At 58.6% G+C, this 56,601-nt stretch carries 51 protein-coding genes and 1 pseudogene (1 of these 52 only partly in view); 28 read left to right on the top strand and 24 right to left on the bottom strand.

The window, feature by feature from the left end:
• From ACZYSM_RS17410 to ACZYSM_RS17390, 5 genes and pseudogenes are all read left to right on the top strand, one after another.
• On the top strand, positions 1 to 833 hold the 3' portion of the coding sequence (locus ACZYSM_RS17410) for a LysR family transcriptional regulator (protein WP_489072870.1). 124 nt of this gene lie to the left of the window's left edge; 833 of the gene's 957 nt are visible here — the last part of the coding sequence; its start codon lies beyond the left edge, outside the window; its stop codon occupies positions 831 to 833.
• Positions 834 to 928: 95 nt separating this feature from the next.
• A pseudogene (gene miaE, locus ACZYSM_RS17405) lies at positions 929 to 1,201 on the top strand (tRNA isopentenyl-2-thiomethyl-A-37 hydroxylase MiaE); the annotation flags it as partial.
• Between the two features lie 242 nt (positions 1,202 to 1,443).
• Positions 1,444 to 2,829, top strand: a complete 1,386-nt coding sequence (locus ACZYSM_RS17400; RefSeq protein WP_489072868.1) for an efflux transporter outer membrane subunit — start codon at positions 1,444 to 1,446, stop codon at positions 2,827 to 2,829.
• A complete protein-coding gene (locus tag ACZYSM_RS17395; protein ID WP_489072866.1) occupies positions 2,826 to 4,028 on the top strand; it encodes an efflux RND transporter periplasmic adaptor subunit in 1,203 nt (400 codons plus the stop codon). Before ACZYSM_RS17400 ends, ACZYSM_RS17395 begins: the two co-directional genes overlap by 4 nt.
• Entirely contained in the window at positions 4,025 to 7,102 is a 3,078-nt protein-coding gene (locus ACZYSM_RS17390) for an efflux RND transporter permease subunit (RefSeq protein WP_489072864.1), read from the top strand. The genes ACZYSM_RS17395 and ACZYSM_RS17390 overlap by 4 nt, the downstream gene beginning before the upstream one ends.
• 87 nt (positions 7,103 to 7,189) lie before the next feature.
• Here the strand turns inward: ACZYSM_RS17390 and ACZYSM_RS17385 are convergent, their stop codons facing one another.
• From ACZYSM_RS17385 to ACZYSM_RS17360, 6 genes are all read right to left on the bottom strand, one after another.
• A complete protein-coding gene (locus ACZYSM_RS17385; protein WP_489072862.1) occupies positions 7,190 to 7,678 on the bottom strand; it encodes a GFA family protein in 489 nt (162 codons plus the stop codon).
• Between the two features lie 144 nt (positions 7,679 to 7,822).
• Complete coding sequence (locus ACZYSM_RS17380; protein ID WP_489072860.1) at positions 7,823 to 8,440, bottom strand: DNA-3-methyladenine glycosylase family protein; 618 nt, start codon at positions 8,438 to 8,440, stop codon at positions 7,823 to 7,825.
• 127 nt (positions 8,441 to 8,567) lie between these two features.
• Positions 8,568 to 9,368 carry an isocitrate lyase/PEP mutase family protein gene (locus ACZYSM_RS17375; RefSeq protein ID WP_489072858.1) on the bottom strand — a complete coding sequence of 267 codons (801 nt, stop codon included), beginning with the start codon at positions 9,366 to 9,368 and terminating at the stop codon, positions 8,568 to 8,570.
• A gap of 64 nt (positions 9,369 to 9,432) precedes the next feature.
• Positions 9,433 to 10,515, bottom strand: a complete 1,083-nt coding sequence (locus ACZYSM_RS17370; protein WP_489072856.1) for a bifunctional transcriptional activator/DNA repair enzyme AdaA — start codon at positions 10,513 to 10,515, stop codon at positions 9,433 to 9,435.
• Positions 10,516 to 10,622: 107 nt separating this feature from the next.
• On the bottom strand, positions 10,623 to 11,663 hold the full coding sequence (locus tag ACZYSM_RS17365; protein ID WP_489072854.1) for a DMT family transporter: 1,041 nt from the start codon (positions 11,661 to 11,663) through the stop codon (positions 10,623 to 10,625).
• A gap of 35 nt (positions 11,664 to 11,698) precedes the next feature.
• Positions 11,699 to 12,319, bottom strand: a complete 621-nt coding sequence (locus tag ACZYSM_RS17360) for a LysE family translocator (RefSeq protein ID WP_489072852.1) — start codon at positions 12,317 to 12,319, stop codon at positions 11,699 to 11,701.
• A gap of 475 nt (positions 12,320 to 12,794) precedes the next feature.
• Between ACZYSM_RS17360 and ACZYSM_RS17355 the strand changes: the two genes are divergently transcribed.
• Positions 12,795 to 13,418, top strand: coding sequence for a glutathione S-transferase family protein (locus ACZYSM_RS17355; protein WP_489072950.1), 624 nt, complete (start codon positions 12,795 to 12,797; stop codon positions 13,416 to 13,418).
• A 36-nt stretch (positions 13,419 to 13,454) separates the two neighbouring features.
• On the opposite strand, the gene ACZYSM_RS17350 is transcribed toward ACZYSM_RS17355, so the two are convergent.
• The 4 genes from ACZYSM_RS17350 to ACZYSM_RS17335 all read right to left on the bottom strand — a co-directional run bounded on the left by ACZYSM_RS17350 (position 13,455) and on the right by ACZYSM_RS17335 (position 15,782).
• The gene (locus ACZYSM_RS17350; RefSeq protein ID WP_489072850.1) at positions 13,455 to 13,856 is read right to left on the bottom strand and encodes a TIGR03067 domain-containing protein; all 402 of its coding nucleotides are present in this window, start codon (positions 13,854 to 13,856) and stop codon (positions 13,455 to 13,457) included.
• A 75-nt stretch (positions 13,857 to 13,931) separates the two neighbouring features.
• Positions 13,932 to 14,666 (bottom strand): arsenical resistance protein ArsH, encoded by a 735-nt coding sequence (gene arsH / locus ACZYSM_RS17345; protein ID WP_489072847.1) that lies wholly within the window; start codon positions 14,664 to 14,666, stop codon positions 13,932 to 13,934.
• The gene (locus ACZYSM_RS17340; RefSeq protein ID WP_489072845.1) at positions 14,666 to 15,136 is read right to left on the bottom strand and encodes an arsenate reductase ArsC; all 471 of its coding nucleotides are present in this window, start codon (positions 15,134 to 15,136) and stop codon (positions 14,666 to 14,668) included. The genes arsH and ACZYSM_RS17340 overlap by 1 nt, the downstream gene beginning before the upstream one ends.
• A gap of 361 nt (positions 15,137 to 15,497) precedes the next feature.
• On the bottom strand, positions 15,498 to 15,782 hold the full coding sequence (locus tag ACZYSM_RS17335) for a hypothetical protein (RefSeq protein WP_489072843.1): 285 nt from the start codon (positions 15,780 to 15,782) through the stop codon (positions 15,498 to 15,500).
• 269 nt (positions 15,783 to 16,051) lie between these two features.
• On the opposite strand from ACZYSM_RS17335, the gene ACZYSM_RS17330 reads away from it, so the two are divergent.
• Complete coding sequence (locus tag ACZYSM_RS17330; RefSeq protein WP_489072841.1) at positions 16,052 to 16,639, top strand: LysE family translocator; 588 nt, start codon at positions 16,052 to 16,054, stop codon at positions 16,637 to 16,639.
• Positions 16,640 to 16,770: 131 nt separating this feature from the next.
• Here the strand turns inward: ACZYSM_RS17330 and ACZYSM_RS17325 are convergent, their stop codons facing one another.
• Both ACZYSM_RS17325 and ACZYSM_RS17320 read right to left on the bottom strand, forming a co-directional pair.
• Positions 16,771 to 17,604, bottom strand: a complete 834-nt coding sequence (locus tag ACZYSM_RS17325; protein WP_489072839.1) for an AraC family transcriptional regulator — start codon at positions 17,602 to 17,604, stop codon at positions 16,771 to 16,773.
• A 37-nt stretch (positions 17,605 to 17,641) separates the two neighbouring features.
• Positions 17,642 to 18,145 (bottom strand): VOC family protein, encoded by a 504-nt coding sequence (locus ACZYSM_RS17320; protein ID WP_489072837.1) that lies wholly within the window; start codon positions 18,143 to 18,145, stop codon positions 17,642 to 17,644.
• Positions 18,146 to 18,397: 252 nt separating this feature from the next.
• Here ACZYSM_RS17320 and ACZYSM_RS17315 point away from each other — a divergent pair, with 252 nt between their 5' ends.
• From ACZYSM_RS17315 to ACZYSM_RS17300, 4 genes are read left to right on the top strand one after another with little or no spacing between them, the layout of a single operon-like run.
• Complete coding sequence (locus ACZYSM_RS17315) at positions 18,398 to 18,853, top strand: (2Fe-2S)-binding protein (RefSeq protein WP_489072835.1); 456 nt, start codon at positions 18,398 to 18,400, stop codon at positions 18,851 to 18,853.
• 49 nt (positions 18,854 to 18,902) lie between these two features.
• Complete coding sequence (locus tag ACZYSM_RS17310; RefSeq protein WP_489072833.1) at positions 18,903 to 21,068, top strand: xanthine dehydrogenase family protein molybdopterin-binding subunit; 2,166 nt, start codon at positions 18,903 to 18,905, stop codon at positions 21,066 to 21,068.
• A gap of 1 nt (position 21,069) precedes the next feature.
• On the top strand, positions 21,070 to 21,687 hold the full coding sequence (locus ACZYSM_RS17305; RefSeq protein WP_489072831.1) for a hypothetical protein: 618 nt from the start codon (positions 21,070 to 21,072) through the stop codon (positions 21,685 to 21,687).
• Positions 21,688 to 21,736: 49 nt separating this feature from the next.
• Positions 21,737 to 22,702 (top strand): GGDEF domain-containing protein, encoded by a 966-nt coding sequence (locus ACZYSM_RS17300; protein ID WP_489072829.1) that lies wholly within the window; start codon positions 21,737 to 21,739, stop codon positions 22,700 to 22,702.
• Between the two features lie 16 nt (positions 22,703 to 22,718).
• On the opposite strand, the gene ACZYSM_RS17295 is transcribed toward ACZYSM_RS17300, so the two are convergent.
• The gene (locus ACZYSM_RS17295; RefSeq protein WP_489072827.1) at positions 22,719 to 23,144 is read right to left on the bottom strand and encodes a VOC family protein; all 426 of its coding nucleotides are present in this window, start codon (positions 23,142 to 23,144) and stop codon (positions 22,719 to 22,721) included.
• Positions 23,145 to 23,259: 115 nt separating this feature from the next.
• Here ACZYSM_RS17295 and ACZYSM_RS17290 point away from each other — a divergent pair, with 115 nt between their 5' ends.
• Positions 23,260 to 24,117: a LysR family transcriptional regulator gene (locus ACZYSM_RS17290; RefSeq protein WP_489072825.1), complete on the top strand. Its 858-nt coding sequence runs from the start codon at positions 23,260 to 23,262 to the stop codon at positions 24,115 to 24,117.
• A 160-nt stretch (positions 24,118 to 24,277) separates the two neighbouring features.
• Here the strand turns inward: ACZYSM_RS17290 and fabI are convergent, their stop codons facing one another.
• From fabI to gloB, 8 genes are all read right to left on the bottom strand, one after another.
• Positions 24,278 to 25,072 (bottom strand): enoyl-ACP reductase FabI, encoded by a 795-nt coding sequence (gene fabI / locus ACZYSM_RS17285; protein ID WP_419115810.1) that lies wholly within the window; start codon positions 25,070 to 25,072, stop codon positions 24,278 to 24,280.
• Between the two features lie 20 nt (positions 25,073 to 25,092).
• Positions 25,093 to 26,703 (bottom strand): ABC transporter ATP-binding protein, encoded by a 1,611-nt coding sequence (locus ACZYSM_RS17280; RefSeq protein WP_489072823.1) that lies wholly within the window; start codon positions 26,701 to 26,703, stop codon positions 25,093 to 25,095.
• Between the two features lies 1 nt (position 26,704).
• Positions 26,705 to 27,724: an ABC transporter permease gene (locus ACZYSM_RS17275; protein WP_489072821.1), complete on the bottom strand. Its 1,020-nt coding sequence runs from the start codon at positions 27,722 to 27,724 to the stop codon at positions 26,705 to 26,707.
• A gap of 1 nt (position 27,725) precedes the next feature.
• Positions 27,726 to 28,799 carry a microcin C ABC transporter permease YejB gene (locus ACZYSM_RS17270; protein WP_489072819.1) on the bottom strand — a complete coding sequence of 358 codons (1,074 nt, stop codon included), beginning with the start codon at positions 28,797 to 28,799 and terminating at the stop codon, positions 27,726 to 27,728.
• Position 28,800: 1 nt separating this feature from the next.
• Positions 28,801 to 30,654, bottom strand: coding sequence for an extracellular solute-binding protein (locus ACZYSM_RS17265; RefSeq protein ID WP_489072817.1), 1,854 nt, complete (start codon positions 30,652 to 30,654; stop codon positions 28,801 to 28,803).
• Positions 30,651 to 32,480, bottom strand: coding sequence for an extracellular solute-binding protein (locus tag ACZYSM_RS17260; protein ID WP_489072815.1), 1,830 nt, complete (start codon positions 32,478 to 32,480; stop codon positions 30,651 to 30,653). The genes ACZYSM_RS17265 and ACZYSM_RS17260 overlap by 4 nt, the downstream gene beginning before the upstream one ends.
• A gap of 226 nt (positions 32,481 to 32,706) precedes the next feature.
• On the bottom strand, positions 32,707 to 34,125 hold the full coding sequence (locus ACZYSM_RS17255) for a transglycosylase SLT domain-containing protein (protein WP_489072813.1): 1,419 nt from the start codon (positions 34,123 to 34,125) through the stop codon (positions 32,707 to 32,709).
• 99 nt (positions 34,126 to 34,224) lie between these two features.
• The gene (gloB, locus tag ACZYSM_RS17250) at positions 34,225 to 34,992 is read right to left on the bottom strand and encodes a hydroxyacylglutathione hydrolase (RefSeq protein ID WP_489072811.1); all 768 of its coding nucleotides are present in this window, start codon (positions 34,990 to 34,992) and stop codon (positions 34,225 to 34,227) included.
• A 65-nt stretch (positions 34,993 to 35,057) separates the two neighbouring features.
• Between gloB and ACZYSM_RS17245 the strand changes: the two genes are divergently transcribed.
• From ACZYSM_RS17245 to ACZYSM_RS17225, 5 genes are all read left to right on the top strand, one after another.
• Positions 35,058 to 35,816 carry a methyltransferase domain-containing protein gene (locus ACZYSM_RS17245; RefSeq protein WP_489072809.1) on the top strand — a complete coding sequence of 253 codons (759 nt, stop codon included), beginning with the start codon at positions 35,058 to 35,060 and terminating at the stop codon, positions 35,814 to 35,816.
• 105 nt (positions 35,817 to 35,921) lie between these two features.
• Positions 35,922 to 36,380, top strand: a complete 459-nt coding sequence (gene rnhA, locus ACZYSM_RS17240; protein ID WP_419115802.1) for a ribonuclease HI — start codon at positions 35,922 to 35,924, stop codon at positions 36,378 to 36,380.
• A 214-nt stretch (positions 36,381 to 36,594) separates the two neighbouring features.
• Positions 36,595 to 37,347 (top strand): DNA polymerase III subunit epsilon, encoded by a 753-nt coding sequence (gene dnaQ, locus ACZYSM_RS17235; protein WP_489072807.1) that lies wholly within the window; start codon positions 36,595 to 36,597, stop codon positions 37,345 to 37,347.
• 98 nt (positions 37,348 to 37,445) lie between these two features.
• Positions 37,446 to 39,701: an Orn/Lys/Arg family decarboxylase gene (locus ACZYSM_RS17230; RefSeq protein ID WP_489072805.1), complete on the top strand. Its 2,256-nt coding sequence runs from the start codon at positions 37,446 to 37,448 to the stop codon at positions 39,699 to 39,701.
• A 14-nt stretch (positions 39,702 to 39,715) separates the two neighbouring features.
• Positions 39,716 to 40,291, top strand: a complete 576-nt coding sequence (locus tag ACZYSM_RS17225) for a GNAT family N-acetyltransferase (protein WP_489072803.1) — start codon at positions 39,716 to 39,718, stop codon at positions 40,289 to 40,291.
• 8 nt (positions 40,292 to 40,299) lie between these two features.
• Here the strand turns inward: ACZYSM_RS17225 and ACZYSM_RS17220 are convergent, their stop codons facing one another.
• Both ACZYSM_RS17220 and ACZYSM_RS17215 read right to left on the bottom strand, forming a co-directional pair.
• A complete protein-coding gene (locus tag ACZYSM_RS17220) occupies positions 40,300 to 41,193 on the bottom strand; it encodes a LysR substrate-binding domain-containing protein (RefSeq protein WP_489072801.1) in 894 nt (297 codons plus the stop codon).
• An 88-nt stretch (positions 41,194 to 41,281) separates the two neighbouring features.
• Positions 41,282 to 41,518 carry a hypothetical protein gene (locus ACZYSM_RS17215; RefSeq protein WP_489072799.1) on the bottom strand — a complete coding sequence of 79 codons (237 nt, stop codon included), beginning with the start codon at positions 41,516 to 41,518 and terminating at the stop codon, positions 41,282 to 41,284.
• A 184-nt stretch (positions 41,519 to 41,702) separates the two neighbouring features.
• Between ACZYSM_RS17215 and ACZYSM_RS17210 the strand changes: the two genes are divergently transcribed.
• The 3 genes from ACZYSM_RS17210 to ACZYSM_RS17200 all read left to right on the top strand — a co-directional run bounded on the left by ACZYSM_RS17210 (position 41,703) and on the right by ACZYSM_RS17200 (position 44,106).
• Positions 41,703 to 42,260, top strand: a complete 558-nt coding sequence (locus ACZYSM_RS17210) for an NADPH-dependent FMN reductase (protein ID WP_489072797.1) — start codon at positions 41,703 to 41,705, stop codon at positions 42,258 to 42,260.
• A gap of 160 nt (positions 42,261 to 42,420) precedes the next feature.
• Positions 42,421 to 42,768 (top strand): metalloregulator ArsR/SmtB family transcription factor, encoded by a 348-nt coding sequence (locus ACZYSM_RS17205; protein ID WP_489072795.1) that lies wholly within the window; start codon positions 42,421 to 42,423, stop codon positions 42,766 to 42,768.
• Between the two features lie 45 nt (positions 42,769 to 42,813).
• Positions 42,814 to 44,106: an arsenic transporter gene (locus tag ACZYSM_RS17200; RefSeq protein WP_489072793.1), complete on the top strand. Its 1,293-nt coding sequence runs from the start codon at positions 42,814 to 42,816 to the stop codon at positions 44,104 to 44,106.
• Positions 44,107 to 44,210: 104 nt separating this feature from the next.
• On the opposite strand, the gene ACZYSM_RS17195 is transcribed toward ACZYSM_RS17200, so the two are convergent.
• On the bottom strand, positions 44,211 to 45,362 hold the full coding sequence (locus ACZYSM_RS17195; RefSeq protein WP_489072948.1) for a DUF1853 family protein: 1,152 nt from the start codon (positions 45,360 to 45,362) through the stop codon (positions 44,211 to 44,213).
• Between ACZYSM_RS17195 and ACZYSM_RS17190 the strand changes: the two genes are divergently transcribed.
• The 8 genes from ACZYSM_RS17190 (at position 45,264) to ACZYSM_RS17155 (ending at position 56,463) form a co-directional block, all read left to right on the top strand.
• Positions 45,264 to 46,154 (top strand): NAD(+) kinase, encoded by an 891-nt coding sequence (locus ACZYSM_RS17190; RefSeq protein ID WP_489072791.1) that lies wholly within the window; start codon positions 45,264 to 45,266, stop codon positions 46,152 to 46,154. The genes ACZYSM_RS17195 and ACZYSM_RS17190 overlap by 99 nt on opposite strands.
• The gene (locus ACZYSM_RS17185; protein WP_489072789.1) at positions 46,154 to 47,125 is read left to right on the top strand and encodes a metallophosphoesterase; all 972 of its coding nucleotides are present in this window, start codon (positions 46,154 to 46,156) and stop codon (positions 47,123 to 47,125) included. The genes ACZYSM_RS17190 and ACZYSM_RS17185 overlap by 1 nt, the downstream gene beginning before the upstream one ends.
• Positions 47,122 to 47,994 (top strand): rhomboid family intramembrane serine protease, encoded by an 873-nt coding sequence (locus ACZYSM_RS17180; RefSeq protein ID WP_489072787.1) that lies wholly within the window; start codon positions 47,122 to 47,124, stop codon positions 47,992 to 47,994. Before ACZYSM_RS17185 ends, ACZYSM_RS17180 begins: the two co-directional genes overlap by 4 nt.
• Before the next feature lie 36 nt (positions 47,995 to 48,030).
• Positions 48,031 to 48,291, top strand: coding sequence for a YeaC family protein (locus tag ACZYSM_RS17175; protein ID WP_489072785.1), 261 nt, complete (start codon positions 48,031 to 48,033; stop codon positions 48,289 to 48,291).
• Positions 48,288 to 49,118, top strand: coding sequence for a DUF2797 domain-containing protein (locus tag ACZYSM_RS17170; RefSeq protein WP_489072783.1), 831 nt, complete (start codon positions 48,288 to 48,290; stop codon positions 49,116 to 49,118). Before ACZYSM_RS17175 ends, ACZYSM_RS17170 begins: the two co-directional genes overlap by 4 nt.
• Before the next feature lie 12 nt (positions 49,119 to 49,130).
• A complete protein-coding gene (gene pepN / locus ACZYSM_RS17165; protein ID WP_489072781.1) occupies positions 49,131 to 51,803 on the top strand; it encodes an aminopeptidase N in 2,673 nt (890 codons plus the stop codon).
• A gap of 1,182 nt (positions 51,804 to 52,985) precedes the next feature.
• On the top strand, positions 52,986 to 54,038 hold the full coding sequence (locus tag ACZYSM_RS17160; protein WP_489072779.1) for a WD40/YVTN/BNR-like repeat-containing protein: 1,053 nt from the start codon (positions 52,986 to 52,988) through the stop codon (positions 54,036 to 54,038).
• Between the two features lie 19 nt (positions 54,039 to 54,057).
• The gene (locus ACZYSM_RS17155; RefSeq protein ID WP_489072777.1) at positions 54,058 to 56,463 is read left to right on the top strand and encodes an efflux RND transporter permease subunit; all 2,406 of its coding nucleotides are present in this window, start codon (positions 54,058 to 54,060) and stop codon (positions 56,461 to 56,463) included.
• Positions 56,464 to 56,601: the final 138 nt, after the last annotated feature.

Below are 56,601 nucleotides of genomic sequence, written 5' to 3'. Positions count from 1 at the left end.
GCCTTGAAGAGCGGTTGGGAGGTCGATTGTTCAACCGCACCTCCCGACGACTTGCGCTCACGGACTATGGCCGCTCGCTCGCCGATCGAGCGGTAAGGATCTACGCGCAGGCCGAGGACGCCGAGGATTTCGCACGTGAGACATCGAGTCGACCACGTGGTCTCGTAAAGCTCGCGGTACCGCTTTCCTTTGGGGCGCGCTGGGTCGCCCCGTTGCTGCCCGAGTTCTTTCGGACCTATCCGGACATTTCCATCGATCTTCATTCCGCGGACGCGCAAGCTGACTTGATTGGCGAGGGCTTTGACGCCGCCCTGCGCATCGCGGTCATGGAGGATTCGTCACTCGTCGCCCGTCTCATTGCACCGGTGCGCCGGTTCGTGGTGGCGTCCCCTGACTATCTGTCCCGCTACGGTCGCCCGCAACACCCGAGCGAGTTGGGTGCTCACCAGTGCCTGAGTTACATCAACAGAAATAGGCATGACATCTGGCGCTTTACGCACACAAAGAGCGCTGAGGAATGCACTGTTGTGCCCGCCGGCGGGTTGCGGGCAACGAGCGTGGAAGCGTTGTTGCCCACCGTCCTTGCCGGACAGGCCATCACCGAGATCCCCGAGTTCATCGCGACGCAGTATTTGCGAGACAAGCAGCTTGAGCCGCTGTTGACCGATTGGCGTTTGCCTGAAGGGGCTCTTTATTTCGTCACACCCACGGCTCGTGCACGGCCAGCGAAAGTTAGCGCCTTGGCAGAGTTCTTTACCTCCAGACTCGCCGCGGCGCAATGGAGAGCCGAGACGGTCCTGGAACAGAAGCCATCAAACCGGCGCAGACGGTGAAGATGGCGGGGGGAGTGAATGGCACGCTCCGGCAGCGCTCGGAGCAATAGCGCACCTCGCCAACGTCGCCATAAATGCAAAAGTGGTGCAAAAATGTCGGTGCCTTTATCGAGGCTCGAAGTTGCGAACGCTTCGAAGCGCTGGTGCCGCATCTGGATGAAGAACTGGGCAAGCTCTACTTCGGTCTGCTGAAAAGCGAGGCCCGGCATTTCCAGGGATACCTGAAACTGGCTTACCAGTACGGTGACGCAAAGGACATTGCCCAAGTGATCGAGAAGGTCAGGGCAGCCGAGCAGAAACTCATCGAGTCCCCGGATACCGAGTTCCGCTTTCACAGCGCGATTCCAGCGCTCTCATCGGTGGCCTGATTTTTCGGGCAAACCTGTCAAGTAATTCATAGGCGGGGGAACAGGTTCAAAGACACCGGAGGGCTTAACTAAACTAATGTTTAGGTTCAGGGGAACGCTCTGCCAGGTGCCCATTGTTATCTTCGTGCCATTCGTGGTGGCCAAGCCACACAGGCTTTGCCGGAGATGATCAGTAGATGCCCGTCGTTACGTTACCTTCGTCTTTCAGACCGTCCTCAGCCTCGCTTCGACTGTCTCAACGATTGACGCTCCTGGGCCTGCTGCTGTTGAGTGGTTGCTCGCTGGTGCCGGCCTATCATCAACCCGCAATGGCACTCGCGCCAGCCTGGGCCGGCCCGACGTCCAACGCACCGGCAGCGGCAGCGGGCGGGCAGTGGTGGACGGAGTTTCGCAGCCCTGAACTTGACGCTCTGATCGCCCGAGGCCTGGATCACAACTACACCCTGCAAGCGGCTCTCAGCCGAATCGATGAAGCCCGCGCTGCGGCCCAGGTGGCCGGTGCCGCGCAATACCCTGCACTGGCTTTGGGCAGCAACTATCAGCGGCAGAACGGTAGCTCAACGAGCCAGACACGCAGCGTGTTTGCTCAGGCTTCTTATGAGGTGGACTTCTGGGGCAAACATCGGGCAACGGCTGACGCGGCCCAAACGCTGGCGCAGGCGACCGCTTTCGATGCGCAGACCTTGCGCATGACCCTGGGGGCGTCGATTGCCGACAGCTATTTCCAGGTGCTCTCGCTTGAAGACCGGCTGCGTCTGGCACAGTCGATCGCCGACGACGCGCAACAAGTGCTTGAGTTGGTTCAGGTGCAAGCCAGCCAGGGGGCGGTATCCAACCTTGAGGTCGAGCAGCAGCGCAATGCCCGGCAAACGTTCCAGGCAGCGGTTCCGGCCCTGCGCCAGCAACGCGATCAGGCGCTGTATCAATTGGCGGTACTGGTCGGCGCTCCTCCACAAGGATTCACCTTGTCTCAGACCGGCCTGGACCGGTTGGATGTGCCAAAGCCTACGCTTGGCTTGCCGATCGGCCTATTGCGTCAGCGGCCGGATATTCAGTCGGCTGAGGCACGCCTCAGATCGGCCAATTTCGATGTCGGTGTGGCGCGGGCAGCCTTTTTGCCCAATCTATCGCTGGACTTGATGGGCGGCCTCGACACCTTGGCTGGGGGGCGGATCTGGAGTGTGGTCGGCACATTGGCCCAACCGGTGTTCATGGGCGGCCAACTGAATGGCCAATTGCACTTCGATCAAGCCCATGTCCAGGAGTTGACGGCCAGCTATCGGGAGTCGGTGATCGAAGCCTTGCAGGATGTCGAGACGCAGGTGAGTGCCGCCCATGAACTGGATCAAGCCTATGAGCTGAACCTCGCAGCAGTGACCTCGGCCCGTGAGGCCGCGAGGCTGGCGCAGGTCCGATACCGTCTCGGCTCGACCGACTTCCAAACGCTGTTGGTCGTCGAGCGCACCCAGTACCAGGCCGAAGACACGTTGCTGCAGGTGCGCCTGCAACATTTGCAGGCTGCAGTCGGCTTGTTTCGCGCGCTGGGCGGTGATTTCACGCCGGCCGCCATCTCGGCCAACACGATACCCACTCCGTCTTCTTCAGCTCTTCAGGCCACACGCCCATGAACGTCCCACTCGTTTCGCCTCCTTTTCGCCGCTGGCGCCATGCCGGGCTGCTCATCGTCCTGCTGGGCGCGGGGTGGGTGATCAGCACCCCATGGCGTGCATCCGCTGAGCCCGCCAAACCGGCGGACAGTGCGGTGCCGGTGGTCATGCAGCAGGTCAGTCAACAAGATCTGCCGATCTGGCTGGATGCGATCGGTAACGTCCAGCCGCTCAACTCTGTGAATGTGCGGGTGAGGGCCGATGGGGAGTTGCAGAAGGTGTTTTTCAGTGAGGGCCAGATGGTGACGGCGGGCAGTCAATTGGCGCAGATCGATCCGCGGGTCTATCACGCTCAGTTGGCGCAGGCTCAAGCCGTCGTAGCCAAAGATCAGGCGCAACTGGCGAACCTGCGCGTCAGTCTGGATCGGGCCAGTAAACTGGCGGCGGCCAAGGCTGGACCGACCCAGGATGTCGATACGTATCGCGCGCAGCTGGCCGCGCAGCAAGCCAGCGTGCAGGCGGATCAGGCGGCGCTGGAGAATGCGCGTCTGCAACTGGGATTCACCCAGATCCTGGCACCGCTGACCGGGCGCACCGGCCAGCGCTTGCTGGATGTCGGCTCGATTGTGCATGGTACGGACGCGACGGGTTTGGTGACCATCACTCAGATGGACCCGATCTCTGTTGCCTTTGCCGTGTCTCAGGATGATCTGTCTGAAATCCTTGAAGAGAATGCGCGGCAACCCTTGCAGGTGGTTGCCATGAGCCGTGATGGTCGGCAACAGATTGCCAGCGGACACCTGAGCTTCGTTGATAGCCAGGTCGCTGCCGCCACCGGCCAGATTCAGCTCAAAGCCCAGTTCGAGAATGCCGATAACAGGCTTTGGCCCGGGCAGTTGGTCAGCGCCCGTCTGTTGCTCAATACCCAGCGCAAGGCAACGGTAGTTCCGGCCAACGCGGTTCAGTTAGGACAGAAGGGCAGTTATGTTTATGTGGTCAACGCTGATCAGCGAGTAGCGCCGCGACAAGTCCAGGCGGCGGCCGTGGTTGATGGCCAGCAATGGATTCGTACAGGGCTGGCGCCGGGTGAAACGGTGGTGGTTCAAGGGCAGTCGCGTATCGCACCGGGCGTCAAGGTTTCTGCGGTTCAGGCTGATTCTGCGCCAGTCGATGCGTCCACATCGATTGCGTCCAGCAACGGCGTGGGGGGACGGCGATGAATGCCTTGTCCGGTTTGATCCAGCGACGTGTCGGCTTGGGCTTGCTGGCGTTGGGGGTGATGCTGCTGGGAGGCTTCGCGTATTTCCAGTTACCCGTCGCGCCGCTGCCGACGGTGGATTTTCCAACGATTCAAGTCACTGCAAAACTCTCCGGCGCGAGTGCCGAGACCATGGCAACCTCGGTGGCGACGCCATTGGAGCGCGCCTTTTCGGCAGTTCCTCAAGTCACCTCCATGACCTCGTCCAGCGCGTCGGGGAAAACCCAGATCGTGTTGCAGTTCGATTTGTCCCGCAACATCGACGGCGCCGCTCAGGATGTCCAGTCGGCGATCAATACGGCCAGCGCCAGCCTGCCCAAAAGCATGACCAGTGCGCCGACCTTTAACAAGGTCAACCCGGCCGAGTTCACCGTTCTTTCGTTGGCGCTGACGTCACCGACTCGCACGCTGCATGAACTGGATCGCTATGCCGACAATTACCTGGCACAGCAGTTATCACAGATGCCGGGCGTTGGCCTGGTGGATTTTCATGGCGAACAGAAACCCGCTGTGCGCATTCAGATCGACCCGGATGCCCTGGCAGCTCGCGGTTTGACGCTGGAGGATGTGCGCAGTGTCATCGGCCTGAGTACGCTCGACCAGCCCAAAGGGAGCCTGGACGGTGCAAGCCGTAACGTGACCCTCAACACCACCGACCAGTTGCTCGACCCGCAGGGCTATCGCGACCAGGTGATCGCCTACAAGAGCGGAATGCCGATCAGGCTTGGCGACCTCGGCCGGGTGATCGACGGTGCCGAAGATACCCAACAGGCGGCGGCCATTGGCGGGGAGCCGACCATCGTTGTCGACATCCATAAACAGCCGGGTTTCAACGTGCTGGCGACCATTGCAACGATCAAGGCGCGTCTGCCGTCGCTGACGGCATCGTTGCCCCGTGACGTTCAGGTTCAGGTGGTGGGCGACCGCACGCAGACGATTGAAGCGTCGGTGCATGACGTGCAATTCACCTTGCTGCTGTCCATCGCGCTGGTCGTGGTGGTGATCTTTGTGTTCCTGCGCAAAGCCACCGCGACCCTGATCCCGAGCCTGACCATTCCGCTGTCACTGGTGGCGACCTTTGCGGTGATGTACTTGCTGGGTTACAGCCTGGATAACCTGTCGATCATGGGACTGGCGATCGCGGTGGGGTTCGTGGTCGACGACGCCATCGTGGTGATGGAAAACATCGTGCGCCACCTGGAAATGGGCAAGTCACGTCTACAGTCGGCTGTCGACGGCTTGCGCGAAGTCGGGTTCACCATCGTCTCTATGACGGTTTCGCTGATCGCGGTATTCCTGCCGATTCTGTTGATGGGCGGGATCGTCGGACGCCTGATGCGCGAGTTCGCGGTCACGGTCAGTGTGGCGATTGTCATGTCCTGCATCGTTTCGCTAACGGTGACGCCAATGCTCTGTGCGTGGCTCTTGAAACCACACACCGAGGACCGCCCCGGGCGATTCGCGCAGGCCTGTGAAGCGGGGTTCACGCGCTTGCATGAGGGTTACCGACGCAGTCTGGATTGGGTACTGGAACATCAACGCCTGACCTTGGCGGTCGCACTGGCGACACTGGTGGCGACGGCTGCGCTGTATGTCTATATCCCCAAGGGTTTTTTCCCGCAGCAGGACACCGGGCTGATTCAGGGGGTTGCCGAAGCGGCACCGGATATTTCGTCGCAGGCGATGCGCGAGGACGTCGCGCGCCTGGCCGATATCGTCGGTCAGGACCCGGCAGTGGCCAAGGTCTATTTCTGGATCGGGCCTAACCCGACGATCAGCCAGGGCAAGGTGATGATCAACCTCAAGCCATTCAGTGAGCGCACCGCCAGCGCCCAGCAAGTGATCGCCCGACTGCAACCGCAGCTTGATGCGGTGCCTGGCATCAAGCTGTTCATGCAGGCCAACCAGGACATTCAAATCGGTGGTCGGGCGAGCAAGACCCAGTATCAATACACGCTCCAGGACCCGAACAGCGTTGAGCTGGATCATTGGAGCGCGATCCTGTTGGCGAAGCTCAAGACGCTGCCACAGTTGCAACACGTCACCTCCGATCAGCAGCACGCCGCGCCCCAGGCGACGCTGGTAATCGACCGTCCCACGGCGGCACGGTTGGGTGTCACCGTCCAGGCCATCGATGACGTGCTTTACGATGCGTTCGGGCAGCGCCAGATCGCAACCATGTTCACCCAGCTCGATCAGAATCATGTGATTCTCGAACTCGATCCGCGCTGGCAGTTGTCGCTCGATAGTCTTGCACATTTGTACGTACGTTCAGCGGCTGGCGGTATGGTGCCATTGAGCCTGCTGGCCAGCGTCAAGAACGAGCTGGCTCCGATCGTAATCAACCATCAGGGGGTGTTCCCGGCTATCACGTTGTCGTTCGACCTGGCGCCGGGTCAAGCCCTGAGCAACGCGGTCACGGCCATTGACCAGGCCTCCCTGGCAATAGGGCTGCCGGACAGCGTTACCGGAAGTTTTCAGGGGACTGCCCAGGCCTTCCAGGACTCCCTCAAGTCTCAGCCATGGCTGGTACTGGCCGCGATCCTGACGGTGTACATCGTTCTTGGTGTGTTGTACGAAAGCGCCATCCATCCGCTGACGATCATCTCCACATTGCCTTCGGCGGGCTTCGGCGCCTTGCTGGCGCTGATCATCTGCGGTCAGGACCTTTCGGTCCTGGGCATGATCGGGATCATTTTGTTGATCGGGATCGTCAAGAAGAACGCAATCATGATCGTCGATTTCACCCTGGCGGCCGAGAAACAGGGGATGTCACCCCGCGACGCCGTGCGCGAAGGTTGTCTGTTGCGGTTACGTCCGATTCTGATGACCTCTTTGGCAGCGTTGCTGGGAGCGGTGCCGCTGGCTTTCGGTCACGGTGCCGGCTCCGAATTGCGGCAACCGTTGGGGATTGCCATCGTCGGCGGGCTGGCGGTGTCGCAACTACTGACGCTGTACACCACTCCGGTGGTCTACCTCTGGTTTGATCGTTTCAGGCGTCGGAGTGAGGTTGAGCGGTCGCTGGTGAGGAGTTAGAGGTTGAGATTCCATAGATTGTTCGGTGGAGTCCGGCGGGAGCTGCCGAAGGCTGCGATCCTGGCGATCTCACCCGCGCAGAAAGCCTTATCGATTCAAACCAAGCCGTTCATGCCACTGGGCGATAGACTCTATGGGGTAGACGTCAAACTGCTGGTCGTTGGGAAGCGCCTGGACCTCAACCCAATCGGCTTTGGAGCCGAGCATCAGGTGCGTGTGTTCCGGCGGCACCGGCAAAGGCGTGTCGATGGCCGAGGCGAACGGGTGGATCAATTCCGGCCACTCAGGGCTGAACAGCCAGAGCGCACTGCCGCAGAGCTTGCAGAAGTGACGCTCGGCGGTGCTGCTGTGGGCGTGAAGATCGCCTTCATCCTTGAGTCGGGCGTGATAGATCGCGATGTTTTTGCGGCCGTGGACTTTCAGGCTGTTTGCGTCACCACCCAGATTGATCGCGTAACCACCGCCACCCTGCGTCTTGCGACAGATCGAGCAGTAGCAGCGCTGGTAAGGGTAGGGATGGGCGCTGCTCAGACTGAACGTGACCGCACCGCAATGACAGGAACCTTCTAGCTGCATGGGAACCTCCAACAGGCCAATTGGTTTTCCCATGACAGTGTAGGAGCTGCCCCAGGTTCGGGCCGCGTTGGGACGATCTTTTGATCTTGGATGCGGCGCCATGCACACCGCACACCGCCAAGTGACGCTGCAACCCGATCTGGCTCAACGGCTGGGCACTCGCCACAAATACCAGGCCGCCACGGTCCGGTAGGGGCTCCACGACTGGCCAATGTCGATCATTTGTTTGCGGGTTGGTTGTTGTTCCAGCCCCTTCAAACGGCGATAACCGTCTCGCACGCCAAAGTCGTCGGCGGGCAGAATGTCCGCGCGTTCCAGGGTGTAGATCAACAGCATCTCCACGGTCCAGCGACCGACGCCACGCAGGCTGGTCAGCTGTGTGATCAGGGCTTCGTCGCTCATCTCCAACGCCGTCGAATAGTCCGGCACCACGCCGTTCAGTGAGGCCTGGGCGATGCCCTGAATCGTTGCGATCTTGCTCGCAGAGAAACCACAGGCTCGCAACACATTGAAGTCTGTCGCCAGAATCTGTTTGGCACTCGGGAAGTCCTGTTCAGGAAAAAGCGCCAGCAATCGACCCAGAATCGCATCGCCAGCGCGCGCATGCAGTTGTTGATAGGCAATCGCCCGCACCAGCGCCTCGTAGGGATCGCGAGCGGGTTTGGGTTGGTGCAGGCAAGGGCCGATGGCTTCGATATGCCGTGCCCAATCCGCGTCGATCGAGGCTAGAAATGCGCTGGCATGGCGGTAAATGTCGGGCATAGGGATTCCTGAGACGAGGTGTCGGTCACTGCGTGCAGACTAATCCTCAGACTGTGGTGCCGCACCCCGTCTCTTGCGCTCAAATTTTCTCAGACGCGCTGGCAGAATATCTACACATACCCCTACATTACGGCGCCATCAGCGCGTTCAACTCGCCGTAACTGAATGCTTTCAGGCGCTGGGTATCAAGCTGGCCGGTTTCCAGAAAGCTTTTGGCTAACGTGCCCATGGCGCCATACAGGAACTCGGCAATGCTTGAACCCGCACTAAGACGTCTAACGCCCAGCGTTCGCAGCTCTTCGTGTATCGGCAAACCATTCCATGCCAGGACGTTCACCGGTAGCGTCGTGCCACGACACAGTGCAGCGATTTCATCCCGATCGGTGATACCTGCCGCAAATAAACCATCGGCACCCGCCGCGTGGTAAAGCGCGGCCCGTTTCAGCGTCTCTTCCAAACGCATGTCAGCGGGGGCCAGGTTTTTCAAGTAAACATCAGTGCGCGCGTTGATGAACAGTTTCACATCACGCTGGTTTGCGATGTGTCTGGCGGCTTCGATCTTGCGGGCCAACAGGTCCGGTGAGGAAAACCCATCTTCAATATTGATCCCGACGGCCCCTGCGCTGATCACGGCATCAATTACCTGTGAAACCTGCCCGAGGTCATCGGAATAGCCGGCCTCGATATCCACGGTTAACGGCACACTTAGCACTCGAACCATTGACTGAACCGTCGTGGCCAGCAGGGCAAGCGGCAATTGGTTGCCGTCCTGGTAACCATGGGACCAGGCTACTGCTGCGCTGCTGGTAGCGACCGCTTTGCTGCCCAGGTGCTCAACCAACCGTGCGCCGGCTGCATCCGAAACGTTGGCCAGTATCAGTAAGCCATTGTGGTGAAGTGCGTGGAAAACGGTATCGAAAGCGTCCATAGAGCATTAATCCTTTAAAAAACTCGACAGTGGTGGGTCACGTGTCAACGGCCCAGAAAAAACGTCAAAATTCCAATGGCAGGGAGAGGTGCACGGCGGCTTTCTCCAGCCTGAGCAGAAACGCTTTACGCGGTTGTCCGCCCCCGTATCCGGTTAACGAACCATCCGCGCCAATCACCCGATGGCACGGCACCACAATCGCGATACGGTTATGACCGTTGGCTAAACCGACGGCCCTGCTCGCGCCCGGCTTGCCCAGCTTAGCGGCGATTTCGCCATAAGTACTGGTCTGCCCGTAGGGAACATTCGCCAGCTGTGCCCAGACTTGAACGGCGAAGGGGGTGCCTGGCATATGCAGCGGGACGCTGAAGTCAGTCAACTCGCCTTCGAAGTACAGCGCAAGCTCGGTTTCGATTTGCCGCAGATGCTGGTTATGCCCTGGGGCTACGGCGTACCCATAGCGGCTCTGCAATGCTTCGATTTCTTTGGTCAGTGCCGGTCGATCCAGAAACTCCAACAGCACCAGGCCACGACTTTCCGCCATCGCGATCATCGGCCCTAAAGGTGTTGTCAGTCTGCTGAACAATAAAGGTTCGCGGGTCTCTGTGCGTCCCGGTGTGGTGTGAAATGACTTTTGAAACGCGTCGCGGAATCCACTGAGCGATTCATACCCCGAGTCAAACGCGACATTGTCGATGGACTCTCCCTGTTTGATGCCGCCCAACGCCATACCCAGCCGTCGCGCCCGGATGTAGGCGTGAAATGTCATGCTGAAATGTTGCTTGAACCAGCGCCTCAATTTCAGCGGCTCAATCCCTCGGGCCTCCAGTTGCGCATCGGTCCAGCGCACATCAGGATTGGCCTCCACTGAATTGAGTACTACCTGAACCCAGTCGGGAGCGATGGCTGCAGCGTCCAATGGCTTGCAGCGCAGGCACGGTCGATAGCCGGCCGATAGCGCGTCGTCGACCTTTGCGAAGAACTCGACGTTCTCAGGCTTCGGTTTACGCGCCGTGCAGGTCGGGCGACAAAAGATGCCCGTCGTTTTGACCGCAGTAAAGAACACCCCCTCATAGGCGGTGTCTCGTTCGAGCATGGCGCGAACCATCTCGGTATGGGGCGGGAGCAGGGCGTTTTGTAGGTTCATGGACAGGAGTCTAGAGCGACCGGCGCTGTGCCTCCACCGGAGAATCGACAGAGAATTTTGGCTTTTTCTCAAGCGAAAGCAGCGGGTACACGGACGTGAGCCTGACTTCAGTGTTTATGCCGGTGATGAATGTCTGGAAAGTGTGGATGGCTGTGCCGGATCGGTGCGTGATCGTGCAGGTGGCTGTGGGGCTCTGTTCCATCCCATTCAAACGAATGCTCGTGTTGATGATGCTCGTCGTGAACATGACGGTGTTCGTGCTTGAGTGGGTCGTGCTGATGAGCGTGGGCATGGCTTTCGGTGAGATGAATCCAGACACCAATCCCCATCAACAGGGCAGCAGCCCAAAAGCTCAGGGAAACGGGTTCGCCCAACATCAGAATCGAAATGGCTGCACCCAGAAACGGTGCGGTAGAGAAGTAGGCGCCGGTGCGTGCGGTGCCGAGCCCGCGAAGTGCCAGAACGAACAAAACCAGGCTGATGCCATAACCCAAAAAGCCAACGATCAGCGTCGGGCCAAGTACGGAAAAATCTGGAATCCGAGCCCCAAGAAAAAGCGCCAGGGAGCAGTTCACCAGACCGGCCACCAAGCCTTTGATACCTGCAATAAAAAGGGCATCCGAGGCTGAAACCTTGCGCGTCAAATTGTTATCGATAGCCCAGCAAGCACAGGCCAACGCGACAGCCAGTGGGCCAATCCACTCATAAGCCTGAGTTGTGCTCTGGGGCCACGCCAGGATGAGCCCTCCGGCAACGATTGCGAGCATACCCGCCACGATCCGGCGATCAGCATTCTCTTTGAAAACGATCCAGGCCAGTAATGCCGTCAATACCGCTTCCAGATTGAGCATGAGTGACGCAGTCGAGGCTGATGTTCGGGATAAACCAAACATCAGTGCGACTGGGCCAAGAACACCACCAAAAGCGATCGCGCTGATAAGCCATGGCCATTCTGACGGCGTAAGGCCGGTTTTTTGCCAACGGCGGTCGCGGACAAACCTGACGACTGTCAGGCCAATGCCGCTACCCAGGTAGAGGAGGCCGGCGAGCAGTATCGGGGAGACATTGAGACCTAACAGTTTGGCGAGTGGTGTACTCGCACCAAACAGTGCGGCTGCGGCCAGTGCGTAGAAAACGCTTACGTTCATTTAACCCGGTACTCCGAAACTCATGTTGAACCGCTTCAGGCGCGACGCGCCATCAGCAATATCGAGGCCGCACCCGACAACAGCCCGGCGCAGCAACGGTTGAAAATTCGTTTACCGCTCGGCTCGGCGAACCAGCGGCGCATGTGCAAACCCATATAGGCGTAGGCGCTGATGGCGATCAGTTCCAGGCACAGGAACAACGCACCGAGCACTGCGAACTGCGGTGTGACCGCTCGTGTCGAGTCGACGAACTGCGGCAGGAAGGCTGTGAAAATCAGGATCGCCTTTGGATTGCCGGCGGCCACCAAAAATTCTTGCCGCGCCAGCGCCAGCACGCCGACCGGTGCGCTCACTGCTTCGATTTCCGCTGCGGTATTGGCACGCCACAACTGAAAGGCCAGGTAAAACAGATAGGTCGCGCCCAGAATCTTGATCCCGTAGAACAGCAGTTCCGAGGTTTGTAGCACCACCGCCAAACCGGCCGAGGCGAGGGCAATCATTCCGGCGAAGGCCAGCAGGCGACCCATCCCGGCGACGCAGGAGGTGCGATAGCCGTAGCGGGTCGAGTTGCTGACCGAAAGCAGGTTGTTCGGACCAGGGGCCATGTTCAGGGCAAAACAGGCGGGGAGAAACAAGGTGAGTGTCGCGAGGTCCATGATGTGCTCCATGGGGTATTTTTATTTCGGGTACCTGTTGCTGTGCGCCTTGGACGCAGGTGCCACCCGCAGATGCAGAGAGTGTATGTGATGCGCAGGAAAAAAATCAGCCCTCAATAATACCGAGGTTGCGCCCGACAACAGCGCGGCGCAGCCTCAGTTGAACATGCGCTTGCGGCACGGCTTCTTACTTGGCTGGTATCACGCCCACCGCGTACATGTCGGCGATGATGCGCCAACCGGCGTTAGTCTTCTTCCAAACGAACAGACTTTTCATGTTCAAGGGTTTCGAATTTTCCGCGGCTGGGGTCATGGTCCGTCTCGTAACGTCGATAAAAACGACGAGCCAATCGCAATCATGGCAGGCACAAAGTTGGCAGCTTGGGTCGATGCCGTTAACACTTTAAAAAACATTAATAATGCTGAATTGATTATTGATTTTCGACATCGCCAGGATTGGTGGGAGGCGGCTCATATGTACCGGCTTTTTGGAATGCAAGCTTCTGGCTCCGCGGCGGTCGAGGTTGCTCTTGAGCAGTGCGGCGTACCTTTTTGCAAAATCAATGCTTCATCGTGGGAACAGACCCCGACTGCCGAAGAGCTTGAGAGGCTCAATCCGCTCAAGCAGATACCGACACTCCAGCTGCCAGATGGACGCATCCTCACCGAGAGCGCGGCAATCCTCATTCACCTGGGGCTGGAGTTTCCTGCGTCACATATCCTGCCTACGAGCCCATCGGAGCGGGCGCAGTCGATAAGAGGGCTGGTCTACATAGCCGCAAATTGTTATTCGGCCATTGGCATCATTGACTACCCAGAGCGGTGGATTCCCGATGCGGACGAGTCGACTAAGGCGTCCATGGAATCGGGTGCGCGTGAGCGGTTGTATCGAAGTTGGGAGATGTTTGCCGATCAATTCACAGGTCAGCCTTTTTTGGCGGGTGCCACGCCAGGCGGACTGGATTTTCTTGCCGCAGTCGTTTCAAAGTGGTCCGCAAGCCGAGAGCACCTGCGCACTGCACGTCCTGAATTTCTCGCGATGCTTGAACGCATCGACAATCACCCCAGGGTTGCTCCTGTCTTCGCCCGACATTGGTAGGTGTTGCGTCGTGTTTTGACTACCCGCCACCTCGTGTCACTTGCGGATGAAGGTGCGCATCGTTTCGCCCTTTTTGGTCCAAAACTCTGTGGGTCTGTCGCAACCTTCGTCGCCAGCAATAAAGACGAAATGATCACCTTCCAGTTTGTAACTCGCGGGTAGTTGTTTTCCTTGGTCCGCACCCATCGAATCGATCCAGGTGATTGATTTTGGCGTGGTGGATGCGTCAAGTGTAAAGCTGCCGGCCAGCAGCACAGTGCCGTCGAGAGTGACTACCCTGAATTGATTGCCATTGATGGTGGTCAGAGCGCCTGGTGCTCCATGTTCATCAGGTGGATTAGAGACGCCACTGTCCTCTAGATCGACCTGTTCCCATGATCCTTGCAGGGTCTGGAGATCAAGAGCGGTGTCATTCTGACGGTTCAAAACGGTAGTCATTTAAATTCCCTTTATTGGCAGTTCTATCAGGCGACAACGATCGCCGTTGTGAAGTTATTTGAATGGGAGAGCGGCTCAGATCGAGCGTTGATTGACCCGTCGGGTGAGTTCCTCAGCGCTTTCCTTGCGTTCCGAATAACGGTCTACCAGAAAGTCTTCACGTCCACGAACCAGTAACGTGAACTTCATCAGCTCCTCCATGACATCTACCAGCCGGTCATAGTACGAGGAGGGTTTCATTCTGCCCTCGTCATCGAACTCCATGAAAGCCTTGGGGACCGAGGATTGATTGGGGATGGTGAGCATCCGCATCCAGCGGCCCAACACCCGCAGTTGGTTGACCGTGTTGAATGATTGCGAGCCTCCGCACACTTGCATGACGGCGAGCGTCTTGCCTTGCGTGGGGCGTACCGCACCCAGCGCCAGCGGAATCCAGTCTATCTGAGACTTGAACACCGCGGACATCGAGCCATGGCGCTCGGGCGAGCACCAGACCTGTCCCTCGGACCACATGACCAGATCACGAAGTTCCTGAACCTTTGGATGCTCAGCCGGAGTGTCATCGGGAAGGGGCAACCCTGACGGATCGAAAATAACAGTTTCTGCGCCCAGCAGGCGAAGGATTCTGGCTGCTTCCTGGGTCAGCAGGCGACTGAACGAGCGCTCGCGTGTCGAGCCGTAGAGCAGCAATATGCGCGGCTTATGCGTGACAGATAGACCGTCTGCACATTGCGCCGATTGTGGTGCATTCAATAATTCCAGATCCAGGCTGGGCATAGGCTCATCGCCGTTGGCAAACTCATCGTTCATCACAGGTCTCCAATCCGGTCCAGCGCGGCTTTGAGCTCCGCTGCAGGGAGTCTCTGGAAGTCGAGCGCAAAGAAGGCGACAAAGCGTTGTTGGATTTTTTCTACGGTATTGTCGAAGGCAGACTGAATGTCCTGTTCGCTGCCATGAACATCTGAAGGGTCGGCCAGGCCCCAGTGGCTTTTAATGGCTGGACCGAAGTAGACAGGGCAGGGTTCGCCACTGGCCTTGTCACACACCGTGATGACGATATCGGGCGGCGAATCCGCGAAAACCTCTGAACCTTTGCTGTAGAGACCCTGCGTGGGTACGCCCGCTTGATTCAACGTTGCCACTGCCCAGGCATTGAGATGCCCGCTTGGGAAGCTCCCTGAACTTACCGCCTGATACCCGGCCGGCGCCAGATGATTGAATAAGGCTTCGCTAAGCACGCTGCGACAACTATTGGCGGTACACATAAACAAGACTTTCATCGGGATCTCCCTGGCTAAAAACTCACGCTACGCCGGCGAGGCCAGCGTGATAATCAGGATCGGAAACGTAGTGAAACGGCCAACCTTGAAAAGAGCATTCACGTGGATAAATAATACATATGGATATCCGAATATACGTATGTGCCGGCTGCTTGCCAAGCATCACCTGACGCCTGTCTGGAGTCAGGGCTTATACGGCGAGGGACCATCAGTTATAGCAGGGGAGGGTTTTGTGTTGAGGGGACAATTGCGCTCATCCCGCCGAAGGCCAGCAACCAACCACATCCCGGCAACGCAAAAGGTGCGATAGCCGTAGTGAGTTGCTGACCGAGAGCAAGGTGTTTGGGGCAAGAGTCACTTGCTAGACGTAAGGCTGACCACTGAATCCCCGTGGGAGTCGTTGCTGGCCGGGCATGTCGGTGAGTCGTTTCATCCAGGATACGCGCCAGTCAACCGCGGCATGACCAATCTTGGCTTTGCGTGCTGCTCGGCGTGCGGCGTTGCGCGCATCTTTTCTGGCGTCTTTGAAGGCGTCGGTGTTGCGACAACTACGACATTTGACGCGCGCAAATTCAGTGGTGGACGTGAGATTGTCGCCATGGTGGCCGCAGGCCAGATGCCCGGCAGTCTTGTAGTGGATAACCATCTGTGAATCTCCTTCGCAGTGAGTGCGGTGCAAGGATTCGCAGCCTGTTTAATTGATTGAAGAAAGCCTGAGGCCAATGATCGGTCGCGATCCCATCAAATCTTTAGACATCTGCACACAGAGCACGTTCGTTGACGTGGTACCCAGACATGCGGGTCATTTGCAACGCAAATCTTGCTGTGCACGAGGGGCAGTTTTCTTCAATACAGGCTTCAGAGCGTTCTTTACCTTGACCGCTGGAATCACCACTGATCTGAGGAAGGTATGCAATGAGCTTGATTGTTTCCATGGCAGCGTTTGCGCTGGCTTCGTCGATCACCCCAGGGCCGGTCAACATTGTTGCTCTGAGTTCGGGTGCGCAATTCGGTTTTCGCGCCAGCCTGCGGCATGTGGCCGGCGCGACTTTGGGGTTCGTTTTGCTGTTGGTGCTGATGGGGCTTGGCCTGCATGAAGTGCTGCTGCTTTGGCCGGCCCTGACTCGTGTGGTGCAGTTGGCCGGGGTAGCATTTCTGTTGTTCATGGCCTACAAACTGACCGTTGACGATGGTCTGCTGAACGCCGGAGAAACCGACAGGGCGCCGTCGATGTTCTACGGTGCGGTGATGCAATGGCTTAACCCTAAAGCCTGGCTGGCCTGCGTGGCGGGAATGGGAGCGTTTGCCGCGAATGGGGAAGCGTCTTTGATCTGGAAGTTCGCAGCGGTGTATTTGGTTATCTGCTATGTATCGGTGGGGTGCTGGGCTTATGCGGGGACTTTTCTGCGGCACTACTTGAGCAACCCCAAGGGCATGCGGCTGTTCAATCGGTTAATGGCGTTTCTGTTGGCAGCGAGTGCGATTTATTTGTTGTTGCCGTAGACGCAGAGGCACGTGTAGGAGCCGAGCTTGCTCGCGATGAACGATGACGCGGTGGGCCTGATGCACTGCGCCGCCTGCATCGCGAGCAAGCTCGGCTCCTACAAGGTCCGCGCCAGACCTGGAGCAGCCGGTTACCCCCGATACTGCCCCGGCGTCGCTGCCAGATGTTGTTTGAACGCCCGCTGAAAATGCGCCTGATCGGCAAACCCTGCTTCCAGCGCAACATCGGCAATCAACTTGCCACTGCGCAGTTGCGCCCGGGCGAACTGGATGCGCCGGTTCACCAGAAACGCATGAGGGGTCATGCCGTAGTGCTGCTTGAAGGCGCGGATCAGGTAGGAGGCCGAGAGCTGCGCTGCGTCGCAGATGTCGTCAAGCTTCAACGCCAGCGTGCAATTGTCGCGGATGTACTCCGCCGCCCGGTCGAGCTTGAGGTTGACCTCACGGCCGAGAAGTTCGGCGGGGTTGAGTCTTTGCTGCAACTCAGAAAAAAACGCCACTGCGCTACTGTGTTTTTGCAGCGGTTCGGCCTGTTCGTCGACCAGCACCTCATACAGCCGGTTCAGCCCTGCATACAGGCTGGCGTCGGTGGTGTGGGTGGTGGAGAATGCCCGAAAATCCAGCTCCGAACTGAACCCCAGCGTGTGCTGAAGATCGGTCAGCCACGGCGTATCGACATAGAACATGCGATACGACCAGGGCTGATCGTCGATCGGATTGCAGGCGTGGACATCGCCAGGATTCATCAGCACCACGGTGCCGGCGCCGACCTGAAAATGGTTGTTCTCATGGATATAGGTGCTTTGCCCGGCGGTAATCGCACCGATGGAGAAGTGCTCGTGTGAATGCCGGGCGTAGCAGACCTCGCGGCCGTCCGCGATGGAACGGGCTTCGATGAAGGGCAGGGCTTCGTCACGCCAGAAGCGGGGCGCCTTGTCAGCATCTTTCGCAGGGTTGTGGGTCATCGTCGGGCATCCATCGGCAGGCCAGTTCTGGAGTGTATTAGTTCTGGCCGGCAAAGGCTTGTTCGAGTGTGGCGATGTCGATTTTCTTCATCTGCAACATGGCTTGCATGGCTCGCTGGGATTTTGCCGTGTCGGGATCTTTCATCATGTGCATCAAAGCGACCGGAACAATCTGCCAGGACACACCAAATTTATCCTTGAGCCAACCGCACTGCTGGGCTGCTTTGTCGCCGCCCTCAGACAGGGAGTTCCAGAAGTGATCGACTTCCTCCTGGGTCTGGCAATTGACCTGGAACGAAACGGCTTCGTTAAAGGTGAACACCGGACCGCCGTTGAGGCCGGTAAAGGTCTGACCGTCCAGCTCGAAACTGACGGTCATCACCGACCCTTCGGGCCGGCCGTGAAGTTCGAAACCGGCTTTGCCGTAGTGGGTGATGGCGGAGACTTTCGAGTGATCAAAAATTGAGCAATAGAACTCGGCGGCGGCTTCGGCCTGGTAGTCGAACCACAGGCAGGGAGTGATCTTTTGAATGCGTTGCATGGCGGTTCTCCTTGTCGGGTGGTCACGCTGGAATAAAAGCTTAGCCCGCCGACCGTCTTCTGGCCGTGCCGTAGATCGACAATTGTTCAAATGACGCCGAGTCTTTTTCGTGACCGATGGTCGCTGAACATGAACTGCCCGGCAAAGTACGCTTAGCTTTATGGATAACCCAATGCGCGCGTAGACGGGGTTGGCCACAACGGCGCAGCTCAAAGAACACCGTGAGTCCAGCCATCGGCATGAGGGATAAACATGCTTACGCTCAACATCAACGCCAAAGAGCAGCAATTCGACGTCGCCGATGACATGCCGTTGCTCTGGGTGCTGCGCGATGTAGCGCACCTGACCGGCACCAAGTTTGGCTGCGGTATGGCGCAATGCGGAGCCTGCACCGTGCATGTCGACGGCGCACCGCTGCGCTCTTGCATCACCCCGGCTGCGGCGGTGGCCCAAGGGCAAAAAATTCTCACCATTGAAGGCTTGTCGACAGACGGCTCGCACCCGGTGCAACGGGCCTGGGCCGAACTCGATGTGGTGCAGTGTGGCTATTGTCAGTCCGGGCAGATCATGTCTGCAGCGGCCTTGTTGACGAAAATCCCGTCGCCGACCGACAGCGATATCGATCACGCTCTGTCGGGGAATATCTGTCGTTGCGGTACCTATCCACGTATCCGCGCTGCGGTGAAGCGCGCGGCCGAGCTCGGCTGAAAAGCCGTTGCGCGCCGTTGGCACAACCCTGTGGACTGGAGGCTCGGTGATGAACAGTGTGATGGAGATTTCCCGGCGTAACTTTCTCAAAAGCACGGTGCTGATAGGCGGCGGTCTGGTCGTGGCTTTTGTCATTCCCGGGGCCAATCGTTTCACTCAGGCAGCGTCAGGGGCGGACACACCTTTTGCGCCCAACGCCTTTCTGCGCATTGCCAGTGACGACAGCGTCACCGTGGTGCTGGCGCATTCGGAAATGGGCCAGGGCATCTGGACCGGGCTGTCGATGCTGATCGCTGAGGAGCTGGATGCCGATTGGTCGAAGATCCGCGTCGAGCATGCTCCGGCAGCGGCGGTTTATGGCTTGCCAGCCTTTGGCGGGATGCAGATAACCGGTGGTTCGACGTCCACCTGGATGGAGTTCGACCGCTACCGTCAGGCCGGGGCGACAGCGCGGATGATGTTGATCGAGGCAGCGGCCAAGCGCTTTAACGTCGCACCCTCCGAGATTCGTACCGAGCAAGGGCAGGTAATTGCCGGAGACCATCGAGCCACTTATGGCGAGCTGGCCAATGAGGCCGGCCAGCTACCGTTGCCGGATCCCGCATCGATAAAATTCAAGGAGGCGAAAGACTGGAAGGTGATCGGCAAACCGACCAAACGCCTCGACACACCGGAGAAAATCACGGGTCGCGCCCGGTTCGGTATGGACGTGCAGTTCGACGGTCTGCTAACGGCAATGGTTGCCCGCTCGCCGGTGTTTGGCGGCACCGTCAAATCCTTCGATGACTCAGCGGCCATGGCCGTGCCTGGGGTGCGCAAGGTGGTGCAGGTGCCTACGGGTGTCGCCGTAGTTGCCGAGCACTTCTGGGCGGCGAAGCTGGGCCGTGATGCGCTGAAAGTCGACTGGGACCTGGGTCCCCATGCAGACCTGGACAGCGAGACGCTACTGGTAACATTTCGTCAGTTGGCCGCCACCCAAGGCACGTCGGCGACCCAGGCTGGCGATGCGGTCGGCGCACTGGCCAAGGCCGCGAAAACCGTCATTGCCGAATACAGTGTGCCGTACCTGGCCCACGCGCCGATGGAACCGCTTAACTGTACGGTCAAGCTCACTGCGGACAAATGCGAAATCTGGACCGGTACTCAATTCCAGACCATGGATCAGCAAATTGCAGCGAAAATCACTGGCCTCAAACCCGAGCAAGTCGACATCCATACGACCTTTCTGGGCGGTGGCTTTGGTCGGCGAGCCAACCCGTCGTCGGACTTTGTCAGCGAAGCCGTGCAGGTGGCCAAAGCCGCCCAGGCACCGGTCAAAACGGTTTGGGCGCGGGAGGATGATGTACGCGGCGGTTACTACCGTTCAGCGTTTTTGCATCAGGCGCGTATCGGTCTCGGCGCCGATGGGCTGCCAATTGCCTGGAAGCACGTGGTGGTGGGGCAGTCGATCATGGCTGGCACGTCGTTCGAGGCCGGTTATGTAAAAAACGGCATCGACGGGACTTCTGTCGAAGGGCTGGCCGACAGTCCCTACGTCAAGGGACTGGCCAACCATCAAGTCGACCTGCATTCACCGAAAACCGGGATTCCGGTGCTGTGGATGCGTTCGGTCGGGCACAGCCATACCGCGTTTGTCGTGGAGTCGTTGATCGATGAACTGGCCACGGCGGTCGATAAGGATCCGGTTGAATACCGACGAATGTTACTCAAGGACCATCCGCGACATTTGGGCGTGCTGAACCTGGCGGTGGAGAAGGCGGGATGGGGCTCGCCCCTACCTGAGGGGCATGCGTTGGGCGTCGCCGTACATGAGTCGTTCGGCAGTTACGTCGCTCAGGTGGCCGAGGTTTCGCAGGACAACCTGGCGATCCGTGTGCATCGGGTGGTCTGCGCCGTGGACTGCGGAATTGTGGTGAATCCGGCGAGCATTGCCGCGCAAATGGAGTCCGGCATCACCTTCGGTCTGAGTTCGACCTTGCACAGCAAACTCACGATCAAGGCGGGACGCGTTGTGCAGTTCAACTACCACGACTATCAAGTGTTGCGCCTGAACGAGATGCCGCTGGTCGAGGTGCATATCGTGCCCAGCAGCGATAAACCCGGCGGCATTGGTGAAACCGGTGTGCCGCCCACTGCGCCGGCGGTGGCCAACGCGGTGTTTGCCCTGACCGGTCAACGTTTGCGCGAATTGCCGCTGCAACTGGCAGGGGTGTGAGATGAAAAGACACCTGTTTCTGGGCGCGCTGATATTGATCGGCGTTGGCGGCTATACCCAGGACTCGTTTGCTGGGGATGAAGCAGCGGTGGCAGCCTTTGCCACGGTTCAGAAAGTCTTCCAGAGCCCTCGTTGTCAGAACTGCCACATTCCCGGCGATTCGCCGTTGCAGTTCGATGCCGGCACTCCTCACGCCATGGACGTGGTGCGCGGTGAAGACGGCAAGGGCGCGGCGGGATTGCCTTGCGCAACCTGCCATGCCGAGACCAATCCTCCAGCCAGTTACGGACCTCACGCACCACCGGGCGCGCCGCACTGGAGCCTGCCGCCGCCTGCGCACAAAATGGCCTGGATCGGTCTACCGGCCGATAAGCTGTGCCAGCTCATCAAAGACAAATCGAGCAATGGCGACCGTGACTTTACCGCGCTGATCAAACACGTCAGCGAAGACAAACTGGTGCTGTGGGGCTGGAATCCCGGCGGTACGCGGGCGCCGGTGCCGGTTCCCCATGACATCTTTGTCACCCAGTTCAAACTGTGGGCAGCAGCGGGTGGGCCGTGCCCGCTGGGACACGGCATGGAAACGACCCAGCTAAGTCTGAGAGGTGTTGTGGAGTAAACCCGCTTGTGGACTGATCAAAGGAACATACATGCCAAGGGAGTGAGTGATGCTGGCCCCAATCAAACCTGTCAATGAGAGTGCCCGCGTAGAAACTCTGCGCGCGCTGAATGTCCTGGACACCTCCCCGGAGGAGCGTTTCGACCGCCTGACCCGTTTGGCCAGGCGCGTGTTCAATGTGCCAATCGCCTTGGTCAGTCTGGTGGACGCAGACCGGCAGTGGTCCAAGTCCTGTGTCGGGCTGGCGGCCAGTGAGACCGAGCGTGATATTTCTTTTTGCGGCCATGCGATCCTCGAGGACCAGATCCTGGTGGTGTCGGATGCGCAGCACGATGAGCGCTTCCATGACAACCCGCTGGTCGTCGGCGATCCAGGCGTTCGTTTTTATGCGGGCTACCCGCTGACCGCCGCCAATGGCAGCACACTCGGCACCTTGTGCCTGATCGACACGAAACCCCGCCAACTGGACGACAAAGAGCGCGAGCTGCTACGTGAGCTTGCGCGCATGGCTGAGCAGGAGCTGGCGGCAGTGCAGGTGGCGAGCATGGATGAGCTGACGCTGCTGTCTAATCGCCATGGTTTCGAGGTCTTGGCCCAACACGGGTTGAGCGCCTGTAAACGGCTGAATAGACCGGCGACGCTGCTATTTTTTTATCTCGACGACTTCAAACAGATCAGCAATTGGTACGGCCATGCCGAGTGTGATAACGCGCTTAAAACCTTCGCTGACGTGCTGCGCATTGCGTTTCGTGAAAGTGATGTGATCGGCCGTCTGGATGGGGATGAATTCGTGGCGTTGCTGACAGGCTCCCATCACGTAGAGATTTCGGCAATCATGGCGCGCCTGCAAGAAATTCTGGATGAGCGTAACTCGACCTTGCAGCGCGGCTACGCCATCCGCTTCAGCGTCGGCCAGATCGAATATGACCTGCAGCGTCACGAATCGATCGAGGATCTGCTGGCTGATGCCGACTGGGCGATACACGCCCATAAGCAAGCTTTCAGAAAACGTTAATACTTCATCCTCAGGCTTACTTGGCAAACAACTGGTCGATGTCCTTGAATGCCTTGAACTCCAGGGCATTGCCGCAGGGGTCAAAGAGAAACATCGTGGCCTGTTCGCCCACCTGGCCCTTGAAACGGATGCAGGGCTCGATCACGAACCGGGTGTCGAGGGATTTCAGCCGTTCGGCCAGGGCTTCCCACTCATCCATCGCCAACACCACGCCAAAATGCGGGACGGGTACATCATGTCCGTCTACGGCATTGGTGTGGGCGGATTCCTGTGAGGCGGTTTTGGCATGCTCATGGATGACCAGTTGGTGGCCAAAAAAATTGAAGTCGACCCACTGATCGCTCGAACGGCCTTCCGTAAGACCGAACACTTGACCATAGAAACGACGTGCGGCAGGCAGATCGAAAACCGGAATAGCCAGGTGAAAGGGAGAAAGTCGCATCAGGATCAAGCCTCGGCGTTAGAGAAGTCGGATTGATTCTAGCCTTGTGGTTTTTGATTAAAAGACGATAATTTTTGCGTCCAGCTCAAATTATTTCGATCAATCGAGGGCGGCAATGCTGCGTGAACTGAAAACCTTCATTGCCGTGACGCGCTACGGTACCTTCGCCGCGGCCGGCATGCACATTGGCCTCACCCAATCGGCGATCAGCGCGCAGATTCGCAATCTGGAGCAGGCGCTGGGCATTCGCCTGTTTGATCGCACCGGTCGTCAGGCGATCCTCAATGCGGCAGGTCATCGCGCCTTGCCAATGGCCAGGGAAATCCTCGAGACCTTCAATCGCATGGCGGTCAGCGAGGACGTAAGCGAATTTCGCGGCGAGTTGAAGATCGGCGCGGTGGCAACGGTCCAGACCGGTCTGTTACCTCAGGCGTTGCTGCGGTTGCGTCAGCAGGCGCCGAGGCTCGAGCCCAAACTGGTGCCCGGGGTGTCACTCAACCTGTTGAGTCAGGTCGATACCGGCGAAGTCGATCTGGCGATCCTGATCAAACCGCCCTTTGAGCTACCCAAGGAGCTGTTTGCCCAAGTCCTTCGCCAAGAGCCGTTCGTGCTGATCGTTCCTCCGGATCTTGAGGGTGAAGATCCGCTGCAATTGCTCACGGAGCATCCTCATGTGCGCTACGACCGAACCTCATTCGGTGGGCGACTGGTGACGCGTTTTCTGCGTGAACAGCAAATTGATGTGCGGGTCGCACTTGAGCTGGATGAGCTGGAAGCCATTGTGAAAATGGTCGAAAGCGGTCTGGGCGTCTCCCTGATTCCCCGAGCGGGTCTCTGGCTGGAGTATGGCGCGAAGGTCAAAGTCATCCCGTTGGGCGATCTGACGTTTTACCGGGAGATCGTGTTGTTGCAGCGCTACAGCCAGCGTACGCAGCCAATCCAGCAACTCTTTGCCCGGTGTTTGCGCAGCTAACCCTGTAGGAGCGAGCTTGCTCGCGATGGACGTTAACGGTAACACGTGTTTTCTGAGTAAACGCGCCGCCCTTGAGTCCATCGCGAGCAAGCTCGCTCCTACAGGGGGGGCCATAAAAAACCCGCCGATATCGGCGGGTTTTTTATGCGCTAACCGAAGATCACTCTTCGAGGTTGCCCATGGCGGTGGTGTTGAAGCCGCCGTCTACATACATGATTTCGCCGCTGATGCCGGACGCCAGGTCCGAGCACAGGAAGGCGCCGGCGTTGCCGACTTCGTCGATGGTGACGTTACGACGCAGCGGAGTTTGCGCTTCGTTGGCGGCCAGCATTTTACGGAAGTTCTTGATGCCGGAAGCAGCGAGGGTGCGGATCGGGCCAGCCGATACGGCGTTTACGCGGGTGCCTTCCGGGCCCAGGGAGCCGGCCAGGTAGCGAACGCCAGCTTCCAGGGAAGCCTTGGCCATGCCCATCACGTTGTAGTTAGGCATGGTGCGCTCGGCACCCAGGTACGACAGGGTCAGCAGGCTGCCATTGCGGCCTTTCATCATTTCGCGACCGGCTTTGGCCAAAGCCACGAAGCTGTAGGCGCTGATGTCGTGAGCGATGCGGAAACCTTCGCGGGTGGTGGCTTGGGTGAAGTCGCCATCCAGTTGGTCGCCCGGTGCGAAGCCGACGGAGTGAACGATCACGTCCAGGCCATCCCACTTTTTGCTCAGTTCTTCGAAGACCTTGGCGATTTCTTCATCGCTGGCCACGTCGCAAGGGAAGCACAGCTCAGGGCCTGAACCCCAGCCTGCGGCGAACTCTTCGACACGACCCTTGAGTTTGTCGTTCTGATAAGTGAAGGCAAGCTCAGCGCCCTCGCGATGCATGGCGGCAGCGATGCCGGATGCGATGGACAGCTTGCTGGCGACACCGACGATCAGTACGCGCTTACCGGCGAGAAAACCCATGTGTTGCTCCTCTCTTCAGGTTATTCGACAGCTGTTGGGGCCAGAAAAGCGGCCTCCAGCAGCTGCTGTGTATAGGGATGTTGCGGCGCGGCAAAAATGCTTTGCGCGTCACCTTGTTCGACCACTTGGCCATGCTTGACCACCATCAACTGGTGGCTGAGCGCTTTGACTACCGCCAGGTCATGGCTGATAAACAAATATGTCAGGTTGTACTTGGTTTGCAGTGAACGCAGCAGCTCCACTACTTGGCGCTGGACTGTCCGGTCGAGCGCCGAAGTGGGCTCGTCCAGCAGAATCAACGCCGGTTTTAGCACTAATGCCCGGGCAATGGCGATTCTTTGCCGTTGCCCGCCGGAGAACTCATGGGGGTAGCGGTTCCGGGTTTCCGGGTCCAGATCTACTTCCTTGAGCGCCGCGATAATCGCTTGTTCCTGTTCCTCCTGCGTGCCCATCTTATGAATCCGCAGGCCTTCGCCGACAATCTGGCTCACGCACATCCGTGGGCTCAGGCTGCCGAAGGGGTCCTGAAAGACCACCTGCATCTCCCGCCGCAGCGGTCGAACCTGTTGTTGCGTCAGGCAGTCTAGCTGCTTGCCCTCGAAACGGATCGCACCTTTGCTGCCGATCAACCGCAAGATCGCCAAACCCAGTGTGGACTTTCCGGAACCACTTTCACCCACAATCCCCAGGGTTTGGCCCTGAGGCAGGCTGAAATTGATGCCGTCCACCGCTTTCACGTAATCGACGGTGTTGCGCAGAAAGCCTTTCTTGATCGGAAACCAGACTTTCAGGTCTTCGACTTCCAGCAACGGCGCACCGGCCACATTGGTCGCCGGGTTGCCGCGAGGCTCCGCTGCCAGCAGTTCCTGAGTGTAAGGATGCTGCGGTGCGCGGAACAACTCTTCGCACGATGCCTGTTCGACGATGCAACCGCGCTGCATGACACATACGCGATGCGCAATTCTTCGCACAAGGTTCAAATCGTGGCTGATCAGCAGTAACGCCATGCCCAGACGCGCCTGCAATTCCTTGAGCAATTCGAGGATTTTCAGCTGAACGGTCACGTCCAGAGCGGTGGTCGGTTCGTCGGCAATCAGCAGTTCCGGCTCGTTGGCCAGGGCCATGGCGATCATCACTCGCTGGCGCTGACCACCGGACAATTCGTGGGGCAGGGCTTTGAGGCGCTTATGCGGCTCGGGGATGCCCACCAGCTCAAGCAATTCCAGCGTGCGTTTGGTCGCGACTTTGCCGGTCAGGCCTTTGTGCAGGCCGAGCACTTCGTTAATCTGCTTTTCGATCGAATGCAGCGGGTTCAGCGACGTCATCGGTTCCTGAAAAATCATCGCGATCCGGTTGCCGCGGATGTGGCGGATGGTTTTCTCTCTCAGGCTCAACAAATCCTGTCCGGCATACAGGATGGCGCCGGTCGGATGGTGTGCCAAGGGATAGGGCAGCAGCCGCAGGATCGAGTGCGCAGTCACCGATTTGCCCGAGCCGCTTTCGCCCACCAGGGCCAGGGTCTCACCGCGCTTGATATTGAAGCTGATGCCTTCGACCACACGCTGGCGTTGCTCGCCGACGACAAACTCGACGGAGAGGTCGCGGATTTCGATCAGATTGTCCTGATTCATTTCACTTCCTCGGGTCGAAGGCGTCGCGAGCGGACTCGCCGATAAACACCAGCAGGCTCAACATGATCGCCAGCACGGCAAAGGCACTCATGCCCAGCCACGGCGCTTGCAGGTTGGATTTACCCTGGGCCACCAGTTCGCCGAGAGACGGCGCGCCGGGTGGCAGGCCGAAACCAAGGAAGTCCAGCGCGGTCAGGGTACCGATGGCGCCGGTGAGGATGAACGGCATGAAGGTCATTGTCGACACCATGGCGTTGGGCAGGATGTGGCGGAACATGATTGCCCCGTTTTGCATGCCCAGCGCCCGGGCCGCACGCACGTATTCGAGGTTGCGTCCACGCAGAAACTCCGCGCGCACCACGTCCACCAGGCTCATCCAGGAGAACAGCAGCATGATCCCCAGCAGCCACCAGAAGTTCGGCTGCACGAAGCTGGCGAGGATGATCAGCAGATACAACACCGGCAGCCCGGACCAGATCTCAAGAAAGCGCTGCCCGGCCAGATCGACCCAGCCGCCATAGAAACCCTGCAAGGCTCCGGCGATCACGCCGATGATCGAGCTGAGGATGGTCAGGGTCAGGGCAAACAGCACCGAAACCCGAAACCCGTAGATCACTCGGGCCAGCACGTCACGGCCTTGGTCGTCGGTGCCCAGCCAGTTGTCGGTCGAAGGCGGCGCAGGGGCCGGAACTTTCAGGTCGTAATTGATGCTCTGGTAGCTGTAGGGGATCGGTGCCCATAGGGTCCAGGCGCCCTTGGCCTTCAGCAGTTCGCGGATGTAGGGGCTTTTGTAGTTGGCTTCCAGCGGGAATTCGCCGCCGAAGGTGGTTTCCGGGTAACGCTTGAGCGCCGGGAAATACCAGTCGCCGTCGTAATGCACCGCCAGCGGCTTGTCGTTGGCGATCAGCTCGGCACCCAGACTCAGGCCGAACAGGATCAGAAACAGCCATAACGACCACCAGCCACGCTTGTTGGCCTTGAACAGTTCGAAACGTCGGCGATTGAGGGGGGAAAGAGTCATCTCAATGCTCCCGGCTTTCGAAGTCGATGCGCGGATCGACCAGGGTATAGGTGAGGTCGCCGATCAGTTTCACCACCAGACCCAGGAGGGTGAAGATAAACAGCGTGCCGAATACCACCGGGTAGTCGCGGTTGATCGCCGCTTCGAAACTCATCAGGCCCATACCGTCGAGGGAGAAAATCACTTCCACCAGCAATGAGCCGGTAAAGAAGATCCCAATGAAGGCCGACGGGAAACCGGCGATGACCAGCAACATGGCGTTGCGAAACACGTGGCCGTACAGCACTCGGTGATTGGTCAGGCCTTTGGCCTTGGCGGTGACCACGTACTGCTTGTTGATCTCGTCGAGGAAGCTGTTTTTTGTCAGCAAGGTCATGGTCGCGAAGTTGCCGATCACCAGCGCCGTCACTGGCAGGGCCAGGTGCCAGAAGTAATCGAGAATTTTGTGGCCCCAACTCAGCTCATCGAAGTTGTTCGAGGTCAGGCCGCGTAACGGGAACCAGTCGAAATAACTGCCGCCGGCGAACACCACAATCAGCAAAATGGCGAACAGAAACGCCGGGATGGCGTAACCGACGATGATCGCCGAGCTGGTCCAGACGTCGAAATGGCTGCCGTGCCGCGTGGCTTTGGCGATCCCTAGCGGGATCGACACCAGGTACATGATTAGCGTGCTCCAGAGCCCAAGTGAAATGGACACCGGCAGCTTTTCCTTGATCAGGTCGATGACCTTGGCGTCGCGGAAAAAGCTGTCGCCAAAATCCAGGGTGGCGTAGTTCTTGACCATGATCCACAAGCGTTCCGGCGCCGACTTGTCGAAGCCGTACATGTGCTCGATCTCTTTGACCAGCGACGGGTCCAGGCCTTGGGCACCACGGTAGCTGGAGCCCGCCACCGAGACTTCCGCGCCGCCACCGGCGATGCGGCTGGTGGCGCCTTCGAAGCCCTCGAGCTTGGCGATCATTTGTTCCACCGGGCCACCAGGGGCGGCCTGGATGATCAAGAAGTTGATCAGCAAAATGCCGAACAGGGTCGGGATGATCAGCAACAGTCGCCGAAAAATATACGCCAGCATCTTATTGCTCCATGCCTGCAGGTTCGGCTTGTACCTTGGTTTCAACTTCTATCGCCGGTTTGGCGTCGGGTTTGATCCACCAAGTGGAAATACCGACGTCGTTGGTCGGCGAAACTTTCGGGTGACCGATGTGATTCCAGTAGGCCACACGCCAGGTCTTGATGTGCCAGTTTGGAATCACGTAGTAGCCCCACTGCAATACCCGGTCGAGGGCGCGCGCATGCGCCACCAGACTTATACGCGAATCGGCGTTAATCAGCTGTTCCACGAGTTGATCGATGACCGGATCTTTCAAGCCGATGTAGTTACGGCTGCCGGGTTTGTCGGCGCTTTCGGACTTCCAGAACTCGCGCTGTTCGTTGCCCGGTGAACTGGACTGCGGGAAGCTGCCGACCACCATGTCGAAATCCCGCGAGCGCAGGCGGTTGATGTATTGGGACACATCGACACGGCGGATCACCAGGTCAATCCCCAAGCCACTCAGGTTGCGTTTGAACGGCAGTAGCACTCGCTCGAATTCGGTCTGGGCCAGCAAAAACTCGATCGTCACCGGTTTTCCGTTAGTGTCGACCATCTTGTCGTCGACGATACGCCAGCCGGCCTCTTGCAGCAGTTGATAGGCCTTGCGTTGCTGAGTACGGATCATGCCGCTGGCATCGGTCAGTGGGTTCTGGAAAGCCTCGCTGTACACCTGCTCGGGGATTTTGCCTCTGAACGGATCGAGGATCGCCAGTTGATCAGCATCCGGCAGGCCAATGGCGGCCATTTCCGAGTTTTCGAAGTAGCTGCGGGTGCGCGAGTAGGCGCCGTTGAACAGTTGCTTGTTGGTCCATTCAAAGTCCAGCAACAGGCTCAGCGCCTGACGCACCCGAACATCCTGGAACACCGGGCGGCGCAGATTAAAGACGAAACCTTGCATGCCGGTGGGATTGCCGTTGGGGATCTGCTCTTTGATCAAGCGTCCTTCGGTAACCGCCGGGATGTTGTAGGCGTTGGCCCAGTTTTTCGCGGTCATTTCCAGCCAATAGTCGAACTGACCGGCCTTGAGGGCTTCCAGCGCGACGGTGTTGTCGCGGTAGTAGTCGATGGCCATGGTGTCGAAGTTGTAGAAACCACGGTTGACCGGCAGGTCCTTGCCCCAGTAGTCCTTGACCCGCTCGTAGCGAATCGAGCGCCCGGCCTTCACCGCGCTGACTTTGTAGGGGCCGCTGCCCAGCGGGATCTCCAGGTTGCCCTTACTGAAGTCGCGACTTTCCCACCAATGCTTTGGCAATACCGGCAGTTGCCCGAGGATCAGCGGCAATTCGCGATTGTTGTTGTGCTTGAACTTGAACAACACCCGCAGCGGGTCTTCGGCAACCACGTCTTCGACGTCAGCGTAGTAACCGCGGTAAAGCGGAGCGCCATTTTTGATCAGGGTCTGAAAGCTGAACACCACGTCTTCGGCGCGAACCGGGTGGCCATCGTGGAATCGTGCTTCAGGGCGCAGGTAAAAGCGCACCCAGGTGTTGTCCGGGGCCTTCTCGATTTTGCTGGCGATCAGGCCGTACTCGGTGAACGGCTCGTCGAGACCCTGTTTGGCCAAGGTGTCGTAGATCAGGTTGATGTCGTCAGCTGGAACGCCCTTGCTGATGAACGGATTGAGGCTGTCGAAGCCACCGAATCCGGCCTGGCGGAAGGTGCCGCCCTTGGGCGCATCCGGGTTGACGTAATCGAAGTACTTGAAATTGGCCGGGTATTTCGGCGGTTCGTTGTACAGCGTCAGGGCATGTTGCGGGGCAGCATGGGCAGCGCACGCAAGTCCTGTGAACAACAGGCCGCAGGCCTGCAGGAGCAGGGCACGCAAAGGCATCATTGAGCTTTCTCCGAAGGCTTCAGCCACCACGCGCTCAGACCCAGGTCGTAGGGCGGCGTGGTGACGAAGGCGAACCGGTTGCGGTACGCCAGGCGATGATAATTGAGATACCAGTTGGGGATGATGTAGTGCTGCCATAACAGTACCCGGTCCAGGGCTCTGCCTGCGGCCAGTTGTTCGTCGCGGGTCTTGGCTGCGAGTAACTGTTCCAGCAGATGATCGACCGCCGGGTTGGCGACACCCGCATAGTTCTTGCTGCCCTTGATCCCGACCTGGCTGGAGTGGAAGTACTGCCATTGTTCCAGACCCGGGCTGAGGGTTTGATCGAGAGTCATCAGGATCATGTCGAAATCGAACTGGTCGAGGCGCTGTTTGTACTGCGCGCGGTCCACCGTGCGCAGGCGGGCGTCGATGCCGATACTGGCGAGGCTCTCGGCGTAGGGTTGCAGAAGCCGCTCCAGGTTGGGATTGACCAGGAGTATTTCGAAACGCAGGGGCTGGCCGGCGCTGTTCAGCAGACGTTGAGCAGTGGGCTTCCAGCCAGCCTCCGCCAAGAGCCCTAGGGCGCGGCGCAAGGTTTCCCTGGGAATGCCGCGGCCGTCGGTCTGCGACAGGCTGAAGGGCTGGGTAAACAGGTTGGCGGGCAATTGGCTGCGATACGGCGAGAGCATCAGCCATTCATGGCCGACCGGGACGCCGGTCGCGGAAAACTCGCTGTTGGGGTAGTAACTCATGGCCCGTTTATAGGCGCCGCTGAACAGCGTGCGGTTGGTCCACTCGAAATCGAACATCATGCCCAATGCTTCGCGCACCTTGATGTCGGCGAAGGTGTTACGACGGCTGTTCATGAACAGCCCTTGGGTCTGGGTCGGAATCTGGTGGGCGATCTGCGTCTTGATCACATCCCCACGGCGGACGGCTGGGAAGCTATAGCCATTGGCCCAGTTCTTGGCCTGGTGTTCGATGTAGATATCGAACTCGCCGGCCTTGAACGCTTCGAAGGCCACATCGCTGTCGCGGTAGAACTCCACTTCGACCCGGTCGAAATTGTACTTGCCGCGATTGACCGGCAAATCCTTGCCCCAATAATCCTTGACCCGCTCGAACACCAGTTGTCGTCCCGGTTGCACCTGAGTGATGCGATAGGGACCACTGCCCAATGGCGGCTCGAAGGTGGTGGCCTTGAAGTCGCGGCCTTTCCAGTAATGCTGCGGCAGCACTGGAAGTTCACCCAGGCGCAGGATCATCAGCGGATTGCCGGCACGTTTGAAGACGAAACGAATGCGTTGCGGGTTGAGGACGTCGACCCGCAGCACTTCCTGAAGGTTGGTCCGGTATTGCGGATGGCCTTCCTTGAGCAGCAAGCGGTAGGAAAACGCCACGTCGTAGGCGGTGATCGGTGTGCCATCGTGAAAGCGCGCTTCGGGCCGCAGGTTAAATACCACCCAGCTGCGGTCTTCGCTGTATTCCACGGATTGGGCGATCAACCCATAGCTGGAAGTCGGCTCATCGCCCGAGGGGGCGTATTGGCCGGTGCCGACCATCAGGGTTTCATTCAGCTCGTTGACACCGTATTGCAGGAAGTTGGGTGTCGAAACCGGGCTAGTGCCCTTGAACGTGTAGGGGTTGAGCGTATCGAAAGTGCCAAATGCCATGACCCGCAAGGTACCGCCTTTTGGCGCTGCAGGATTGACCCAGTCGAAATGGGTGAATTTGGCCGGGTACTTGAGCGTGCCGAACTGCGCATAACCGTGGCTTTCGCTGATTGTTGCGCTTGCGGGAAAGCTCAAGGCCAGACTGATTAGGAGCAGGAGGAGGGGACGCATCAAGTCAGAGATCCGATCCAGGCGGCTTGGGCTTTGTGATCGGTACAGTAACAGCTTGTATCGGCAGGAAAAAGGTCGTGCACCAAAGCACTGGGCGCGCCCTAAAAAGATCGCAGCCTGGCGGCAGCTCCTACGAGAGAGTCCGTGTGCACGCCGTAATTCCGGTATGCACGCAGTCCCCTGTAGGCGCTGCCGCAGGCTGCGATCTTTTTGGCCTCACATCAATTCAATGCGACAAATAAACCGTCAACATCTGTCCTGGCTTCAGTGCATGGGCCGTGCTCGGATTCCAGCGTTTGAGGTGCTGCATTTCTACATTGAAACGCTTGGCAACCATATACAGCGAGTCGCCTTGCTTGACCTTGTACTGGGTTGACTTCTTGTTGCTGGCAACGTTGTTGCTTTTGCCTTTGCTGGTGTCCCGCATGACCAGTGTCTGGCCGACTTTCAGGTTTTTGCCGGTCAGACTATTCCAGTGTTGCAGGTCCTTGACGTCGACCTTGTTGGCCTTGGCGATCAGCGTCAGGTTGTCGCCGTTTTTCACCCGGTAGCTGCGCTTCAACTTGCCCGACTCGCGACTGCCCATGCCGTCGAAGACCGGTTTCAGCGGGCGCTGACTGATCAGTTCTTCCGGTTTCATGGTCGACAGGCTGGCGGTCAGCAACTGTGCCTTGGACGTTGGCACCAGCAAATGCTGGGGGCCGTCGATGGTGGTGCGTTGTTTGAAGGCCGGGTTGAGCTGGAACAATTCGTCTTCGTCGATATTGGCCACGGCAGCGACACGGGACAAGTCCATGCGCTGGTTGATTTCGACAACCTGGAAATAGGGTTCGTTGGCAATCGGGCTCAGGTTGATGCCATAGGCTTCCGGTGCCAGCACGACTTGGGACAAGGCCAGCAATTTAGGTACATAAGCCTGGGTTTCCGCAGGCAACGGCAGGTTCCAGTAGTCGGTCGGCAGGCCGAGCTTTTCGTTGCGCTCGATGGCTCGGCTGACAGTGCCTTCACCGGAGTTGTAGGCCGCGAGGGCCAGCAGCCAGTCGCCGTTGAACATGTCATGCAAACGGGTCAGGTAATCCAGTGCCGCGGTGGTCGAAGCGGTGATGTCGCGGCGGCCGTCGTAGAAACGGGTCTGACGCAGGTTGTAGTAGCGCCCGGTGGACGGGATGAACTGCCACAGGCCAACGGCATCAGACCGGGAATAGGCCATTGGGTTGTAGGCACTTTCAATCACTGGCAGCAGCGCGAGCTCCAGCGGCATGTTGCGTTCTTCAAGGCGTTCGACGATGTAATGGATATACAGGCTACCGCGGTCACCGGCGTTTTCCAGAAACGATGGATTGCTGGCGAACCACAGGCGCTGTTGCTCGATGCGCGGGTTGACGCCAAGGCCCTCTTGCAACTGGAAGCCCAGGCGCATGCGCTCCCAGACATCCTGAGCGGCTAGCGGACTTGGTTTTTCGCTGAGCCAAATGGGTTTTTGCTTGATACGGTTAGAAATATTTGGGGTGTGCGCCGCGTCGGTTTGCGGGGCATAACTCGTGCTTTGGCAGCCCGCCAGGGTGGCGGACACAGCCACCGCGATGGCTTGAGCCAAGCGGGTCAATGCGTCTGAATTGATGGCTTTACGAATAGATGACGACATTGGCTGGAAGTAAGTTCCGGGCAAAAATGTCGGGCGATTCTAGAAAGCGCACAGGGTGCGGTCAACCATTCAGAATTTTTGTGCCAATAGTGGCCCGGCTTAGAACTTATCTTTCCAAGCACGTAAGGCAGCAAAAACCGTACTCGGACCCTGGTTATCCAGACCACTCCGTTCGTCCGCTTTTTGTTTAACAGATGTTTCGCCAGTACGCAGGAAAGGGTTAGTGAGCTTTTCCAGGGCCAGGTTCGAGGGTAGCGTCATGCGACCGGCTTCGCGCAGCTGAGTGACTTTCGCCAGACGTTCGGCGATGTCCGGGTTGGTCGGTTCGACCGCTTGGGCAAAGCGCAGATTGCTCAGGGTATATTCATGGGTGCAGTACACCTGCGTGTCTTCAGGCAACGCCGCCAGACGTGTCAATGAGCTGTGCATCTGCTCCGGTGTGCCTTCAAACAGACGCCCGCAACCGGCTGCGAACAGCGTGTCACCACAGAGCAGCACCCCGTGATGATAAAATGCAATATGCCCCAAGGTATGGCCTGGAACGGCTAGCACCTCGAATTCCCAGCCGAGTACGCTAATGCGGTCGTTGTCGTTCAGGGCCACATCGCGCGCCGGAATGTTTTCGCTCGCCGGACCGTAGACCTTGGCGCCAGAGAGCTTTTTCAGTTGCTCGACGCCACCGACATGATCATGGTGATGGTGCGTGACCAGAATGTCGCTGAGTGTCCACTCTGGATGTTGTTCAAGCCATGCCTGCACGGGTGCGGCATCGCCCGGGTCGACCACGGCGCAGCGCTGGGTGCGGTAATCTTGTAACAACCAGATGTAGTTGTCGGTGAAGGCGGGCAGGGCACTGATCTGTATCATCGTCGGATTCGCCAAGCGGAAAACAATGGCGCATCTTAGAACTTCTTGGCGAGTTGGAGAATGCAATGACCGATAAAGCGTTCGCTCAGGCTGATCCTGACTGGCTGGCATTGATCAGCGCGGCCCGTGAGTGGCTGGCAGGTCCCATCGGGCAATTTTTGCTGGATGAAGAACGGCGCATGCTCGAAGACGAGCTGGGGCGGTTCTTTGGCGGCTACCTTGTGCATTACGGCCCTTCGGCTGAGACGCCGCCAGCGGCGCCGCAGGTGCAGCGCAATGTCCGGCTCGGTGCGCCGCTACCGGGGGTGGAGATCGTCTGTGAGGAGCAGGCCTGGCCGCTCAGTGAGCATGCCGCCGACGTGGTGGTATTGCAGCATGGCCTGGACTTTTGCCTGTCGCCCCATGGTTTGCTCCGTGAAGCCGCCAGTAGCGTGCGTCCTGGCGGACATTTGCTGATTGTCGGCATCAACCCCTGGAGCGCGTGGGGCTTACGCCATGTGTTCGCCCATGACGCGCTACGCAAGGCCCGCTGCATTTCGCCTTCACGGGTGGGTGACTGGCTGAACCTGCTGGGCTTTGCGCTGGAGAAACGCCGCTTCGGGTGCTATCGTCCGCCGCTTGCGTCCCCAGCGTGGCAGGCCCGTCTAGCCGGATGGGAACGCAAGGCCGGCGATTGGCAGCTTTCCGGTGGGGGCTTCTATTTATTAGTGGCCCGCAAGATCGTGGTCGGCTTGAGGCCGGTGCGTCAGGTTCGCCGCGAGCCAATGGGCAAGCTGATTCCGTTGCCGATGGCCAAGGTTAATCGGCGCCACATCGAGCCGTAAAACACTCTTTCTCTTTAATATTATATTGGCCGGCCGGGCTTGCCCGGCCTCGGGCGTTGTCGGTCAACGATCGGCAAGCCACACGCATTTTCTGGATAGGTTGGCATGAGCGATAGCGATAGCGTAGAACTCTTCACCGACGGCGCCTGCAAGGGTAACCCTGGCCCAGGCGGCTGGGGCGCGTTGTTAGTATGCAAGGGCGTTGAAAAAGAACTCTGGGGTGGCGAAGCCAACACCACCAATAACCGTATGGAACTGATGGGGGCGATTCGTGGCCTGGAAGAGCTCAAGCGCTCTTGCGATGTGCTGCTGGTCACCGACTCGCAGTACGTGATGAAAGGCATCAACGAATGGATGGACAACTGGAAGAAACGCGGCTGGAAAACCGCTGCGAAGGAACCGGTGAAAAACGCTGACCTGTGGAAGATGCTCGATGAGCAGGTCAATCGTCATAACGTCACCTGGAAATGGGTTCGCGGGCATATCGGTCATCACGGCAACGAGCGCGCCGACCAATTGGCCAACCGTGGCGTTGATGAAGTGCGTGGGTACAAGCAGTCCTGATTTCGGTATGACTGTTTGACCGTGTCGCGGCTAATCGCGAGCAGGCTCGCTCCCACATTTGCTTTCCGTTGAGCACAAATTCAGTGTGCACTCCCAATTCAATGTGGGAGCGAGCCTGCTCGCGATGGGCGCAACGCGGTGTATCTGAAAGACACTAGCGAGCGTGTTAACATTGCAGCTTTTGCACGAATGAACCGTTGAGAGCTGACCCCTGATGGCCAACAGATCCGTTGTACTCGATACCGAAACCACCGGCATGCCGGTGACCGACGGCCACCGGATTGTCGAAATCGGTTGCGTCGAGTTGATCGGTCGGCGCCTGACCGGTCGGCATTTCCATGTTTATCTGCAGCCTGACCGGGAAAGTGATGAGGGTGCCATCGGCGTCCATGGCATCACCAACGAATTCCTGGTGGGCAAACCGCGTTTCGCTGAAGTGGCTGATGAGTTCTTCGAATTCATCAAAGGTGCGCAGCTGATCATCCACAACGCGGCGTTCGACGTCGGCTTCATCAACAATGAATTCGCCCTGATGGGCCAAAAGGATCGGGCTGATATCACTCAGCATTGCACGATCCTCGACACCCTGATGATGGCCCGTGAGCGTCACCCCGGGCAGCGCAACAGCCTCGATGCCTTGTGCAAACGTTACGGCGTCGATAACTCCGGTCGTGAACTGCACGGCGCCTTGCTCGACTCCGAGATCCTTGCCGACGTCTACCTGACCATGACTGGTGGCCAGACCAGCCTGTCCCTGGCCGGCAATGCGTCAGACGGTAACGGTTCGGGCGAAGGTTCGGGTAACCGGCCTAGCGAGATTCGTCGCTTGCCTGCCGATCGTCAACCAACCCGGATCATTCATGCCAGTGAAAATGACCTGGCCGAACATGTGGCGCGGATGGAAGCGATCGCCAAGTCCGCCGGTGCTCCAGCGCTTTGGGTGCAGTTGGCTGAGGCCAAGGGTTAACTTCTGCTAACGAGGATGCCCCTCGCCACAGAGGTCTCAACCCTCTACCCTGAGGACATTGGCAGGCTTCGGTCTGCCGTCTCAGGACGCCGAGCCCCATGTACAAAGACTTGAAATTCCCCGTCCTTATCGTGCACCGCGACATCAAGGCCGACACCGTTGCCGGTGATCGGGTCCGCGGAATTGCCCGGGAGCTGGAGCAGGAAGGTTTCAGCGTTGTTTCTGCGGTGGACTACACCGAGGGACGATTGGTTGCCTCGACTCACCATGGCCTGGCCTGCATGCTGATTGCAGCCGAAGACACCCGAGAAAATACCCATCTGCTACAGAACATGGCCGAGTTGATCCGTTTGGCCCGTGTCCGTGCGCCGAACCTGCCGATCTTCGCCCTGGGTGAGCAGGTGACCCTGGAAAACGCCCCAGCCGACGCCATGAGCGAGCTCAATCAGCTGCGCGGCATTCTCTATCTGTTCGAAGACACCGTGCCGTTTTTGGCGCGGCAGGTGGCGCGGGCAGCTCGTAACTACCTTGATGGTCTGTTGCCGCCGTTTTTCAAAGCGCTGGTGCAACACACCGCAGATTCCAATTACTCCTGGCACACTCCCGGTCACGGCGGCGGCGTGGCCTATCACAAAAGCCCGGTGGGGCAGGCGTTCCATCAGTTTTTCGGGGAAAATACCCTGCGCTCGGATTTGTCGGTCTCGGTGCCGGAACTGGGCTCGCTGCTCGATCACACCGGCCCGTTGGCTGAAGCAGAGGCCCGCGCTGCCCGTAATTTTGGCGCCGATCACACCTTCTTCGTGATCAATGGCACTTCAACGGCCAACAAGATTGTCTGGCACTCCATGGTCGGGCGCGACGATCTGGTGTTGGTGGACCGCAATTGCCACAAATCGGTTTTGCACTCGATCATCATGACCGGCGCCATTCCGCTGTACCTGTGCCCGGAGCGCAATGAGCTGGGCATCATCGGGCCTATCCCGCTGAGTGAATTCAGCCCTGAGTCGATCAAGGCCAAGATTGATGCCAGCCCGTTGACCAAAGGCCGACCGCCCAAGGTCAAGCTGGCGGTGGTCACCAACTCGACTTACGACGGTCTCTGCTACAACGCCGAGTTGATCAAAAAGACGCTGGGTAACAGCGTTGAGGTACTGCACTTCGACGAGGCCTGGTATGCCTACGCGGCGTTTCACGAATTCTTTGCCGGGCGTTATGGCATGGGTACTTCGCGCACGGCCGATAGTCCCTTGGTGTTCACCACCCATTCCACGCACAAACTGCTGGCGGCTTTCAGTCAGGCATCGATGATCCACGTGCAGGACGGCGGTGCGCGGCAACTGGACCGTGATCGCTTCAACGAAGCGTTCATGATGCATATTTCCACGTCGCCGCAGTACAGCATCATTGCTTCGCTGGATGTTGCTTCAGCGATGATGGAAGGCACGACAGGCCGTTCGCTGTTGCAGGAAATGTTCGATGAGGCGCTGAGTTTTCGCCGTGCGCTGGCCAATCTGCGTCAGCATATCGCCGCGGATGACTGGTGGTTCTCGATCTGGCAGCCGCCGTCGGTTGAAGGTATCGATCGGGTCACCACCGCTGACTGGCTGCTTGAGCCCGAGGCTGACTGGCACGGTTTCGGCGACATTGTTGAAGATTACGTACTGCTCGATCCGATCAAGGTCACGCTGGTCATGCCCGGGCTAACGGCTGGCGGGGCATTGAGCGAGCGCGGTATTCCGGCAGCGGTGGTCAGCAAGTTCCTCTGGGAGCGTGGACTGGTGGTGGAAAAGACCGGTCTGTACTCATTTTTGGTGCTGTTCTCCATGGGTATCACCAAAGGCAAGTGGAGCACACTGCTTACCGAATTGTTGGAGTTCAAGCGCAACTATGACGCCAACGTCAGCCTCGCGACCTGCCTGCCGTGTGTAGCGAAACAGGACGTTGCCCGTTATCAGGGTATGGGCTTGCGGGATCTGTGTGACCAGTTGCACGCCTGTTATCGCAGCAATGCCACCGCCAAGCACCTCAAACGCATGTATACCGTGCTCCCGGAAATTTCCATGAAGCCTGCAGACGCCTATGATCAGCTGGTACGTGGTGAGGTTGAAGCCGTCTCCATCGACGCCCTGGAAGGGCGGATCGCCGCGGTAATGCTGGTGCCGTATCCACCTGGCATTCCACTGATCATGCCCGGCGAGCGCTTCACCGAGTCGACCCGCTCGATCATCGACTACCTGGCGTTCGCCCGAACTTTCGATAGCAGCTTCCCCGGATTTGTCGCGGACGTGCATGGTTTGCAGCACGAAGATGAAGGCAATGGGCGTTGCTATACCGTCGATTGCATCAAGGTTTGAGGACGTTCCCTGCCATGCAGCCTGTCATGAATCCCAAATACCCAGGCTTGTCCGTGCGCGTTGCCGATGATGGTTTTGCCACCTACATCTGGGGCAGTGATTTCAGTTTTGAGGTCAGTACCTACGCGGCGGCGCAAGTCGGCCAAAGCGTTGACCAATGGCCGGTTGAGAAAATCGTGCCTTATCGCAAGTGTTATGGCATCGACCCGGAAGAGTTCAACAGTTACCGCGACGCCGCTGACAGCGCTATTTTCATGGCCTATCTCGATGATCAGCCAGTGGGACATGTGGTGGTCAGTACCAACTGGAACGGTTTTGCCCATATCGATGAGCTGGCGGTGCATGCACCGGCGCGCCGGCACGGGGTGGCCAAGGCGTTACTGGATGTCGCGCAGTTCTGGAGTCGCAAGAAGAAATTGCCGGGCATCATGCTGGAAACCCAAAACAATAATCTGGGCGCCTGTCGGCTGTACGAACGCTGCGGTTACGTGATCGGTGGGGTTGATCATCTACGCTATCGCGGTATCGATCCGCAAACGTCTGAGGTCGCGATTTTCTGGTATCGGTTGTTTGAACATTCGCTGGATTAAGCCAGCGATCAACCCGCCAGCATCGCCTCGGCTTTCTCTGTGACAATCTCCAGCAGTGCCTGCAAGGCGGGCGAGGGTGTGCAGCTCTTGAGCGAAAGGGAGTACAGCGTGATCGGTACTGGCGGTGACAGGGGGCACACGTCCAGGCCACCGGCCCGTGCGCCGAGCGCGGTAAAGGGGTCGACGATCGCCAGGCCTTCCCCGGCCTCGACCATGCTGCGCATCATCTGATAGGTCTGCACCCGGATCTGGATCATCGGGGCCGGGTGCAAGGCTTGCAGCTTGCTGTCGAGCATCACGCTGAGCGGGTCATGACCTTCCAGGCCGACCATCGACTGGCCTGCCAGATCCTGCAACGAAATATATTTCTGCTTGGGTTGCAGCCAGCCATGGGGGGCCAGCAGTTGCAGTTTGCCCTGAGCCAGCACTTGGCAGTGGATATCGCCATGATCAGGATTGTGCAGGCTCAAGCCCAGATCGCTTTCCCGTAACAACAGGCTTTTGATGATGTCGCGGGTGGGTTGGCTGGAAAGGTTGCAGGGCGCGTCGGGAAAATGTCGGCGCAGGGTCGCGATGCTTTGTGGCAGTAATTGCTGCGCAAGCGGGGGCGTGCAGATAATCCGTAAAGGGGGCGCCTGATACTGCTTCAGGCTGCTGGCCAATCGCTGCACAGGCTCAAACGCTTCGTATACGTGGGCGATTTCGACTTGCAGTTCCCGCGCTTCGCGAGTGGCTTGCAGCCGCCCGCGCACGCTGGCGAACAGCATGAAGCCGAGTTGACCCTCGGCATCGCGCAGGATCGCTTCAACCTCGGCCAGCGACAATTGCAGCAACTCGGCAGCAGTGCCCAGATGACTGGTTTGCAGGAGCGCCTGGATCACTTCGATATGACGTAAACGCATGCGTGAAGTCCATGTCCAGCAGGTAAGGGATTCAGTGACTGAATCCTAACCCAAGTCCGCGCATATGACTTCAGCTCATAACACGGGGTTATGAGGCGACGTATGTTTCGGGTTCGCGAGTGATAGTGACGCCCGATTGTTTCAACTGAAACTCGTTATCATTCAGTTTGTCGACCCGATCGCCAATGGCCAGGCGATAGGTAGTAACAGGCTCCGAGCCAGCCTGGCCGTCTTGCGAAGGGGTGGAGTCCTGGAACTCATGCACTGAATAGACACGGCCTTCCGCGTCTCTTGCATGGAATTGTCCGACGAGTACTGCTGCCATCTGTTTAGAACCTCTGGAGAAAAATCACTCAATTTGCGGTTCTGTAGACCGTAGTTGGGCGGGGTAAGTTTTCCTGGTGGAAAAAATAGTCGTGAGGACCGATTCCTCGAAGCGGATTGGTTGTTATGCCGTCCGAATCATCTATAACTACAGGCTCCTATAGCCAGATAGTCGGGAATCCTCAATGAGCAACGTCTACACGATTGCAGTTCTGGTCGGCAGCTTGAGAAAACAGTCGATCAACCGGAAGGTCGCGCTGGCATTGGCAGACCTGGCACCCGCCAATCTCAAGCTAAATATCATTGAGATTGGTGATCTGCCGCTCTACAACGAAGACATTGACGCGTCACCGCCGGCAGCCTACAGCACTTTCCGACAACAGGTGAGCTCATCCGACGCGGTGTTGTTCGTCACCCCCGAATACAACCGCTCCGTGCCGGGTGTTTTGAAGAATGCAATTGACGTCGGTTCCCGCCCTTATGGCAAAAGTGCCTGGAACGGCAAACCGGGCGCCGTGATCAGTGCTTCGCCAGGGGCTGTCGGGGGATTTGGTGCCAACCACCACTTGCGCCAGTCTATGGTGTTCCTCAACGTACCGTGCATGCAGCAACCCGAAGCCTATCTGAGCGGCGCAGGCTCTGCATTCGACGAAGCGGGCAAGCTTTCTGAGGCGACCCGGCCGTTCCTGCAGAAATTTATCAATGCCTACGGGGATTGGGTCGAGCTGCATAAGAAGGTCTGAGGTTGGGGGATGTGAGGTGAATGCCCGCGAAGGCGGCCTGACAGGCGATACAGATTATGCGGTCCTCCTCTGGACAGGGCTCATCCAAATCTCCGCTTTACTGAATATACGAATATCCATATATTCTGCATTCCGTATATCCAGACGCCTGCTCTCTGCCATGTCCGAAACTCCCAGTCCCGTCGATATCTTCAAATCCCTCGCCGACGACACTCGCAGCCGGATCGCCTTGCTCATCACCAGAGAGGGCGAACTGTGTGTGTGCGAACTGACCGCGGCGCTAAATCTGAGTCAGCCAAAAATCTCTCGTCATCTGGCGCAACTGCGCAGCGGCGGCTTGCTGGCTGACCGTCGTCAGGGGCAGTGGGTGTTTTATCGCCTGCACCCGGAATTATCCGGATGGGTCATGACGCTGTTGAACGGTGCGCTGGAGGCCAATACTGCCTGGCTCGCTGCCGATTTTCAGCGTCTACAGGCTATGGATGACCGTCCCGCCCGTTGCTGCTGAACCCTTAAACGACAACTTTTTTACCCCTTTCCAAGGCTGCTTTGCATGCTGATAGCTTCATTGATTTTTCTGCTGACTATTACCTTGGTGATTTGGCAGCCCAAAGGCCTTGGTGTTGGCTGGAGCGCGGTATTCGGCGCGGTTCTGGCGCTGCTCAGCGGCGTGGTGCATCTGAGCGATATTCCACTGGTGTGGCAGATCATCTGGAATGCCACCGGAACGTTCGTGGCGTTGATCATCATCAGTCTATTGCTGGATGAGGCCGGGTTCTTTGCCTGGGCAGCCTTGCATGTCGCCCGTTGGGGGCGTGGCAGCGGGCGCAAGTTGTTCGCCTTTATGGTGTTGCTGGGGGCGTTGGTTTCGGCGTTGTTCGCCAACGACGGAGCTGCATTGATTCTCACGCCCATTGTGATTTCGATGCTGCTGGCCTTGCGTTTTTCTCCGGCGGCGACCCTGGCGTTCGTAATGGGCGCGGGATTCATCGCTGATACCGCGAGCTTGCCGTTGGTGGTCTCAAACCTGGTGAATATCGTTTCTGCGGACTTCTTCAAAATCGGTTTCAACGAGTACGCGGCGGTGATGGTGCCGGTCAACCTGGTCAGCGTAGCGGCGACGTTGGGCGTGCTGATGTGGTTTTTCCGTCACGACATTCCCCGTGATTACGATCCTGAACAGCTCGAAAAGCCGGAGCATGCGATTCACGACAAGGCGACTTTTATTGCCGGTTGGTGGGTATTGATCATTTTGTTGGTGGGGTGCTTCGCCCTGGAACCGCTGGGGATTCCCATCAGTGCCATTTCGGCGGCTTGTGCGGCCCTGCTACTGGCGATTGCAGCCCACGGTCACAAAATTTCAACCCTCAAGGTCATGAAAGAGGCACCGTGGCAGATCGTGATTTTCTCTCTGGGCATGTATCTGGTGGTCTATGGCCTGCGCAATGCCGGGCTGACCGGGCATTTGGCGGGGTTGCTGGACTGGTTTGCCGGCTATGGCATCTGGGGCGCGGCCATGGGCACCGGCCTGCTGACGGCGTTGCTCTCCTCAATCATGAACAACCTGCCGACGGTGTTGATCGGCGCGTTGTCCATCGACGCCAGCCAGGCTGTGGGTGTTGTAAAAGAGGCGATGATCTACGCCAACGTCATTGGCAGTGACTTGGGGCCGAAAATCACCCCAATCGGCAGTCTGGCGACGCTGCTTTGGTTGCACGTACTGGCGCGCAAGAACATCCAGATTGGCTGGGGGTATTACTTCAAGGTCGGGATAGTGCTGACCGTGCCGGTGTTGCTGGTGACATTAGCGGCGTTGGCAGTGCGGTTGTCGGTGGGTACTCCTTAAACCGCGTCGCTCCCATCGCGGGCAAGCCTCGCTCCTACAGGACCGCGCATACTCCGTAGGAGCGAGGCTTGCCCGCGAAGGCATCGGTACAGACGCTAAAGACCTTACGGTGTACCCGGCACATTCGGCCAAAGATCAGCCACCAGAAACAGCCGCTCGGCTTCTTCCCAGTCGCCTGCGGTATTTTCCGTCAGGCGCACCAGCAACTGGGCGGACGCCTGGGGATCCAGATCGGCCAGCCAAGCATCCAGACGAGTGGTATCCCACGTCTGATCGGCAGGGTAATGCGCCGGTGCCAGCCAGGCATGACGGGGCAGGGGTTGCCAACGCCCCGGCGGCCTTTCGACGATAAATGTCGCCCAGTCACGCTGGTGCAACCAGCTGCCGTTCAAATGCTGCGGGTGGGCGCCAACCGGTGACTGAGACTTGCCCGGCCACGGATAAAGCAGATAGCCCCCCAACCACAGCTGCGCGCTGAAGTGCTGGATGTCCAGTGCCGCCAGCGCTTCGCGGCTTTCGGGGCGGGCGGAGATCGGCAACTGATGCTGGCTGAGGTGCGCCAGCTTGCGGTCCAGACGGTCATGACAACCGGGGCCGAGCCACTGCGCGGTGTCATGACCGTCTCCGCGCTGCGGCCCCAGATAGAGTTTGATCGCCAGTTCCAGATGGTGCACGCCATCGCGATCGCGCAGCAGCATGTCCAGCTCGCCGAGGGTGTGGCCTTCACGGCGGATCGGCAAATTGGCTGCTATCAATTCGACACCGGGAGCGTGCTGCACGGCGAATTGCCACAGGCGTTCGTAATACAGGCCCAGACGCCGGGTCGGGCCCAGAGCCAACCAGTGCTGCAAAGACGCGCTATTCCGGTCCAGCTGTTTGAGCCAGTGCGCCAGTTGTTCGGGAGCCTGCACCCAATCGCTGCCGGCCAGAGGGTGGCGTTGCGGCCAGGGTGTTTCACTGAGCATCGGCGGCGCGAGGATGACCCATGCCAGGTCGCGCACTTCGGGATGGCGCAACTGGCGGGGTAGGTTGAGTAAGCCAGGAAACAGTATCATTCTGCGAGCATAGCCGTTTATGTAGGGGAAAGGATTTTGTCTGCGGCCAGCTTTCGCCCATAATCGACTTTTTCGCCCGTCCCAGAACTTCGCAGGAACCCCATGGAGCAATTTCGTAATATCGGCATCATCGGTCGCCTGGGCAGTTCCCAGGTACTCGACACGGTTCGCCGACTGAAAAGGTTTCTGCTCGAGCGGCACCTGCATGTGATCCTCGAAGACACCATCGCTGAAGTCCTCCCAGGCCACGGGCTGCAAACTTCCTCACGGAAAATGCTCGGTGAAGTCTGCGACATGGTCATCGTCGTCGGCGGTGACGGCAGCCTGTTGGGCGCCGCCCGGGCGCTGGCGCGGCATAACGTGCCGGTGCTGGGGATCAACCGCGGCAGCCTGGGCTTTCTGACCGATATCCGCCCCGACGAGCTGGAAGTCAAGGTCGCTGAAGTGCTCGACGGCCACTATCTGGTGGAAAACCGCTTCCTGTTGCAAGCCGAAGTCCGCCGCCACGCCGAGGCCATCGGCCAGGGCGATGCGCTGAACGACGTCGTGCTGCACCCCGGCAAGTCGACGCGGATGATCGAGTTCGAGCTGTACATCGACGGCCAATTCGTCTGCAGCCAGAAGGCTGACGGCCTGATCGTCGCGACGCCAACCGGTTCGACCGCTTATGCGCTATCGGCAGGCGGGCCGATCATGCATCCGAAACTCGATGCCATTGTTATCGTCCCCATGTACCCCCATACCTTGTCTGGAAGGCCGATTGTGGTCGATGGCAACAGTGAGCTGAAAATCGTCGTGTCCAAGGATATGCAGATTTACCCGCAGGTTTCCTGTGACGGCCAGAATCACTTCACCTGTGCGCCCGGCGACACCATCACTGTCAGCAAGAAGGCGCAAAAACTGCGCCTGATCCATCCTCTGGACCACAACTATTACGAAGTGTGCCGGACCAAACTTGGCTGGGGCAGTCGATTGGGTGGTGGAGGCGACTGATGCTCGATCCCGCGCGTAGCTACGACCTGATCGGTGACGTGCACGGTTGCGCTCATACCCTTGAGCATTTGCTCGACCGACTCGGGTACCAAAAATTGGCCGGTGTCTGGCGCCATCCCTCGCGGATGGCGGTGTTCCTCGGCGATATCATCGACCGTGGCCCGCGGATTCGCGAAGCGCTGCATATCGTTCATGACATGGTCGAAGCCGGTCAGGCGCTGTGCATCATGGGCAACCATGAATTCAACGCACTCGGCTGGAGCACGCCGGCTCCGCCAGGCAGCGGCAAGCAGTACGTGCGCGAACATACGCCACGCCATGCACGATTGATCGACGAAACCCTGACCCAATTTGCTCAGCATCCGGCGGACTGGCACGACTTCCTTCAGTGGTTCTACGAGATGCCGCTGTTCATCGACGCCGGGCGCTTCCGCGTGGTGCATGCCTGCTGGGATGCCGGGCTGATCGAGCCGTTGCAGGCGCTGCATCACAATGGCTGTATTGACGAACACTTTCTCCAGGCCGCCGCCGTGCCCGGCAGTTTTGCCTGCACGGTGTTCGATCGCCTGTTGCGTGGCACTGACATGCGTCTGCCCCACGGTTTGACCATGACCAGTGGCGACGGCCTGACCCGGGCGTTCTTCCGCACCAAGTTCTGGGAAGACGACCCGCAAACCTACGGAGACATTGTGTTCCAACCCGATGCGTTACCCGAGCCGATCGCCCAGACGCCGCTGTCTTCTATCGAGAAAAACACCTTGCTGCGCTATGGCAGCGACGAGCCGCTGTTGTTCGTCGGTCACTATTGGCGCAGTGGCAAACCGGCGCCGATCCGGCCGAACCTGGCTTGCCTGGATTACAGCGCGGTGCTCTACGGCAAACTGGTCGCCTACCGACTGGACCAGGAAACCCGCCTCGATCCGCACAAGTTCGTGTGGGTCGATGTCGAACGCCCGGAGGTGCTGCAATGAGCGCCGTCGCCGTGTTGCGGCTGCCGCTGGCGGTCGACCTGAGTGGTTTCGTTAAACTGCTGCAACGCATGCAAGTGCCGCATCGGGTCAGCGAAGAGGCCGGCGAGCAGGTGCTGTGGGTGCCCGCCAGCATCAGTGAGGACGTGCGTTCACTGTACGAACGTTTCCCTGCCGGTGATCCCGAGCAGCGGCTGGACATCCCGGTAACCCAGGCCGCGATGCATCGTCCGGGCTTTGTCGAGCAGTTGCGCCACAGCCCGGTGACTGCGCTGATCTTGCTGCTGTGTCTGATCGTAGGTGGTGTGACGATGCTCGGCGACAACCTCGACACCGTGCGCTGGCTGACCTTTCTCGAGTTTCGCGTGGTGGGCGAGTACATCCAGTTCACGCCGCTGGCTGACAGCCTCGCAGCAGGGCAGTGGTGGCGGTTGGTGACACCGATGCTGATCCACTTCGGCATTCTTCACCTGGCCATGAACGGCATGTGGTACTGGGAACTGGGTCGTCGCATCGAGATACGTCAGGGCAGTATCAATCTGTTGGGCCTGACGCTGCTGTTCAGCCTGGCGTCCAATTACGCCCAGTATTATTTCAGCGGTCCGACCTTGTTTGGCGGTTTGTCCGGCGTACTTTATGGCCTGCTAGGGCATTGCTGGATCTATCAGATGCTGTCGCCGAACCCGGCTTATCGCCTGCCCCGTGGGGTGCTGGTGATGATGCTGGTGTGGCTGCTGCTGTGTATGTCCGGGCTGATCTCGATGATCGGCTTTGGTGAAATTGCTAATGCGGCGCATGTCGGCGGGTTGATCGTCGGATGCTTCACTGGTTTGTTGGGTGGTTTGTTCAGCCGCCGTAAACTGGCCGTCTAAAAAATTGTTATATGAATAAAGAGCGCGGAGAACCTGATGTCCTCTTTTAACGACATGATCAAAAACATCACCCCGGATATCTACCAGAACCTGAAACTGGCGGTAGAGATCGGCAAATGGTCCGACGGAGGCAAGCTGACCGCTGAGCAACGCGAGCTGTCGCTGCAAGCCATGATCGCCTGGGAAATCCAGAATCTGCCCGAGGACGAGCGAACCGGTTACATGGGCCCGCAGGAGTGCAGCTCCAAGTCGGCGCCAGTACCGAACATCCTGTTCAAATCGGAAGCCATCCATTGATCGAGATTGGCCGCGGTGCAATCAGCAAGATGTCGGCGCGACTCGAAGCGTCGGCCGTTCAATACGCTTTTCGTCTGGGCGATACCGAGGTGCCGGTCAACCCAATGATCGGTACCACAGTGCGCCTCGAGTACCTGGGGGCGATCCACTGCACCCATTGCGGGCGCAAGACCAAAACCAGCTTCAGCCAGGGTTACTGCTACCCGTGCATGACCAAACTGGCCCAGTGCGATATCTGCATCATGAGCCCGGAGCGCTGCCACTATGCCGCGGGCACCTGTCGCGATCCGGCCTGGGGCGAGCAATTTTGCATGACCGATCACGTGGTCTATCTGGCCAATTCGTCAGGGGTCAAAGTCGGGATTACCCGCGCGACACAGCTGCCGACTCGTTGGCTTGATCAGGGCGCGAGTCAGGCATTGCCGATCATGCGTGTCTCGACTCGCCAGCAATCCGGGTTCGTTGAAGACCTGTTTCGCAGTCAGGTGGCAGACAAAACCAACTGGCGTGCATTGCTCAAGGGCGACGCTGAAGCGGTGGATCTCAAGCAGGTGCGCGATCAGCTTTTCGACAGCTGTGCCGAAGGTCTGCTGGGGTTGCAGGAACGCTTTGGCCTGCAGGCCATCCAGGTGGTCAATGATGTTGAGCCGATCGACATCCGCTATCCGGTCGAGCAGTACCCGGCCAAGATCGTCAGCTTCAACCTGGACAAGAACCCGATTGTCGAAGGCACGCTGATGGGGATCAAGGGCCAGTACCTGATCTTTGATACCGGCGTTATCAATATTCGTAAATACACGGCCTATCAGCTCGCCGTGCATCAGTAGAAGGACTCCAGCATGCGCACCGAACAACCGAAGATGATCTACCTGAAGGACTATCAGGCGCCCGAGTACCTGATCGACGAGACGCACCTGACCTTCGAGTTGTTCGAGGACCACAGCCTGGTCCATGCGCAACTGGTGATGCGCCGCAACCCGGCCCGCGGCGCGGGTTTGCCACCGCTGGTGCTGGATGGCCAGCAGCTGGAATTGCTGTCGGTGAAACTGGCTGACCGTGATCTGACCGCCTCCGATGGCCAGCTGACCGGTTATCAGTTGACAGAGCATCACCTGACCCTGCATCCAACGAGCACTTCGTTCACCGTCGACACCAGCGTCAAGATCCACCCGGAAACCAACACCGCTCTGGAGGGCCTGTACAAATCCAGCGGCATGTTCTGCACCCAGTGCGAGGCTGAAGGTTTCCGCAAGATCACTTACTACCTCGATCGCCCGGACGTGATGAGCAAGTTCACCACCACGGTCCGCGCCGAGCAGCACCGCTATCCGGTACTGTTGTCCAACGGCAACCCGATTGCCAGCGGCCCGGAAGAGGATGGTCGGCACTGGGCGACCTGGGAAGACCCGTTCATGAAACCGGCTTATCTGTTCGCGCTGGTGGCCGGTGACCTGTGGTGCGTCGAAGACACCTTCACCACCATGACCGAGCGCTCGGTGGCGCTGCGCATTTACGTCGAGCCGGAAAACATCGACAAGTGCCAGCACGCCATGAACAGCCTGAAGAAATCCATGCGCTGGGACGAAGAGGTCTATGGCCGCGAGTACGACCTGGATATCTTCATTATCGTTGCGGTTAACGACTTCAACATGGGTGCCATGGAGAACAAGGGCCTCAACATCTTCAACTCCAGCTGCGTGCTGGCCCGTGCCGAAACTGCCACCGACGCTGCGCACCAGCGGGTCGAAGCAGTGGTCGCCCACGAATACTTCCACAACTGGTCGGGCAACCGCGTGACCTGCCGCGACTGGTTCCAGCTGTCGCTCAAGGAAGGCTTCACGGTGTTCCGCGATGCCGAATTCTCTGCCGACATGAACTCGCGCACCGTTAAGCGCATCGAGGACGTGGCCTACCTGCGCACTCACCAATTCGCCGAAGACGCAGGCCCCATGGCTCACGCCGTGCGCCCGGAAAGCTTTATCGAAATCTCCAACTTCTACACCCTGACGGTCTACGAGAAAGGCTCGGAAGTGGTGCGGATGATTCGCACCTTGCTAGGTGAAGCAGGTTTCCGCAAAGGCAGCGACCTGTATTTCGAGCGCCATGACGGCCAGGCTGTAACCTGTGACGACTTCATCAAGGCCATGGAGGATGCCAACGGCGTCAACCTGACCCAGTTCAAGCGCTGGTACAGCCAAGCGGGTACGCCGCGTCTGGCCGTCAGCGAGGCTTATGACAGCACAGCGAAAACCTACAGCCTGACCTTCCTCCAGAGCTACCCGGCGACCCCTGACAAAGTTGAAAAACTGCCATTTGTGATCCCGATCGAACTCGGCCTGCTGGACGCCAAAGGTGGCGCCATTGCACTGCGTCTGGCCGGTGAAGCCGCCGCTGTCGGTACCTCCCGTGTGCTGTCGGTGACCGAAGCCGAGCAGACCTTTACCTTCGTCGACATCGCTGAAAAGCCGTTGCCGTCCTTGCTGCGTGGCTTCTCGGCACCGGTGAAGCTGAGCTTCCCGTACGATCGCGACCAGCTGATGTTCCTGATGCAACACGACAGCGACGGCTTCAATCGTTGGGAAGCTGGCCAGCAATTGTCGGTGCAGGTGCTGCAGGAATTGATCGCTCAGCATCAGCAGGGCACTGCGTTGGTGCTGGATCAACGCCTGGTTGCGGCGTTGCGCACAGTGCTGGCGGACGAGGCGCTGGATCAGGCAATGGTCGCGGAAATGCTTTCGTTGCCGAGCGAAGCCTACCTCACTGAAATCAGCGAAGTGGCTGACGTGGACGCGATCCATGCCGCTCGCGAGTTCGCTCGCAAGCAATTGGCGGACAGTCTGTTCGAGGGTTTGTGGCAGCGTTATCAGGCTAACCGCGAGCTGTCGAAAAAGACCGCTTACATCGCCGAGGCCGAACACTTTGCCCGTCGTGGCCTGCAAAACATCGTGCTGTCCTACCTGATGCTTAGCGGCAAGCCGGAAGTTCTGGCTGCGACCCTTGAGCAGTTTGACGCTTGCGACAACATGACCGAGCGCCTGACCGCACTGGCGGTATTGGTCAACTCGCCATTCGTTGAAGAGAAGGCCAAGGCCCTGGCGACCTTTGCTGAAAACTTCAAAGACAACCCGTTGGTCATGGATCAGTGGTTCAGTGTCCAGGCCGGTAGCGGTTTGCCGGGCGGTTTGCAGCGGGTCAAGGCGTTGATGGAGCACCCGGCGTTCAACCTGAAGAACCCGAACAAGGTTCGTGCGCTGGTCGGTGCGTTTGCCGGGCAGAACCTGATCAACTTCCATGCGGCGGATGGTTCTGGTTATCGCTTCCTGGCGGATCTGGTGATTCAGCTGAATGCGTTCAATCCGCAGATTGCTTCGCGGCAGTTGGCGCCGTTGACTCGCTGGCGCAAGTACGACGGTGCTCGTCAGGCGTTGATGAAGGGGGCGCTGGAGCGGATTCGTGCGTCGGGCGAGCTTTCCAGTGACGTTTTCGAAGTCGTCAGCAAAAGCCTGGCCTGAGTGGGTCACCGTTCCCCAGGTGTTCAGCTGAACCCTGTGGGAGCGGGCTTGCCCGCGAAGGCGGCCTGACAGCCGAACTATCGCTTTGCGGGTGTACCTAATCTCACTGTAGGAGCTGCCGGAGGCTGCGATCTTTTGATCTTGGCTTTTGGTCGGTGTGAATATCCATTCCTGCGGTAACGGCGGCTGGCGGTTTCGCTCTTACAGCGAGTCCCTTTTTACAAGCGCCGAAAAAGGAACCAAAAACGCTTTGCCCCAAGCGTTCGGCACGTCGCCAAGGCTCCGCGTTCCCTCGCTGTGGTGTCCATCAGGGGGCATCGCCCTCCGGTCTGCTTCGCTACGACCTCCATGCGATGTCCTCGGCTGCGCCGAGGGCGCTACGCGCAATCCCCTGATGAACCCCACCACTCGGCCTGCCGAAGGGGCGGGTAGATCAAGATCAAAAGCCAAAGCCAAAGCCAAAGCGAACAAGCGAACAAGCGAACAAGCGAGCAAGCGAAGCCAAAAGTGTTCGTAACAGTTCTTCAATGCCTCTGATGAGCGTTGCTGTTACAGGCTAGGACCCGGCCCCTTTTCCAGTAGAGCCGAGCGGAGGTGTCATCCAGGGGGATGGCGCGAAGCGCCCCTCGGCGAAGCCGAGTTCCGCCGCAATGCGGCGCCCCCTGGATGGCACCGGAGCGAGGGTATGGCGAGCCTGGGCGAGGGACCGGATGGGGGGGCAAGCGTTTTTGCTTACTTTTTTGGCGTTTGAAAAAAGTGAGTCGCCGTAAGGGCGAAACCAGTAAGACGTCGTTACCGCAGTAACGGATATGTACCCGGTCAAATCGCCGTAATGGAGAAACCGTCAGCTGCCGTTACCGCAAAAACGGATATGTACTCTGACAAAGAAGTCTTAAGGCTACGCCCCCCCATCTCCTTGATAAAGGCCATCTAACGGCCTTTATTCATCATGCCAGCGAATGTCTCGCCATTCAGGCTCTACACCAAAGCGCCGGGTTAACAAAAGATAACGTGACGTCGATTGTCAGACCTTTCCAAAGCTGGATAGGATAGGTCAGCTTCAGAAGGGGCTCTAGATTGCTGGTTTCAGGACAACGATCCGAAACGGCAAATCGGAAAAAACGCCCTGTACGGTGCCCTGAAAGGTTGAATGACCTAACAATAATAATGGGGGAAAGGTCTATGAGTGAGCCTGTCATGGGTGTGGTTTTTTGCCGCCCGCCGGCGTTACGCAGATTCGCGTTGCTGGCTACAGCGCTCTCGCTGTTGGGTGTTGCTGCTCTGTCGACACCCGTCCAGGCCGCTGCCACGGCGGCGGTCGACACTGTCTATTCGATTGAATCCGCAAAGTCTGCCAAAGGCCTGATGCTTGGCGTCGTGCATGCCGGCGCGCGTCTGGTAGCCGTGGGTGATCGCGGTCATATTCTCTATTCCGATGACCAGGGCAAAACCTGGACCCAGGCCAAAGTCCCGAGCCGACAGCTGCTGACGGCGGTGTTCTTTGTCGACGACAAACACGGTTGGGCGGTCGGGCATGACGCGCAGATTCTCGCCAGTGAAGACGGCGGCGCAACCTGGACCAAGCAATTCGAAGACTTGAAGCGTGAAGCGCCGCTGCTTGACGTCTGGTTCAAGGACGCCAGCAACGGCTTTGCCGTGGGCGCTTATGGCGCGCTGCTGGAAACCACCGACGGCGGCAAGAACTGGGAAGACGCCAGCGATCGCCTGGACAACCAAGACCAATACCATCTCAATGGCATTGCGGCGGTCAAGAATTGCGGTCTGTTTATCGTCGGCGAGCAGGGCAGCATGTTCCGCTCCGCCGATTGGGGACAAACCTGGGAGCGCCTCGAGGGCCCGTATCATGGTTCGTTATTTGGCGTGATTGGGACCCGCCAGCCCGGCACACTGCTGGCCTACGGTCTGCGCGGCAATCTGTTTCGTTCCACTGATTTCGGCAGCACCTGGGCGCCGGTTGAGCTGAAAGCCGCCCGCGGTGCACTCGAATTCGGTCTGTCCGGCGCAGCATTGCTCGACGACGGTTCGCTGGTCATCGTCGGCAACGGCGGTAGCGTGGTGCGCAGTAGCGACGATGGCTTGACCTTCAGCGTATTCAATCGACCTGACCGCATTTCCTTGTCGGCGGTCACGGCGGCGGGTAATGGCAACTTGATTCTGGTGGGACAGGGCGGCGTTCGCGCTACCACGCCAACCGGCGCTGAGCTGGGCAAATAATAAGAAGGCGGGGATTTTCATGAGCAGTCAGCACGAAGAACAGATTTCCATAAGCAGTCATCACCAAGACAAGGCAACGTATCTCGAACGCCTGATTTTCAACAACCGCCCGGCAGTGATCGTCATCTGTCTGCTGGTCAGCGTTTTCCTGTTCTGGCAAGCAACGCTGATCCGGCCGTCCACAAGCTTCGAAAAAATGATTCCGCTCAAACACCCCTTCATCGAGAAGATGCTTGAGCACCGCAACGATTTGGCCAACCTGGGCAACACTGTGCGGATCTCGGTGGAAGCCACCGATGGCGACATTTTCTCCACGGAGTACATGGAGACTCTGCGGCAGATCAACGACGAGGTGTTCTACATCTCCGGTGTTGACCGTTCCGGCCTCAAATCCCTGTGGAGCCCCAGCGTTCGCTGGACTGAAGTAACCGAGGAAGGTTTCGCCGGTGGTGAGGTGATTCCGCAGAGCTACAACGGCTCGGCCGACAGCCTGGAGCTGTTGCGCAATAACGTCCTCAAGTCCGGCCAGGTCGGTCGCCTGGTATCCAACGATTTCAAATCGAGCATTGTCGATATCCCGTTGCTGGAGTCCTATCCGGACCCGGAAGACCAGGGCAAGTTGCTTGCACTGGATTACCAGAAATTCTCCCATGAGCTTGAAGAGAAAATCCGTAACAAGTTCGAAGCGCAAAACCCCAACGTGAAGATCCACATCGTCGGATTCGCCAAGAAAGTCGGCGACCTGATTGATGGCCTGATCATGGTGGTGATGTTCTTCGGCATCGCTTTCATCATCACCCTGGTGTTGCTGTACTGGTTCACCAACTGCCTGCGCAGTACCGTCGCGGTGTTGAGTACCACGCTGGTGGCGGTGGTCTGGCAACTCGGGCTGATGCACGCTTTCGGTTTCGGGCTGGACCCGTATTCGATGCTGGTGCCGTTTCTTATTTTCGCCATCGGTATTTCCCATGGCGTACAGAAGATCAACGGTATCGCCTTGCAGTCCAGCGGGGCCGACAACGCCCTGACTGCCGCGCGGCGGACGTTCCGGCAGTTGTTCTTGCCGGGGATGATCGCGATTCTGGCCGATGCGGTGGGCTTCATCACTTTGCTGATCATTGATATCGGCGTGATTCGCGAACTGGCCATCGGCGCGTCCATCGGCGTGGCGGTGATTGTGTTCACCAACCTGATCCTGTTGCCAGTAGCGATTTCCTACGTCGGCATCAGCAAGCGCGCCGTCGACCGCAGTAAGAAAGACGCGGTGCGCGAACATCCGTTTTGGCGCTTGCTGTCGAACTTTGCCAGCCCGAAAGTCGCACCGGTGTCGATTGCCCTGGCCCTGTTGGCCTTCGGCGGTGGCCTCTGGTACAGCCAGAACCTGAAGATCGGCGACCTCGATCAAGGTGCGCCGGAGCTGCGTCCTGATTCGCGCTACAACAAGGACAACAACTTCATCATCAGCAACTACTCCACCAGTTCCGATGTACTGGTGGTGATGGTCAAGACCGCCCCGGAAGGCTGCTCGCGTTACGCCGCAATGGCGCCGATCGATGAGTTGATGTGGAAGATGCAGAATACCGAGGGCGTGCAGTCGGCGATTTCCCTGGTGACGGTCTCCAAGCAGATGATCAAGGGCATGAACGAGGGCAACCTGAAATGGGAAACCCTGTCGCGCAATCCGGACGTGTTGAACAACTCCATCGCTCGTGCTGATGGTCTGTACAACAACAGTTGCTCGCTGGCGCCGGTATTGGTGTTCCTCAACGACCACAAGGCCGCAACCCTTGATCGCGCGGTGCATGCGGTGCAGGAGTTCGCCAAGGAGAACAACAAGGACGGCCTGGAATTCATCCTCGCGGCCGGTAACGCCGGGATCGAAGCGGCCACCAACGAAGTGATCAAGGAGTCGGAGCTGACCATCCTGGTCCTGGTGTACATCTGTGTGGCGACCATGTGCATGATCACCTTCCGTTCATGGGCGGCGACCTTGTGCATTGTGCTGCCGCTGGTGCTGACCTCGGTGCTCGGCAACGCCCTGATGGCCTTCATGGGCATCGGCGTGAAAGTCGCGACCTTGCCGGTGGTGGCGCTGGGCGTGGGGATCGGTGTCGATTACGGCATCTATATTTACAGCCGCCTCGAAAGCTTCCTGCGTGCCGGTCTGCCACTGCAAGAGGCCTATTACCAGACACTGAAATCCACCGGTAAAGCGGTGCTGTTCACTGGTCTGTGCCTGGCCATCGGTGTCTGCACCTGGATCTTCTCGGCAATCAAGTTCCAGGCCGATATGGGCCTGATGCTGACCTTCATGCTGTTGTGGAACATGTTCGGCGCGTTGTGGCTGTTGCCCGCGTTGGCGCGGTTCCTGATCAAACCGGAGAAACTGGCCGGGCAAAAGGGTAATTCGTTGTTTGCCCATTAAGGGTTAGTTGAAATCGAGTAGGAGGCGGGGTCACCCCCGCCGTCCTCTCACACCACCGTACGTACGGTTCCGTATACGGCGGTTCAAGCTATGCGGCTAAGCCGGTTTATCGTATCCAGTATTGAGACCAGCCCCAGC

The organism is Pseudomonas sp. F220 (assembly GCF_057813935.1).
This window is presented reverse-complemented; position numbering and strand designations above follow the sequence as displayed.

Excerpts from the sequence above, each read along its gene's own strand:
- ACZYSM_RS17395 (WP_489072866.1), top strand. The coding sequence starts at position 2,826 with ATGAACGTCCCACTCGTTTCGCCTCCTTTTCGCCGCTGGCGCCATGCC.
- ACZYSM_RS17390 (WP_489072864.1), top strand. The coding sequence starts at position 4,025 with ATGAATGCCTTGTCCGGTTTGATCCAGCGACGTGTCGGCTTGGGCTTG.
- ACZYSM_RS17385 (WP_489072862.1), bottom strand. The coding sequence starts at position 7,678 with ATGCAGCTAGAAGGTTCCTGTCATTGCGGTGCGGTCACGTTCAGTCTG.
- ACZYSM_RS17380 (WP_489072860.1), bottom strand. The coding sequence starts at position 8,440 with ATGCCCGACATTTACCGCCATGCCAGCGCATTTCTAGCCTCGATCGAC.
- ACZYSM_RS17375 (WP_489072858.1), bottom strand. The coding sequence starts at position 9,368 with ATGGACGCTTTCGATACCGTTTTCCACGCACTTCACCACAATGGCTTA.
- ACZYSM_RS17370 (WP_489072856.1), bottom strand. The coding sequence starts at position 10,515 with ATGAACCTACAAAACGCCCTGCTCCCGCCCCATACCGAGATGGTTCGC.
- ACZYSM_RS17365 (WP_489072854.1), bottom strand. The coding sequence starts at position 11,663 with ATGAACGTAAGCGTTTTCTACGCACTGGCCGCAGCCGCACTGTTTGGT.
- ACZYSM_RS17360 (WP_489072852.1), bottom strand. The coding sequence starts at position 12,319 with ATGGACCTCGCGACACTCACCTTGTTTCTCCCCGCCTGTTTTGCCCTG.
- ACZYSM_RS17355 (WP_489072950.1), top strand. The coding sequence starts at position 12,795 with ATGTACCGGCTTTTTGGAATGCAAGCTTCTGGCTCCGCGGCGGTCGAG.
- ACZYSM_RS17350 (WP_489072850.1), bottom strand. The coding sequence starts at position 13,856 with ATGACTACCGTTTTGAACCGTCAGAATGACACCGCTCTTGATCTCCAG.
- arsH (WP_489072847.1), bottom strand. The coding sequence starts at position 14,666 with ATGAACGATGAGTTTGCCAACGGCGATGAGCCTATGCCCAGCCTGGAT.
- ACZYSM_RS17340 (WP_489072845.1), bottom strand. The coding sequence starts at position 15,136 with ATGAAAGTCTTGTTTATGTGTACCGCCAATAGTTGTCGCAGCGTGCTT.
- ACZYSM_RS17335 (WP_489072843.1), bottom strand. The coding sequence starts at position 15,782 with ATGGTTATCCACTACAAGACTGCCGGGCATCTGGCCTGCGGCCACCAT.
- ACZYSM_RS17330 (WP_489072841.1), top strand. The coding sequence starts at position 16,052 with ATGAGCTTGATTGTTTCCATGGCAGCGTTTGCGCTGGCTTCGTCGATC.
- ACZYSM_RS17325 (WP_489072839.1), bottom strand. The coding sequence starts at position 17,604 with ATGACCCACAACCCTGCGAAAGATGCTGACAAGGCGCCCCGCTTCTGG.
- ACZYSM_RS17320 (WP_489072837.1), bottom strand. The coding sequence starts at position 18,145 with ATGCAACGCATTCAAAAGATCACTCCCTGCCTGTGGTTCGACTACCAG.
- ACZYSM_RS17315 (WP_489072835.1), top strand. The coding sequence starts at position 18,398 with ATGCTTACGCTCAACATCAACGCCAAAGAGCAGCAATTCGACGTCGCC.
- ACZYSM_RS17310 (WP_489072833.1), top strand. The coding sequence starts at position 18,903 with ATGAACAGTGTGATGGAGATTTCCCGGCGTAACTTTCTCAAAAGCACG.
- ACZYSM_RS17305 (WP_489072831.1), top strand. The coding sequence starts at position 21,070 with ATGAAAAGACACCTGTTTCTGGGCGCGCTGATATTGATCGGCGTTGGC.
- ACZYSM_RS17300 (WP_489072829.1), top strand. The coding sequence starts at position 21,737 with ATGCTGGCCCCAATCAAACCTGTCAATGAGAGTGCCCGCGTAGAAACT.
- ACZYSM_RS17295 (WP_489072827.1), bottom strand. The coding sequence starts at position 23,144 with ATGCGACTTTCTCCCTTTCACCTGGCTATTCCGGTTTTCGATCTGCCT.
- ACZYSM_RS17290 (WP_489072825.1), top strand. The coding sequence starts at position 23,260 with ATGCTGCGTGAACTGAAAACCTTCATTGCCGTGACGCGCTACGGTACC.
- fabI (WP_419115810.1), bottom strand. The coding sequence starts at position 25,072 with ATGGGTTTTCTCGCCGGTAAGCGCGTACTGATCGTCGGTGTCGCCAGC.
- ACZYSM_RS17280 (WP_489072823.1), bottom strand. The coding sequence starts at position 26,703 with ATGAATCAGGACAATCTGATCGAAATCCGCGACCTCTCCGTCGAGTTT.
- ACZYSM_RS17275 (WP_489072821.1), bottom strand. The coding sequence starts at position 27,724 with ATGACTCTTTCCCCCCTCAATCGCCGACGTTTCGAACTGTTCAAGGCC.
- ACZYSM_RS17270 (WP_489072819.1), bottom strand. The coding sequence starts at position 28,799 with ATGCTGGCGTATATTTTTCGGCGACTGTTGCTGATCATCCCGACCCTG.
- ACZYSM_RS17265 (WP_489072817.1), bottom strand. The coding sequence starts at position 30,654 with ATGATGCCTTTGCGTGCCCTGCTCCTGCAGGCCTGCGGCCTGTTGTTC.
- ACZYSM_RS17260 (WP_489072815.1), bottom strand. The coding sequence starts at position 32,480 with ATGCGTCCCCTCCTCCTGCTCCTAATCAGTCTGGCCTTGAGCTTTCCC.
- ACZYSM_RS17255 (WP_489072813.1), bottom strand. The coding sequence starts at position 34,125 with ATGTCGTCATCTATTCGTAAAGCCATCAATTCAGACGCATTGACCCGC.
- gloB (WP_489072811.1), bottom strand. The coding sequence starts at position 34,992 with ATGATACAGATCAGTGCCCTGCCCGCCTTCACCGACAACTACATCTGG.
- ACZYSM_RS17245 (WP_489072809.1), top strand. The coding sequence starts at position 35,058 with ATGACCGATAAAGCGTTCGCTCAGGCTGATCCTGACTGGCTGGCATTG.
- rnhA (WP_419115802.1), top strand. The coding sequence starts at position 35,922 with ATGAGCGATAGCGATAGCGTAGAACTCTTCACCGACGGCGCCTGCAAG.
- dnaQ (WP_489072807.1), top strand. The coding sequence starts at position 36,595 with ATGGCCAACAGATCCGTTGTACTCGATACCGAAACCACCGGCATGCCG.
- ACZYSM_RS17230 (WP_489072805.1), top strand. The coding sequence starts at position 37,446 with ATGTACAAAGACTTGAAATTCCCCGTCCTTATCGTGCACCGCGACATC.
- ACZYSM_RS17225 (WP_489072803.1), top strand. The coding sequence starts at position 39,716 with ATGCAGCCTGTCATGAATCCCAAATACCCAGGCTTGTCCGTGCGCGTT.
- ACZYSM_RS17220 (WP_489072801.1), bottom strand. The coding sequence starts at position 41,193 with ATGCGTTTACGTCATATCGAAGTGATCCAGGCGCTCCTGCAAACCAGT.
- ACZYSM_RS17215 (WP_489072799.1), bottom strand. The coding sequence starts at position 41,518 with ATGGCAGCAGTACTCGTCGGACAATTCCATGCAAGAGACGCGGAAGGC.
- ACZYSM_RS17210 (WP_489072797.1), top strand. The coding sequence starts at position 41,703 with ATGAGCAACGTCTACACGATTGCAGTTCTGGTCGGCAGCTTGAGAAAA.
- ACZYSM_RS17205 (WP_489072795.1), top strand. The coding sequence starts at position 42,421 with ATGTCCGAAACTCCCAGTCCCGTCGATATCTTCAAATCCCTCGCCGAC.
- ACZYSM_RS17200 (WP_489072793.1), top strand. The coding sequence starts at position 42,814 with ATGCTGATAGCTTCATTGATTTTTCTGCTGACTATTACCTTGGTGATT.
- ACZYSM_RS17190 (WP_489072791.1), top strand. The coding sequence starts at position 45,264 with ATGGAGCAATTTCGTAATATCGGCATCATCGGTCGCCTGGGCAGTTCC.
- ACZYSM_RS17185 (WP_489072789.1), top strand. The coding sequence starts at position 46,154 with ATGCTCGATCCCGCGCGTAGCTACGACCTGATCGGTGACGTGCACGGT.
- ACZYSM_RS17180 (WP_489072787.1), top strand. The coding sequence starts at position 47,122 with ATGAGCGCCGTCGCCGTGTTGCGGCTGCCGCTGGCGGTCGACCTGAGT.
- ACZYSM_RS17175 (WP_489072785.1), top strand. The coding sequence starts at position 48,031 with ATGTCCTCTTTTAACGACATGATCAAAAACATCACCCCGGATATCTAC.
- pepN (WP_489072781.1), top strand. The coding sequence starts at position 49,131 with ATGCGCACCGAACAACCGAAGATGATCTACCTGAAGGACTATCAGGCG.
- ACZYSM_RS17160 (WP_489072779.1), top strand. The coding sequence starts at position 52,986 with ATGAGTGAGCCTGTCATGGGTGTGGTTTTTTGCCGCCCGCCGGCGTTA.
- ACZYSM_RS17155 (WP_489072777.1), top strand. The coding sequence starts at position 54,058 with ATGAGCAGTCAGCACGAAGAACAGATTTCCATAAGCAGTCATCACCAA.